General features: G+C 70.7%; 49 protein-coding genes and 5 tRNA genes (1 of these 54 cut by a window edge). 37 read left to right on the forward strand and 17 right to left on the reverse strand.

The genetic code is table 11. The annotated features are described in order from the left end of the window. The 5 genes from ABZ919_RS11840 to serA all read left to right on the forward strand — a co-directional run. Positions 1–42 carry the end of an EAL domain-containing protein gene (locus ABZ919_RS11840; RefSeq protein WP_361245909.1) on the forward strand. Its footprint begins 2,988 nt before the window's first position, so only the last 42 of its 3,030 coding nucleotides appear in the window; its start codon lies beyond the left edge, outside the window; it ends in the stop codon at positions 40–42. Positions 43–285: 243 nt separating this feature from the next. After that, complete coding sequence (locus ABZ919_RS11845) at positions 286–2,133, forward strand: acetolactate synthase large subunit (protein ID WP_361245912.1); 1,848 nt, start codon at positions 286–288, stop codon at positions 2,131–2,133. Positions 2,134–2,155: 22 nt separating this feature from the next. Next, on the forward strand, positions 2,156–2,680 hold the full coding sequence (gene ilvN, locus ABZ919_RS11850) for an acetolactate synthase small subunit (protein ID WP_018544678.1): 525 nt from the start codon (positions 2,156–2,158) through the stop codon (positions 2,678–2,680). A gap of 120 nt (positions 2,681–2,800) precedes the next feature. Next, positions 2,801–3,799 carry a ketol-acid reductoisomerase gene (gene ilvC / locus ABZ919_RS11855; RefSeq protein ID WP_361245916.1) on the forward strand — a complete coding sequence of 333 codons (999 nt, stop codon included), beginning with the start codon at positions 2,801–2,803 and terminating at the stop codon, positions 3,797–3,799. Positions 3,800–4,052: 253 nt separating this feature from the next. Continuing rightward, the gene (gene serA / locus ABZ919_RS11860) at positions 4,053–5,642 is read left to right on the forward strand and encodes a phosphoglycerate dehydrogenase (protein ID WP_361245919.1); all 1,590 of its coding nucleotides are present in this window, start codon (positions 4,053–4,055) and stop codon (positions 5,640–5,642) included. 124 nt (positions 5,643–5,766) lie between these two features. Here the strand turns inward: serA and ABZ919_RS11865 are convergent, their stop codons facing one another. Beyond that, complete coding sequence (locus ABZ919_RS11865; RefSeq protein ID WP_361245921.1) at positions 5,767–7,311, reverse strand: MFS transporter; 1,545 nt, start codon at positions 7,309–7,311, stop codon at positions 5,767–5,769. Positions 7,312–7,408: 97 nt separating this feature from the next. Here ABZ919_RS11865 and ABZ919_RS11870 point away from each other — a divergent pair, with 97 nt between their 5' ends. Next, the gene (locus ABZ919_RS11870; RefSeq protein ID WP_361245924.1) at positions 7,409–7,996 is read left to right on the forward strand and encodes a TetR/AcrR family transcriptional regulator; all 588 of its coding nucleotides are present in this window, start codon (positions 7,409–7,411) and stop codon (positions 7,994–7,996) included. A gap of 124 nt (positions 7,997–8,120) precedes the next feature. Here ABZ919_RS11870 and ABZ919_RS11875 read toward each other — a convergent pair whose 3' ends face one another. After that, complete coding sequence (locus tag ABZ919_RS11875) at positions 8,121–9,413, reverse strand: helix-turn-helix domain-containing protein (RefSeq protein ID WP_361245927.1); 1,293 nt, start codon at positions 9,411–9,413, stop codon at positions 8,121–8,123. A gap of 165 nt (positions 9,414–9,578) precedes the next feature. On the opposite strand from ABZ919_RS11875, the gene ABZ919_RS11880 reads away from it, so the two are divergent. The 8 genes from ABZ919_RS11880 to ABZ919_RS11915 all read left to right on the forward strand — a co-directional run bounded on the left by ABZ919_RS11880 (position 9,579) and on the right by ABZ919_RS11915 (position 18,484). Next, a complete protein-coding gene (locus tag ABZ919_RS11880) occupies positions 9,579–10,505 on the forward strand; it encodes a proline dehydrogenase family protein (RefSeq protein WP_361245930.1) in 927 nt (308 codons plus the stop codon). 39 nt (positions 10,506–10,544) lie between these two features. Beyond that, complete coding sequence (pruA, locus tag ABZ919_RS11885; RefSeq protein ID WP_361245933.1) at positions 10,545–12,176, forward strand: L-glutamate gamma-semialdehyde dehydrogenase; 1,632 nt, start codon at positions 10,545–10,547, stop codon at positions 12,174–12,176. A gap of 286 nt (positions 12,177–12,462) precedes the next feature. After that, a complete protein-coding gene (locus ABZ919_RS11890) occupies positions 12,463–13,002 on the forward strand; it encodes a GNAT family N-acetyltransferase (protein WP_361245936.1) in 540 nt (179 codons plus the stop codon). A 335-nt stretch (positions 13,003–13,337) separates the two neighbouring features. Beyond that, positions 13,338–13,469 carry a hypothetical protein gene (locus tag ABZ919_RS11895; protein ID WP_107100810.1) on the forward strand — a complete coding sequence of 44 codons (132 nt, stop codon included), beginning with the start codon at positions 13,338–13,340 and terminating at the stop codon, positions 13,467–13,469. 90 nt (positions 13,470–13,559) lie between these two features. Then, on the forward strand, positions 13,560–14,603 hold the full coding sequence (locus ABZ919_RS11900) for a 3-isopropylmalate dehydrogenase (protein ID WP_361245939.1): 1,044 nt from the start codon (positions 13,560–13,562) through the stop codon (positions 14,601–14,603). A 239-nt stretch (positions 14,604–14,842) separates the two neighbouring features. Then, positions 14,843–15,931, forward strand: a complete 1,089-nt coding sequence (locus ABZ919_RS11905) for a branched-chain amino acid aminotransferase (RefSeq protein ID WP_361245942.1) — start codon at positions 14,843–14,845, stop codon at positions 15,929–15,931. A 148-nt stretch (positions 15,932–16,079) separates the two neighbouring features. After that, positions 16,080–17,150, forward strand: coding sequence for a hypothetical protein (locus tag ABZ919_RS11910; RefSeq protein ID WP_361245945.1), 1,071 nt, complete (start codon positions 16,080–16,082; stop codon positions 17,148–17,150). Between the two features lie 14 nt (positions 17,151–17,164). Next, positions 17,165–18,484 carry a lysine 2,3-aminomutase gene (locus ABZ919_RS11915; protein WP_361245948.1) on the forward strand — a complete coding sequence of 440 codons (1,320 nt, stop codon included), beginning with the start codon at positions 17,165–17,167 and terminating at the stop codon, positions 18,482–18,484. A 106-nt stretch (positions 18,485–18,590) separates the two neighbouring features. On the opposite strand, the gene ABZ919_RS11920 is transcribed toward ABZ919_RS11915, so the two are convergent. Continuing rightward, positions 18,591–20,027: a cytosine permease gene (locus ABZ919_RS11920; protein WP_361245950.1), complete on the reverse strand. Its 1,437-nt coding sequence runs from the start codon at positions 20,025–20,027 to the stop codon at positions 18,591–18,593. A gap of 146 nt (positions 20,028–20,173) precedes the next feature. On the opposite strand from ABZ919_RS11920, the gene ureA reads away from it, so the two are divergent. The 8 genes from ureA (at position 20,174) to ABZ919_RS11960 (ending at position 28,515) form a co-directional block, all read left to right on the forward strand. Next, complete coding sequence (gene ureA, locus ABZ919_RS11925; protein ID WP_361245953.1) at positions 20,174–20,872, forward strand: urease subunit gamma; 699 nt, start codon at positions 20,174–20,176, stop codon at positions 20,870–20,872. Continuing rightward, positions 20,869–22,593 carry an urease subunit alpha gene (locus ABZ919_RS11930; RefSeq protein ID WP_361245955.1) on the forward strand — a complete coding sequence of 575 codons (1,725 nt, stop codon included), beginning with the start codon at positions 20,869–20,871 and terminating at the stop codon, positions 22,591–22,593. Before ureA ends, ABZ919_RS11930 begins: the two co-directional genes overlap by 4 nt. A gap of 29 nt (positions 22,594–22,622) precedes the next feature. Further along, entirely contained in the window at positions 22,623–23,666 is a 1,044-nt protein-coding gene (locus ABZ919_RS11935) for an agmatine deiminase family protein (protein ID WP_361245958.1), read from the forward strand. Between the two features lie 26 nt (positions 23,667–23,692). Next, positions 23,693–24,178, forward strand: a complete 486-nt coding sequence (locus ABZ919_RS11940; protein ID WP_361245961.1) for a hypothetical protein — start codon at positions 23,693–23,695, stop codon at positions 24,176–24,178. Continuing rightward, positions 24,175–24,792, forward strand: coding sequence for a TetR/AcrR family transcriptional regulator (locus ABZ919_RS11945; RefSeq protein WP_361245963.1), 618 nt, complete (start codon positions 24,175–24,177; stop codon positions 24,790–24,792). Before ABZ919_RS11940 ends, ABZ919_RS11945 begins: the two co-directional genes overlap by 4 nt. A gap of 38 nt (positions 24,793–24,830) precedes the next feature. Further along, the gene (locus ABZ919_RS11950; protein ID WP_361245966.1) at positions 24,831–26,153 is read left to right on the forward strand and encodes an MFS transporter; all 1,323 of its coding nucleotides are present in this window, start codon (positions 24,831–24,833) and stop codon (positions 26,151–26,153) included. A 288-nt stretch (positions 26,154–26,441) separates the two neighbouring features. Then, complete coding sequence (gene cimA / locus ABZ919_RS11955; RefSeq protein ID WP_361245969.1) at positions 26,442–28,052, forward strand: citramalate synthase; 1,611 nt, start codon at positions 26,442–26,444, stop codon at positions 28,050–28,052. A gap of 13 nt (positions 28,053–28,065) precedes the next feature. After that, positions 28,066–28,515: a VOC family protein gene (locus tag ABZ919_RS11960; protein WP_361245972.1), complete on the forward strand. Its 450-nt coding sequence runs from the start codon at positions 28,066–28,068 to the stop codon at positions 28,513–28,515. Between the two features lie 105 nt (positions 28,516–28,620). On the opposite strand, the gene ABZ919_RS11965 is transcribed toward ABZ919_RS11960, so the two are convergent. Both ABZ919_RS11965 and ABZ919_RS11970 read right to left on the reverse strand, forming a co-directional pair. Next, entirely contained in the window at positions 28,621–29,220 is a 600-nt protein-coding gene (locus ABZ919_RS11965) for a GPP34 family phosphoprotein (protein ID WP_361245975.1), read from the reverse strand. 222 nt (positions 29,221–29,442) lie between these two features. Further along, positions 29,443–31,308: a lectin gene (locus ABZ919_RS11970; RefSeq protein ID WP_361245978.1), complete on the reverse strand. Its 1,866-nt coding sequence runs from the start codon at positions 31,306–31,308 to the stop codon at positions 29,443–29,445. 156 nt (positions 31,309–31,464) lie between these two features. Between ABZ919_RS11970 and ABZ919_RS11975 the strand changes: the two genes are divergently transcribed. Next, positions 31,465–34,479 carry a glycoside hydrolase family 3 N-terminal domain-containing protein gene (locus ABZ919_RS11975; RefSeq protein ID WP_361245980.1) on the forward strand — a complete coding sequence of 1,005 codons (3,015 nt, stop codon included), beginning with the start codon at positions 31,465–31,467 and terminating at the stop codon, positions 34,477–34,479. Between the two features lie 54 nt (positions 34,480–34,533). Next, positions 34,534–35,910: a hypothetical protein gene (locus ABZ919_RS11980; RefSeq protein WP_361245983.1), complete on the forward strand. Its 1,377-nt coding sequence runs from the start codon at positions 34,534–34,536 to the stop codon at positions 35,908–35,910. A 120-nt stretch (positions 35,911–36,030) separates the two neighbouring features. On the opposite strand, the gene ABZ919_RS11985 is transcribed toward ABZ919_RS11980, so the two are convergent. Together ABZ919_RS11985 and ABZ919_RS11990 are read right to left on the reverse strand one after the other, a co-directional pair. Beyond that, positions 36,031–36,237: a hypothetical protein gene (locus ABZ919_RS11985; protein WP_361245986.1), complete on the reverse strand. Its 207-nt coding sequence runs from the start codon at positions 36,235–36,237 to the stop codon at positions 36,031–36,033. Positions 36,238–36,447: 210 nt separating this feature from the next. Continuing rightward, positions 36,448–37,044, reverse strand: a complete 597-nt coding sequence (locus ABZ919_RS11990; RefSeq protein WP_361245989.1) for a YceI family protein — start codon at positions 37,042–37,044, stop codon at positions 36,448–36,450. Positions 37,045–37,267: 223 nt separating this feature from the next. On the opposite strand from ABZ919_RS11990, the gene ABZ919_RS11995 reads away from it, so the two are divergent. The 3 genes from ABZ919_RS11995 (at position 37,268) to ABZ919_RS12005 (ending at position 39,895) form a co-directional block, all read left to right on the forward strand. Further along, entirely contained in the window at positions 37,268–37,783 is a 516-nt protein-coding gene (locus tag ABZ919_RS11995; RefSeq protein WP_361245992.1) for a hypothetical protein, read from the forward strand. Between the two features lie 264 nt (positions 37,784–38,047). After that, positions 38,048–39,643, forward strand: coding sequence for an acyl-CoA carboxylase subunit beta (locus tag ABZ919_RS12000; RefSeq protein WP_361245995.1), 1,596 nt, complete (start codon positions 38,048–38,050; stop codon positions 39,641–39,643). Between the two features lie 57 nt (positions 39,644–39,700). Continuing rightward, on the forward strand, positions 39,701–39,895 hold the full coding sequence (locus ABZ919_RS12005; RefSeq protein ID WP_361245997.1) for an acyl-CoA carboxylase subunit epsilon: 195 nt from the start codon (positions 39,701–39,703) through the stop codon (positions 39,893–39,895). A gap of 129 nt (positions 39,896–40,024) precedes the next feature. Here ABZ919_RS12005 and ABZ919_RS12010 read toward each other — a convergent pair whose 3' ends face one another. The 8 genes from ABZ919_RS12010 to ABZ919_RS12045 form a co-directional block, all read right to left on the reverse strand. Continuing rightward, entirely contained in the window at positions 40,025–40,606 is a 582-nt protein-coding gene (locus tag ABZ919_RS12010) for an ATP/GTP-binding protein (protein WP_026248371.1), read from the reverse strand. Next, entirely contained in the window at positions 40,587–41,156 is a 570-nt protein-coding gene (locus ABZ919_RS12015; protein ID WP_351616945.1) for a DUF742 domain-containing protein, read from the reverse strand. The genes ABZ919_RS12010 and ABZ919_RS12015 overlap by 20 nt, the downstream gene beginning before the upstream one ends. Before the next feature lie 97 nt (positions 41,157–41,253). Next, the gene (locus ABZ919_RS12020; RefSeq protein WP_004983065.1) at positions 41,254–41,667 is read right to left on the reverse strand and encodes a roadblock/LC7 domain-containing protein; all 414 of its coding nucleotides are present in this window, start codon (positions 41,665–41,667) and stop codon (positions 41,254–41,256) included. Positions 41,668–41,677: 10 nt separating this feature from the next. Further along, positions 41,678–44,914, reverse strand: coding sequence for a nitrate- and nitrite sensing domain-containing protein (locus tag ABZ919_RS12025; RefSeq protein ID WP_361246001.1), 3,237 nt, complete (start codon positions 44,912–44,914; stop codon positions 41,678–41,680). A gap of 389 nt (positions 44,915–45,303) precedes the next feature. Further along, entirely contained in the window at positions 45,304–45,879 is a 576-nt protein-coding gene (locus ABZ919_RS12030) for an ATP/GTP-binding protein (RefSeq protein ID WP_184970470.1), read from the reverse strand. Next, the gene (locus ABZ919_RS12035; protein WP_009190816.1) at positions 45,860–46,258 is read right to left on the reverse strand and encodes a DUF742 domain-containing protein; all 399 of its coding nucleotides are present in this window, start codon (positions 46,256–46,258) and stop codon (positions 45,860–45,862) included. Before ABZ919_RS12035 ends, ABZ919_RS12030 begins: the two co-directional genes overlap by 20 nt. Before the next feature lie 110 nt (positions 46,259–46,368). After that, positions 46,369–46,782, reverse strand: coding sequence for a roadblock/LC7 domain-containing protein (locus ABZ919_RS12040; RefSeq protein ID WP_014675212.1), 414 nt, complete (start codon positions 46,780–46,782; stop codon positions 46,369–46,371). Positions 46,783–46,791: 9 nt separating this feature from the next. Continuing rightward, positions 46,792–50,637: a nitrate- and nitrite sensing domain-containing protein gene (locus tag ABZ919_RS12045; protein ID WP_361246005.1), complete on the reverse strand. Its 3,846-nt coding sequence runs from the start codon at positions 50,635–50,637 to the stop codon at positions 46,792–46,794. Between the two features lie 572 nt (positions 50,638–51,209). On the opposite strand from ABZ919_RS12045, the gene ABZ919_RS12050 reads away from it, so the two are divergent. The 3 genes from ABZ919_RS12050 (at position 51,210) to gltX (ending at position 54,055) form a co-directional block, all read left to right on the forward strand. Next, positions 51,210–51,401, forward strand: coding sequence for a hypothetical protein (locus ABZ919_RS12050; protein ID WP_361246008.1), 192 nt, complete (start codon positions 51,210–51,212; stop codon positions 51,399–51,401). Between the two features lie 391 nt (positions 51,402–51,792). Continuing rightward, a complete protein-coding gene (locus ABZ919_RS12055; RefSeq protein WP_361246011.1) occupies positions 51,793–52,578 on the forward strand; it encodes a fumarylacetoacetate hydrolase family protein in 786 nt (261 codons plus the stop codon). Further along, positions 52,571–54,055: a glutamate--tRNA ligase gene (gltX, locus tag ABZ919_RS12060; RefSeq protein ID WP_361246014.1), complete on the forward strand. Its 1,485-nt coding sequence runs from the start codon at positions 52,571–52,573 to the stop codon at positions 54,053–54,055. The genes ABZ919_RS12055 and gltX overlap by 8 nt, the downstream gene beginning before the upstream one ends. Before the next feature lie 60 nt (positions 54,056–54,115). Here gltX and ABZ919_RS12065 read toward each other — a convergent pair whose 3' ends face one another. Beyond that, complete coding sequence (locus tag ABZ919_RS12065; protein ID WP_361246016.1) at positions 54,116–54,400, reverse strand: hypothetical protein; 285 nt, start codon at positions 54,398–54,400, stop codon at positions 54,116–54,118. A 41-nt stretch (positions 54,401–54,441) separates the two neighbouring features. Here ABZ919_RS12065 and ABZ919_RS12070 point away from each other — a divergent pair, with 41 nt between their 5' ends. From ABZ919_RS12070 to ABZ919_RS12095, 6 genes are all read left to right on the forward strand, one after another. Then, a complete protein-coding gene (locus ABZ919_RS12070) occupies positions 54,442–55,173 on the forward strand; it encodes an HAD family hydrolase (RefSeq protein ID WP_361246019.1) in 732 nt (243 codons plus the stop codon). A gap of 89 nt (positions 55,174–55,262) precedes the next feature. Next, positions 55,263–55,334, forward strand: a tRNA-Gln gene (locus ABZ919_RS12075). Between the two features lie 21 nt (positions 55,335–55,355). Next, a tRNA-Glu gene (locus tag ABZ919_RS12080) sits at positions 55,356–55,428 on the forward strand. Positions 55,429–55,457: 29 nt separating this feature from the next. Continuing rightward, a tRNA-Glu gene (locus ABZ919_RS12085) sits at positions 55,458–55,530 on the forward strand. A gap of 21 nt (positions 55,531–55,551) precedes the next feature. Beyond that, positions 55,552–55,623: transfer RNA gene (locus ABZ919_RS12090), tRNA-Gln, on the forward strand. 28 nt (positions 55,624–55,651) lie between these two features. After that, positions 55,652–55,724 (forward strand) — tRNA-Glu (locus ABZ919_RS12095). Between the two features lie 49 nt (positions 55,725–55,773). Here the strand turns inward: ABZ919_RS12095 and ABZ919_RS12100 are convergent. Next, complete coding sequence (locus ABZ919_RS12100; protein WP_361246022.1) at positions 55,774–56,418, reverse strand: MerR family transcriptional regulator; 645 nt, start codon at positions 56,416–56,418, stop codon at positions 55,774–55,776. An 84-nt stretch (positions 56,419–56,502) separates the two neighbouring features. Between ABZ919_RS12100 and ABZ919_RS12105 the strand changes: the two genes are divergently transcribed. After that, positions 56,503–57,000: a DUF4188 domain-containing protein gene (locus ABZ919_RS12105; protein WP_361246023.1), complete on the forward strand. Its 498-nt coding sequence runs from the start codon at positions 56,503–56,505 to the stop codon at positions 56,998–57,000. Positions 57,001–57,186 lie beyond the last annotated feature (186 nt).

Genomic DNA, 57,186 nt, shown 5'->3' on the forward strand with positions numbered 1-57,186 from the left:
GCCCTTCGTTCACATTCTGAGACTCCCGTCCCACCTACTTGACACGTGGTGCGCGTCGGGGAGAGGGTCAGTGCCATGCGCACCCGAATTCTCGTACTTGGACAGCGCGTCGGCTGAGCTGGGACCCACCGGAGGACGATCCGGAATCCCCAGCGATCTCACCGACGCGCTCCCCTCGCTTGCCTTGCGGCACGAGGGGTTTTTTGTTGCACGAGTGCCTTGCGTGCAGCGCTTGAACTCCGCACGAACCTCGCAAAAACCCTCAGCATCGAGAAGAGAATGCCGATGACCGAGCAGGCCACCGGGGCCCATCCGCAGCCGCGGCCCCGATCCGGAGGACAGCAGTCCGCCCCCGTCGAGCACGTCACGGGTGCGCAGTCCCTCATCCGCTCCCTCGAGGAGGTCGGCGCTGACACGGTATTCGGCATTCCCGGCGGTGCGATCCTGCCCGCGTACGACCCGCTGATGGACTCGACGCGGGTGCGCCACGTCCTGGTCCGCCACGAGCAGGGCGCCGGTCACGCGGCCACCGGTTACGCCCAGGCCACCGGCAAGGTCGGCGTCTGCATGGCGACGAGCGGCCCCGGAGCGACGAACCTGGTCACGCCGATCGCCGACGCCCACATGGACTCCGTCCCGCTGGTCGCCATCACCGGCCAGGTCGCCTCGAAGTCGATCGGCACCGACGCCTTCCAGGAGGCGGACATCGTCGGCATCACCATGCCGATCACCAAGCACAACTTCCTCGTCACCAAGGCCGAGGACATCCCGCGGGTCATCGCGCAGGCGTTCCACATCGCCTCCACCGGCCGCCCGGGCCCGGTCCTGGTCGACATCGCCAAGGACGCCCTCCAGGCGAAGACCGTCTTCGCCTGGCCGCCCACCATGGACCTGCCCGGCTACCGCCCGGTGACCAAGCCGCACGCCAAGCAGATCCGCGAGGCGGCCAAGCTGATCACCTCCGCCAGGCGGCCCGTCCTCTACGTCGGCGGCGGCGTCATCAAGGCGCAGGCGACCGCAGAGCTGAAGGTCCTCGCCGAACTCACCGGAGCGCCCGTCACCACCACCCTGATGGCGCTCGGCGCGTTCCCCGACAGCCACCCGCTGCACGTGGGAATGCCGGGCATGCACGGTGCGGTCACCGCCGTCACCGCGCTGCAGAAGGCCGACCTGATCGTCGCCCTCGGAGCCCGCTTCGACGACCGCGTCACCGGCAAGCTGGACAGCTTCGCCCCCTACGCGAAGATCGTCCACGCCGACATCGACCCGGCCGAGATCGGCAAGAACCGCGCCGCGGACGTGCCGATCGTCGGTGACGCCCGCGAGGTCATCGCCGACCTGGTCCAGGCCGTGCAGAAGGAGCACAGCGAGGGCCACAAGGGCGACTACACCGCCTGGTGGAGCGACCTGAACCGCTGGCGCGAGACCTACCCGCTCGGCTACGACCAGCCCGAGGACGGCTCGCTGTCGCCGCAGGCGGTCATCGAGCGCATCGGCCGGCTCGCCCCGGAGGGAACGGTCTTCGCGGCGGGCGTCGGCCAGCACCAGATGTGGTCCGCGCACTTCATCCAGTACGAGAAGCCCGCCACCTGGCTGAACTCCGGCGGCGCCGGAACGATGGGCTACGCGGTCCCGGCCGCGATGGGCGCCAAGGCCGGCCGGCCCGACCGCACTGTCTGGGCGATCGACGGCGACGGCTGCTTCCAGATGACCAATCAGGAGCTCACCACCTGCGCCCTGAACAACATCCCGATCAAGGTCGCCATCATCAACAACGGCGCTCTCGGGATGGTCCGCCAGTGGCAGACCCTGTTCTACAACCAGCGCTACTCCAACACCGTGCTGCACAGCGGCCCGGACGACATCAACCCGGAGGCGAAGGGCACGCGCGTGCCGGACTTCGTGAAGCTGTCCGAGGCGATGGGCTGCGTGGGCCTGCGCTGCGAGCGCCCGGAGGACCTGGACAAGGTCATCGAAGAGGCGAACTCCATCAACGACCGCCCGGTCGTGGTCGACTTCATCGTCCACGAGGACGCGATGGTGTGGCCGATGGTCGCCGCCGGCACCTCCAACGACGAGATCATGGCCGCCCGGGACGTCCGCCCGGACTTCGGCGACAACGAAGACGACTGAGCGAGAGAGACGTAATCAGACCATGTCCAAGCACACGCTCTCCGTCCTGGTGGAGAACACCCCGGGCATCCTGGCCAGGATCGCGGCCCTGTTCTCCCGCCGCGGCTTCAACATCGACTCGCTCGCGGTCGGCGTCACCGAGCACCCCGACATCTCCCGCATCACCATCGTGGTCGGCGTCGAGGACCTTCCGCTGGAGCAGGTGACCAAGCAGCTCAACAAGCTCGTGAACGTGCTGAAGATCGTCGAGCTGGAGCCCGGTCAGGCCGTTCAGCGCGAACTCGTCCTGGTGAAGGTCCGCGCGGACAACGAGACCCGCTCGCAGATCGTGGAGATCGTCCAGCTGTTCCGCGCCAAGACGGTCGATGTCTCCCCGGAGGCCGTGACCATCGAGGCCACCGGATCCGGCGAGAAGCTGTCCGCCATGCTCAAGATGCTGGAGCCGTTCGGCATCAAGGAGCTGGTGCAGTCCGGCACGATCGCGATCGGCCGCGGCGCCCGTTCGATCACCGACCGCTCGCTGCGCGCTCTCGACCGATCCGCGTAAGGCTGGAAACGGGCGGTCGGTGACACGCCGTCCGCCCGGATGCCGAGACCCCCAGACTTCCCCTCCCCTCACCGGCATACGGTGGGACGCACAATCTGCACACCAAGGAGAGAACCCAAAGTGGCCGAGCTGTTCTACGACGCTGACGCCGACCTGTCCATCATCCAGGGCCGCAAGGTCGCGGTCATCGGCTACGGCAGCCAGGGCCACGCCCACGCGCTGTCGCTGCGTGACTCCGGTGTCGACGTCCGCGTCGGTCTGCACGAGGGCTCCAGGTCCAAGGCCAAGGCCGAGGAGCAGGGCCTGCGCGTGGTGACCCCGGCCGAGGCCGCCGCCGAGGCCGACGTCATCATGATCCTGGTCCCGGACCCGATCCAGGCCCAGGTCTACGAGGAGTCCATCGCCCCGAACCTGAAGGACGGCGACGCGCTGTTCTTCGGCCACGGCTTCAACATCCGCTTCGGCTTCATCAAGCCCCCGGCCGGCGTGGACGTCTGCATGGTCGCCCCGAAGGGCCCGGGCCACCTGGTCCGCCGTCAGTACGAGGAGGGCCGCGGCGTTCCGTGCATCGTCGCCGTCGAGCAGGACGCCTCCGGCAACGCCTTCGCGCTCGCCCTGTCGTACGCCAAGGGCATCGGCGGCACCCGCGCCGGCGTCATCAAGACCACCTTCACCGAGGAGACCGAGACCGACCTGTTCGGTGAGCAGGCCGTCCTCTGCGGTGGTACGGCCGCGCTGGTCAAGGCGGGCTTCGAGACCCTGACCGAGGCCGGCTACCAGCCGGAGATCGCCTACTTCGAGTGCCTGCACGAGCTGAAGCTGATCGTGGACCTCATGTACGAGGGCGGCCTGGAGAAGATGCGCTGGTCCATCTCCGAGACCGCCGAGTGGGGCGACTACGTCACCGGTCCGCGCATCATCACCGACGCCACCAAGGCCGAGATGAAGAAGGTCCTCGCCGAGATCCAGGACGGCTCCTTCGCCCAGAACTGGATGGACGAGTACCACGGCGGTCTGAAGAAGTACAACGAGTACAAGCAGCAGGACTCCGAGCACCTGCTGGAGACCACCGGCAAGCAGCTGCGCAAGCTGATGAGCTGGGTGAACGAGGAGGCGTAAGCCTCGTGCCGGGGGCCGGAGCACGCTGCTCCGGCCCCCGTCGTCCATTCCGGACGAACCCTCCATACAAAATGGAGTTTCCCGTCCGGGTGATCCTTCCGTGGAGGCGCATTACGCCCGCCGCCACGCCACTAGACTTCTGCACAACACGCGTCAGGCCCACAGCGTCGTGCGTCTTCCGCGGCTAGCCCCTCCTCCGCCTGCGGCCGTCGGGACGGCCGTCCGCATGCTTTGGACTTGTGAGGACCTCACCGTGAGCTCGAAACCTGTCGTACTCATCGCTGAAGAGCTGTCGCCCGCGACCGTGGACGCGCTCGGCCCGGACTTCGAGATCCGGCACTGCAACGGAGCGGACCGAGCCGAACTGCTCCCCGCCATCGCCGACGTCGACGCGATCCTGATCCGTTCCGCCACCAAGGTCGACGCCGAGGCCATCGCCGCCGCGAAGAAGCTCAAGGTCGTCGCGCGCGCCGGTGTCGGCCTGGACAACGTCGACGTCTCCGCCGCCACCAAGGCCGGCGTGATGGTCGTCAACGCCCCGACCTCCAACATCGTGACCGCCGCCGAGCTGGCCTGCGGTCTGATCCTCGCCTCCGCCCGCAACATCCCGCAGGCCAACGCCGCGCTGAAGAACGGCGAGTGGAAGCGCAGCAAGTACACGGGCGTGGAACTGGCCGAGAAGACCCTGGGTGTCGTCGGCCTCGGCCGCATCGGTGCCCTGGTCGCCCAGCGCATGTCCGCCTTCGGGATGAAGGTCGTCGCCTACGACCCCTACGTCCAGCCCGCGCGGGCCGCGCAGATGGGCGTCAAGGTGCTCTCCCTGGACGAGCTGCTCGAGGTCTCCGACTTCATCACCGTCCACCTGCCCAAGACCCCCGAGACCCTCGGCCTCATCGGCGACGAGGCGCTGCGCAAGGTCAAGCCGAGCGTGCGCATCGTCAACGCCGCGCGCGGCGGCATCGTGGACGAGGCGGCGCTGTACTCGGCGCTGAAGGAGGGCCGGGTCGCCGGCGCCGGCCTCGACGTGTACGCCAAGGAGCCCTGCACCGACTCGCCGCTGTTCGAGCTGGACCAGGTCGTCTGCACCCCGCACCTCGGCGCCTCCACCGACGAGGCGCAGGAGAAGGCGGGCATCGCGGTCGCCAAGTCGGTCCGCCTCGCGCTCGCCGGTGAGCTGGTGCCGGACGCCGTCAACGTGCAGGGCGGTGTCATCGCCGAGGACGTCAAGCCGGGTCTGCCGCTCGCCGAGCGCCTCGGCCGGATCTTCACCGCGCTCGCCGGCGAGGTCGCGCACCGCCTCGACGTCGAGGTCTACGGCGAGATCACCCAGCACGACGTGAAGGTGCTGGAGCTGTCCGCGCTCAAGGGCGTCTTCGAGGACGTCGTCGACGAGACGGTGTCGTACGTCAACGCGCCGCTGTTCGCGCAGGAGCGTGGCGTCGAGGTCCGGCTGACCACCAGCTCCGAGTCGAACGAGCACCGCAACGTCGTCACCGTGCGCGGCACCCTCGCGGGCGGCGAGGAGGTCGCGGTCTCCGGCACGCTGGCCGGCCCGAAGCACATCCAGAAGATCGTCGCGGTCGGTGACTACGACGTCGACCTCGCCCTCGCCGACCACATGGTCGTCCTGCGCTACGAGGACCGCCCCGGTGTCGTCGGCACCGTCGGCCGCATCCTCGGCGAGGCGGGCATCAACATCGCCGGCATGCAGGTCGCCCGTGCGGCGGCCGGCGGTGAGGCACTGGCCGTGCTGACCGTCGACGACACGGTGGCCGCCGGCGTGCTGGCCGAGGTCGCCTCCGAGATCGGGGCGACGTCCGCCCGCTCGGTGAACCTGACCTGATCCCCGCCCGTCCGCCCACCCGACTCGTCGGGCTGGGCGGCTGGGCCCGTTCGTCCTCGGACGCCGGACGGGCTGACTTTCGTCAGCCCGTCCGGCGTTCTTCTGTGCCCTGCTCGCCCGTGCTCTACTCGCCGCCCTGCTCGCCGGCGCGCACCTCGATCCTCCGCAGGCTCATCGCCGCTCCCACCGCCGCCAGGACCAGCAGCACCGCCCCGGCGATCGCCGCTGCCCGCATCCCGCTGGTGAACGCCTCCCGGGCCGTGGCGAGGAGCATCTGCGCGGCCGGACCGGGCAGATGCGCGGCCGTGGCGAGGGCGTCGCCCAGGGACTCGCGGGCCCCGGCCGGGGCCGTGGCCGGCATCTCGTGGCGGTAGACGGCCGTACCGATCGATCCGAGGACCGCCATGCCGAGCGCGCCCCCGAACTCGGCGCTGGTCTCCAGCAGCGAGGACGCCGTGCCCGCCCGCTCCACGGGGGCGCTGCTCATGGCGAGGTCGGTCAGCTGCGACATGATCGCGACCATCCCGCAGGCGAGGACGCCGGCCCCGGAGAGCGCCAGCCACAGGGAGTCGGTGCCGACCAGGGCGAGCATCGAGTATCCGCCGGCCATGGCGGCGAAGCCGCCGGCGACGACGTATCCCCGGTTCACGCCGCGCTGCACGAGCTGTGCGGTGACCGGCCCGGCGAATCCGATGAACACCGAGGGCAGCAGGCTCCACAGGGCCGCCGACAGCGGGCTCTTGCCGAGGACCGACTGCAGGTACTGCGTGGTGAAGATGGCCGAGCCCATCATGGCGAGGCTGGCGACGAGGTTCAGGACCAACGCCGGGGTGAAGCCGTGGCCCTTGAGCAGGGCCGGCGGGATCAGCGGGGAGGCGCTGGCGCGCTGGCGGTGGACGAAGAGCGCCGCGAAGAGCAGGCCGACGGTGATCGAGACGACGTAGAACGGGTGCCAGCCCTCGGAGGGGATCTCCTTCAGGCCGTAGATCACCGGGAACACGGCGGCCATCGACAGCGGGACGCTCAGCCGGTCGAAGCGGCCGGGCTCGGGGTTCTTCGACTCCGGCAGCAGCACCGGGCCGAGGAGCAGCAGCACCGCCATCGCGGGCAGGTTGACCAGGAAGACCGAGCCCCACCAGAAGTGCTCGACCAGGATGCCGCTCATCACCGAGCCGAGGGCGATACCGCCGGTCATCACGCCGGACCACAGGCCGATCGCCTTCGCCCGCTGGGAGGGATCGGTGAACATCGTGCGCAGCAGGCCCATCGTGGACGGCATCAGGGTCGCGCCGCCGATGCCGAGGAGCGCGCGGGCCGCGATCAGTGTCTCGGCGCTGTTCGCGTAGGCGGCGAGGAGCGAGGCCCCGCCGAAGGCCGCGGCTCCCGTCAGGAGGAGTTTGCGGCGGCCGATGCGGTCGCCGAGGGAGCCCATGGTCATCAGCAGGCCGGCCAGGACGAAGCCGTAGACGTCGAAGATCCACAGCTGCTGGGTGCCGCTCGGGTGCAGGTCGGCGCTGATCGCGGGGGTCGCGAAGTACAGCACCGAGACGTCCATCGAGACCAGCAGCAGCGGCAGCATCAGCACGCCGAGAGCGGTCCACTCGCGGCGCCCGGCGCGGGCGGGGGCGGCGTTTTCGGCGCCGGTGGTCGTGCTCGTCGAGTTCGTCATGCCAGCGACTGTACGGGCGTATTAAACGCTTGTCTAGAACGACTGTATAAGTCATCTGTCTAGGACGGTCGTATGGATCGGCGCTAGTGTGGTCCGCATGGGACACCGTGAGGATCTGCTCGAAGGCGCCAAGCGCTGCCTGCTGGAGAAGGGGTTCCTGCGCACGACGGCGCGGGACATCGTCAAGGAGTCGGGCACCAACCTGGCGTCCATCGGCTATCACTACGGGTCGAAGGACGCTCTGCTGGTCCAGGCGTACGTCTCCCTGATCGAGGGTGTCGGGGAGAGGTTCGACCCGGCCTTCGGCGTGGAGTTCACCCAGCCGCCGGGCTCGCCTGAGCGCTTCCAGGAGGTGTGGGCGACCGTCATCCGCACCGTGCCCGAGTCACGGGCCGTCTGGATGCTGAGCTTCGAGCTGATGTTCCAGGACGAGCGGATGGCGGAGGTGCGCAAGCTGCTGGCCGAGGCGCAGAGGGAAGGCCGTTCCGGTCTGGTGTCGCTGTTCAGCGGCGTCCCGGAGGCCGACCTCACCGAGGAGGACGTCGAGACCGAGGGCCGCTTCTACATGACCCTTCTCAACGGCCTCATGGTCCAGTGGCTCTTCGACCCGGACTCGGCGACCACCGCGGAGCAGCTCACCGAGGGCTTGCGCCGCATCGTCGACGCGGCCGGCCGCAACAGCTGACACCGGGCAGCGGGCGGTGCCGGTTCGAGGACTCGGCCCTACGACGGCGCGCTGCCGGTGATCGCGAGGTTCGAGACGGGCGACGAGTGACGGTCCGAGGCGGGCGACGAGTGACGGACCGGTCCTACAGCCGCGCCCGCTTCAACGCCATGTGCAGCAGCAGCCGGTCCTCCCCGTCGTCCAGGTCCAGGCCGGTGAGCTGCTCGACGCGGGACAGGCGGTAGTACAGGGTCTGCCGGTGGATGCCCAGCGCGGCGGCGGCGCGGCCGGCCTGGCCCGCGCAGTCCAGGTAGACCTCGGCCGTGCGGGCCAGCTCCCGATGGGCGGGGGAGAGGAGCGGGCCGACCACGGGATCGGGCGCGGCCTGCGCCGGCAGCGCGGTCAGCAGCCGGTACGGCCCGATGTGCGACCACTGGGCGACCGGCCCGAACCGCGGCTCGGCCAGGGCGGCACGGGTGGCGGCGGCGGCCTCCTGCCAGACCGTGCCCAGCTCGGCGAGGCCGGTGCGGGGATCGCCGACCCCTGCGGCGCAGCCGGCGCCCGCGGCGGGCCGGGCGGCCGCGGTGAGTCCCGCAGCGGCCGCCGCGGCGACCTGGGCGCCGGCCCCGCGCGCACTGCCTCCCGGCGCGCCACGGGCCCCCTCGGCCTCCTTCAGCAGGCGGGCGGCGGCAGCCAGCGCGGGTGCGCTCACCCCCGTGGTCCGCAGACGCACCAGCAACGCGAGGCTCTGCCCCGTCGCCCCCCACGGGAGCGTGCACAGCGCCGCGGCATGGGGGACCGTGCGGACGGCGGGGGCGTCGTCGGGGTCGGCCGACGGCCAGGGGGCGACACACACCAGGGTGACGGGACCTTCGGAGGCGCGTGGGCCGAGGGCGGTACGGAGTTCGGCCACCGCCATGTCCTGCTGCCAGCCGCGTTCCGCGGTGAGCACCGCCCGCAGCTCACGGCTCAGCCCGGCCCCGGCCTCCGCCTCGTCCGCCAGCAGCGCGCCGATCCGGCCGGCCACCTCCATCGCCGCGGCAAGCTGGGCGTCCGTCGGTCCCGGATCGCCGTCCAGCAGCCAGACGTAGCCGAGGACGACACCCCGGTGGCGAACCGGCAGGCAGATCCGGCCCCGGTAGACACCGGCCTCCGGGCTCGGCGGGATCCGCACGGGGCCGGTCGCCCGCGTGATGCCGAAGCCCTCGAACCACGTCCGCACGGTCGCCGTGGAGCGCCGGGTCAGGATCGAGCGGGTGCGCACCGGGTCCAGGGCCGAGGGGTCCAGCTCGTCGTCGCTGTCGTACGCGCCGAAGGCGATCAGCTCGAAGTGGCGGTTCTCCAGGGTCGCCGGGACCCCCAGGAGCTCCGAGATCTCGTCGACCAGTTCCTGGTAGTCACCCTTGAAATCCGCCGCCACTCGGGCATTCTCCCTCATTCCCCGGCGGCTTTCATACATCTGTCTGAGATCCCGCCCACGGATGCGTGACAGGTGTCGATGGCTCAGGATCGGAGAGATCCTTAGGTTTCACGGTGGTTCTCCGTGCCGTACCCGAATCGTCGGGTGATGGCCGTATTTGGTGCTTGACTGTGGAGGTGCCCCGTGCTGGGTCCCGTGATTCTCGCCGCGTCGCGCAGCGACCGGATGCGACGCCTGATCTCGGCGGCCCCGGTGACCAAGCAGGTCGTCGACCGCTTCATCCCCGGCGAGACGGTGGCCGACATCGTGCCGATCGTCAAGGACCTGACGGACAAGGGCCTGGAGCTGACGATGGACGTCGTCGGCGAGGACATCACCACCCCGGAGCAGGCCACCCAGGCCCGCGACGCCTACCTGACGCTGATCGACCACCTCAAGGAGCTGCAGCTCGGCGAGCGGGTCGAGATGTCGGTCAAGCTGTCCATGTTCGGCCAAGCGCTGGAAGGCGGCCACGAGCTGGCCCTCGCCAACGTCCGCCCGGTCGTCGAGGCCGCCGCCGCCATCGGTACGACCGTGACGCTGGACGCCGAGGACCACACCACCCTCGACTCGATGTTCGCCATCCACGAGGAGCTGCGGAAGGACTTCCCGCAGACCGGCTGTGTCATCCAGGCCTATCTCTTCCGGACCGAGGCCGACGCCCGCCGCCTCGCCGCCGCCGGCAGCCGCGTCCGCCTGGTGAAGGGTGCCTACAAGGAGCCCGCCGAGGTCGCCTACCAGCAAAAGCACGAGATCGACAAGGCGTACGTCCGCATCCTGCGGATCCTGATGGAGGGCGAGGGGTACCCGATGATCGGGTCCCACGACCCCCGCCTGATCGCCATCGCCCAGGAGCTGGCCCACAAGGCCGGCCGCAAGCTGGACGAGTACGAGTTCCAGATGCTGTACGGCATCCGCGGCGACGAGCACCTGCGCCTGGCCGCCGAGGGCCACCGCATGCGCGTCTACACCGCCTACGGCACCGACTGGTACGGCTACTTCATGCGCCGTCTGGCGGAGAAGCCCGCGAACCTGCGCTTCTTCCTCCGCTCGATGGTCAGCAAGGGCTGAGTCCGAACACCCGCTCACGTACAAGGAGTCAAGGAACCTATGGACGCTGTGACCCAGGTCCCCACCCCCGTCAACGAGCCGGTGCACGGCTACGCCCCCGGCTCGCCCGAGCGCGCCCGCCTGGAGGCCAAGCTCAAGGAGCTGGCCGAGAACCCGATCGACCTGCCGATGACGATCGGCGGCGAGAAGCGGATGGGCGGCGGCGAGCCGTTCCAGGTGGTCCAGCCGCACAACCACAAGTCCGTCATCGGCACCCTGCGCAACGCCACCCGGCAGGACGCCCAGGACGCCGTCGACGCGGCCCTGGCCGCCGCCCCGGCCTGGCGCGCCATGTCCTTCGACGACCGCGCCGCGATCATCCTGCGCGCCGCCGAGCTGCTGTCCGGCCCGTGGCGCGAGACGATCGCCGCCTCCACCATGCTCGGCCAGTCGAAGACCGCGCAGCAGGCGGAGATCGACAGCCCCTGTGAGCTGGTCGACTTCTGGCGCTTCAACGTCCACTACGCCCGCCAGATCCTCGCCGAGCAGCCCCCGGCGAACTCCCCGGGCGTCTGGAACCGCCTGGACCACCGCCCGCTGGAGGGCTTCGTCTACGCGATCACGCCGTTCAACTTCTCGGCCATCGCCGCGAACCTGCCCACCGCGCCGGCCCTCATGGGCAACGTGGTGGTCTGGAAGCCGTCCCCGACGCAGACCCACGCGGCCGTGCTGCTCATGGAGCTGCTGGAGGAGGCCGGTCTCCCCAAGGGCGTCATCAACCTCGTCACCGGTGACGGCATCGAGGTCTCCGAGGTCGCCCTGAACCACCGCGACCTCGCGGGCATCCACTTCACCGGCTCGACCAAGACCTTCCAGTACCTGTGGAAGACGGTCGGCAACAACATCGAGAAGTACCGCTCCTACCCGCGGCTGGTCGGCGAGACCGGCGGCAAGGACTTCCTGGTCGCCCACCCGAGCGCCGACCGCGCGGTGCTGAAGACCGCCCTGACCCGCGGTGCCTTCGAGTACCAGGGCCAGAAGTGCTCCGCCACCTCCCGCGCCTACATCCCGGCCTCCATCTGGAACTCGGGCTTCAAGGAGGAGTTCGCCGCCGAGGTCGACCACCTCACCATGGGTGACGTCACCGACCTGTCGAATTTCATCGGCGCCGTGATCGACGACCGTGCCTTCGCCAAGAACAAGGCCGCCATCGACCGCGCCAAGCAGGACCCGACCTGCACGATCGTCGCGGGGGGCTCCTACGACGACTCGGTCGGCTACTTCGTCCGCCCGACCGTCGTCGAGTGCACCGACCCGGAGAACGAGGTCTTCCGCACCGAGTACTTCGGTCCGTTCCTCGCCGTGTACGTCTACGAGGACGAGAAGTACGACGAGATGCTGACCCAGATGGAGTCGGTGTCCGACTACGCGCTCACCGGTTCGGTCGTCGCCAACGACCGCGCCGCGGCCGCGTACACGATGGAGAAGCTCCGCTACGCCGCGGGCAACTTCTACATCAACGACAAGTCGACCGGCGCCGTCGTCGGCCAGCAGCCCTTCGGCGGCGGCCGTGCCTCCGGCACCAACGACAAGGCCGGCGCCCCGCAGAACCTGCTGCGCTGGACCCTGACCCGTGCCATCAAGGAGACCCTGGTCCCGCCGACCGACTACTCCTACCCGCACATGGGCTGATCCCAGCCCCCCAGAACACGGGCCGGGAAGCCTGCCTCCGCGCAGGCTTCCCGGCCCGTTTCCATTCCCCCGGCCCCCGGCCCCCGGCCCCCGGCCCCCGGCCCCCGGCCCCCGGCCCCCGGCCCCCCGGCCCCCCGGCCCCCCGGCCCCCCGGCCCCCGGCCTCCGGCGGCCGCCCGTGCGGTGCCAAGGCGGCCGGGGCCCGTGGGACATGCCCGGTGACCCGGCCTGTCCGGTCGCGGACCCGGACGCGGACCCGACCCCGGAACAGGGAACGATGGTGGGCCATGACCATCCGACTGAGCCGCGCCCACACCGCCGACCTCGGACCCGCCGAACTCGAAGGCGTCCGCGCCCTGTTGGACGAGGCCTTCGACGGGGACCTCTCCGCCGAGGACTGGGACCACGGGTGCGGCGGGCTGCATGTCCTCGTCCACGACGACGTCGGCCTCGCCGCGCACGGGGCGGTCGTGATGCGGCGCGTCCGCCATCGGGGGCGCTGGCTGCGCACCGGTTACGTCGAGGCCGTCGCCGTACGCGCCGACGTGCGGCGCACCGGACTCGGCAGCCGGGTGATGGGCGAGCTGGAAGGGGTGATCGACCGGGCCTACGACCTCGGCGCGCTCGGCGCGAGCGAGCAGGGAGCCCGGCTCTACACCGCACGGGGCTGGCAGCGGTGGGGCGGGCAGGTGCACGCCCTCTCACCGGGCGGGATCGTGCGGCTGCCGGAGGAGGAAGGGGGCGTGTACCTGTGGCCCGCGCTCGCCGGGCCGCCCGATCCGGACCGGGAGCTGGTCCTCGACTGGCGTGACGGGGACGTCGTCTGACGGCGGTCACCGATGTGCGGCATCGGCAGGCTGCTGCGGGCCGAGCCCTGCGCCCTGTGCCATCCGGCGGTGTTCACCCGAACGCGCGAAGGTCCAGGTCAGAGTCGCGCGGTGGGCGCCGGCGTCTCAGATAGTAGGAAGTCCGAGTAATTGTGCAGACAGGCGCGGGCCGTTCCCTTACTTTTGTAGGAGCCGAACGTCTCGCCAGAACCAGCGAATGGCGGTCGTGAGCCGGGCCCCGTGCAGGCAACCCCTGCGGCCCGCCGCTCCCCGCCCCATCCGGCGTCTCGAAATCCCCTTGCCGTTCTTCGCGTTTGCCGAAGGAGTCGATTCCCATGGCCGAGACGACCGTCCGCCGCCGAGTCCGCCACGTGTCCCGTGCGAGCGAGTCCGACCGCAAGAACGCCGCCGCCGCCCTCCAGCGCGCCCTCGACCGCCGTGACAACGGCGGCGAGACCGGCCACTGACACGCCGCTCCGGCCGGTCCCGGGGCCGTCCGGGTGTCCGTATCGCGGACACGCCATGTCATCCCCTGGGACGAGGAGTAGGGTGCCCGCATGTCTCGCAGCATCGATCTCGCAGTGATCCCCGGAGACGGCATCGGACAGGAAGTCGTGTCCGAGGGTCTCAAGGTCCTCTCCGCCGTCCTGCCGCAGGATGTGAAGCTGGAGACCAAGGAGTACGACTTCGGCGCCAGGCGCTACCACGCCACCGGTGAGACCCTCACCGACGCCGATCTCGACGCGCTGAAGCAGCACGACGCCATCCTGCTCGGCGCCATCGGCGACCCGTCGGTGCCGTCCGGCGTCCTGGAGCGCGGCTTCCTGCTCAAGCTCCGCTTCGCCTTCGACCACCACGTCAACCTGCGTCCGTCGAAGCTCCTCCCCGGTGTCGCCACTCCGCTCGCAGGCCAGCCGGAGATCGACTTCGTCGTCGTCCGCGAGGGCACCGAGGGCCCCTACACGGGCAACGGCGGCACCATCCGCAAGGGCACCGAGCACGAGGTCGCCACCGAGGTCTCCGTCAACACCGCCTTCGGTGTGGAGCGGGTGGTCCGGGACGCCTTCGCCCGCGCGCAGGCCCGCCCGCGCAAGAAGCTCACGCTGGTCCACAAGAACAACGTGCTGACCTTCGCGGGCCACCTGTGGACGAACACCTTCAACAGGGTGGCCCAGGAGTTCCCCGAGGTCACCACCGATTACATCCACGTCGACGCGGCGACCATCTACCTGGTCACCGACCCGGCCCGGTTCGACGTGATCGTCACCGACAACCTCTTCGGCGACATCATCACCGACCTCGCCGCGGCCGTCTCCGGCGGCATCGGCGTGGCCGCGAGCGGGAACATCAACCCCTCCCGCGCATTCCCCTCGATGTTCGAGCCGGTCCACGGTTCCGCGCCCGACATCGCCGGCCAGGGCAAGGCCGACCCGACCGCCACGGTCCTGTCCGTCGCCCTGCTCCTGCGCCACCTCGGCTACGACAGCGAGGCCGACCGCATCGACGCGGCGGTCGCCGCGGACCTCACCGAGCGCGCCGCCTCGGGTGCCCGCAGCACCTCGCAGATCGGCGACGCGCTCGCCGTCCGAGTAGCCGGCTGACCCGGCGCTCACCACCTCAAGCCGCCGGGTCGCATCCGCACCCGGCGGCTTTTCCTGCGCCTCGCCGGGTGCCACCATCAACCCTTGGGTCGCTTTCACCCCGATTCCGTCTGCCACAGGCCCCGCGCGATAATCGAACGCGGAGCCGCGGTATGAGGGAATGCTCGGACGTCCTAACACTGGCCACAGTCGTGCGGGCGTATATGCGGCCCGTCACTACAACCGGTGAAGGACAACACATGACGACGCCCACGATCGAGCTCAAGCCCTCCGCCAGCCCGCTCGCCGCCGCAGAGCGCGAGGCGATCCTGGCCGACCCCGGGTTCGGCCGCCACTTCACCGACCACATGGTGACGATCAGGTGGACCGAGGGCCGCGGGTGGCACGACGCCCAGCTCGTCCCGTACGGCCCGATCTCGCTCGACCCGTCCACCCACGTCCTGCACTACGGCCAGGAGATCTTCGAGGGCCTGAAGGCCTACCGCCAGCCCGACGGCTCGATCGCGCTGTTCCGCCCCGAGGCGAACGCCCGCCGCTTCCGCAACTCCGCCCGCCGCATGGCCATGGCCGAGCTGCCCGAGGAGCTGTTCATCGGGGCGCTGGACGCACTGCTCACCCAGGACGCCGACTGGGTCCCGCCGCACGGCGGCGAGCAGGCGCTGTACCTGCGCCCGTTCATGTTCGCCACCGAGGCCGCGCTCGGCGTGCACCCGGCGAACGAGTACCTGTTCATGCTCATCGCCTCACCCTCCGGTGCCTACTTCTCCGGTGGCGTGAAGCCGGTCACCATCTGGGTCTCCGAGGACCACGTGCGCGCCGTCCCCGGCGGCACCGGTGACGCCAAGACCGGCGGCAACTACGCCGCCTCCCTGCTCCCGCAGGCCGAGGCCGCGGCCCACGGCTGCGACCAGGTCGTCTACCTCGACGCGGTCACCCGCACCAAGGTCGAGGAGAGCGGCAGCATGAACGTCGCCTTCGTGTACGGCGACCGGATCGTCACCCCTGCCCTGACCGGCTCGATCCTGGAGGGCATCACCCGCGACTCCCTGCTCCAGGTCGCCCGCGACCTCGGCTGCACCGCCGAGGAGGGCGTGATCACCCTCGAGCAGTGGCGCAAGGACGCCGCCTCCGGCGCCCTCACCGAGGTCTTCGCCTGCGGCACCGCCGCCGTGGTCACCCCGATCGGCCACGTCAAGACCAAGACCGACGGCTGGACCCACGGCGACGGCACTCCCGGCGAGGTCACCCTCCGCCTGCGCGAGGCGCTGCTCGGCATCCAGCGCGGTGTCACGCAGGACAAGCACGGCTGGATGCACAAGATCGGCTGACGCGCGCGGAGCGGCGTCGCGTCGGGGGCAATGGTGCGCGCGTTCGAGGCGTAGCGCCATTGCCACCCGGGTATCCACCCTTTCCGCGGGGGCGCGCGCCCCCGCGGACACGCATCCGGGGTGACACCCGGTACGGGGGGAGGGGCGTGTGAACGGCTGGTCGCCGATTCCACGGCTGCGCTGGTTGCTGCGCGCGTTACGGACCCCGCGCCGGCCGCAGAGCCTGACCGCGCTGCTCGCGCTGGCCGGCTGCGCCGCGCTGCTGCTGTGGCGGGCCTCCGGCATGGACGCCTACCAGCAGAACCTCTTCCTCAACCTCGGCACCGACCTCGTCGGCGTCGTCATCACCGTGTTCGTGATCGGCCCGCTGATCTCCCGGGCCCAGGAGGGCCGGGTCCGTGAACACACCCGGCTCGACTACGAGTGGTTCGCCTCCCAGGTGCACGGGGCCACGGCCTGCGTGAAGGTGCTCGACACCTTCTCCAACCTGTTCGGGCCGCAGTTCTCCGAGCGTCTCTTCCGCGGAGTCAGGACGGCCACGGCGCACGGCGCGCGGGTCCAGATCATGCTGCTGGACCCCGACTCGCTCGCCGTCATCCTGCGCGGCCGTGAACTGGGCGAGCAGAGCGCCGACATCCGCCGCGACATCATGCGCAACCTGCGCACCCTGGACCACTTCGCGCGGCGCCTGGACGACACCTCCCGCGCCCTGCTCGAGGTACGCCTGTGCCAGACGTCCCCCGGCGTGACCCTCTACCGCTGGGACGAGCGCTGCCTGGTCTCCTTCCTCACCGTGGGCCGCCTGTCCGGCGAGGGCGTCCAACTGGAGGTCGCCGTCCGCTCCCCGCTCGGCACCTTCGTCGAGCAGCGCTTCGACGAGCTGTGGGGGCAGAGCAAGCCGATGGAGCACTTCACCCGGCTGCCGCTCACCCTGGTCGACGCCACCGACGGCCGACGCGAGTTCCGCTGTCCCTTCGTGTCCGTGGAGGACCGCCTGTACGTCGCCGCGCCCGACCTGGTGTCGTACATGGCACGCCACCGCCTCGACCAACTCTCGGCCTTCAGCGAGTCCTTGAGCGCGCCCGGGGCGCACGAGCTGATCGTGGTGGACGACGAAAGTCCGCTGCACGCCTTGCTCATCCAGCACTTCGCGGAGAAGTACGATGCGTCGGCGGCCGCCTTCGTAGAGTTGCGGCCGCCGGTCCTGGTCACGGAATAGAGGCCCTGGCACAGATGAGTTCAGCGCTCCACCCCGCTCCGCACGCGGAACCCCGGTTCCGCGCCTTCACCCCCCGTGACCTGGACGGCCTGCTGGGCCGGGTGTCCCTGCCGGCCGCCGAGCGGCTGGCCCTGCGGGCCGTGTCGGCGGTCCTGCCGTTCCGCACGAACTCCTTCGTCGTGGACGAGCTGATCGACTGGTCGGCCGTCCCCGACGACCCCGTCTTCCGGCTGACCTTCCCGCAGACCGGCATGCTGCCCGCGCACGACCTGCGCCGGATGGCGGAGCTGCTCGCGCGGGACGCGCCACGCGCCGAGATCCAGCGCGCCGCACACGACATCCGGATGCGGCTCAACCCGCACCCCTCCGGCCAGCTGGACGCCAATGTGCCGGTGCACGAGGGCCGCCGCCTGACCGGACTGCAGCACAAGTACCCCGAGACGGTGCTGATCTTCCCGCGTCAGGGCCAGACCTGCCACGCCTACTGCACCTACTGCTTCCGCTGGCCGCAGTTCGTCGGCGAGAGCGACCTGCGCATCGCCACCGACGACGTCGCCGCCACCGACGCCTATCTGCGCGCCCACCCCGAGGTGAGCAGCGCGCTCATCACCGGCGGCGACCCGCTGGTGATGAGCACCGAGGTGCTGCGCCGCTACGTGGAGCCGCTGCTGCGGATCGACACGGTCCGCTCGATCCGGATCGGCACCAAGTCGCTCGCCTTCTGGCCGTATCGATTCCTCACCGACCGGGACGCCGACGACCTGCTGCGGCTCTTCGAGGACGTGGCCGCGAGCGGCCGCCACCTGGCGCTGATGGCCCACTTCACGCACCCGCGCGAACTGCGCCCGGCGGTGGTGCGCGAGGCGATGCGCCGGGTGCGGGACACGGGCGCGGTGATCCGCTGCCAGGGCCCGCTGGTCGCCGGGATCAACGACAGTGCCGAGGTGTGGGCCGAGCTGTGGGAGGAGACGACCGCGCTGGGCGCGGTGCCGTACTACCAGTTCGTGGAGCGGGACACCGGCCCGCAGGGCTACTTCGGGGTGCCGCTGGCCCGCGGGCACGCCATCTTCCGCGATGCCTACTCCCGGGTCTCCGGGCTCGCCCGCACGGTGCGCGGGCCGGTGATGTCGGCGATGCCGGGCAAGGTCTGCGTGGACGGCGTCGCCGAGGTGGCGGGCGAGAAGGTCTTCGTGCTCCACCTGATCCAGGCCCGCGACCCCGGGCTGGTCGACCGCCCGTTCTTCGCCGCGTACGACGAGGGCGCGACCTGGTTCACCGACCTGAAGCCGGCGTTCGGCGCGGAACGGTTCCTGCCGGGCCTGGAGGCGGGGTGAACGGCCTCGTCGTCACAGCCGACGGCCGCGCTTCGGTCTGCAGCGGCGGTCTTCTTTGCGACCAAGGGGCTGAGCCCGGCCAGTATCGCGAGTTCCGGTCGCAGCGCTAGCGCCCCCTCTCCGCGCCGACCGGTTCCCGCGCGGCCTCGACGCGGGCCGACGCCGGCGTCCGGGGTGCCAGGAGCAGGTACACCAGCCCGCCCACCGCGCCCGACAGCAGGAAGCTGCAGTCCACCCCGCCGGTCAGGCGCAGCAGCGGGCCCTGGTACGACGGCAGGGACACCGCCAGCAGGCCGACCGCGGCGCCCAGCGCCCAGGAGACGGCGGCCCGCACGTTCCAGCCGGCCCGGTACCAGTAGATCCCGCCGCGGGAACGGCGGTTGAAGACCTGCAGCGCGTCGGAGTCGTACACACCGCGGCAGCGGGCGAAGCCGATGAGGGTGATCACGGCCCAGGGAGTGCCGATGGCGGTGAGCAGCAGCACGAAGGAGGTCATCGCGGACTGCGCGTTCCAGGCGTAGTGGCCGGCGAACACGCAGGCCGTGGCGACCACGGCGACCGTGTAGGTGGCACGGGCGCGTGACGCCCTCGGCAGGATGGCGTCCAGGTCCAGACCCATGGAGTACAGCATCAGACCGGCGTTGCCGACCGAGCCGGCGGAGGCCGACAGCAGCAGCGGAATCAGGTACCAGGCGGGGGAGGCGGTGACCAGCGGGCCCGCGTAGTCGGTGGCCGCGCGGGCCGCGTACGCCGTGAAGGTGCCGAACAGCTGCGGGACGAGCAGGCCGAGGAGCAGACCGAGCCAGGTGGCGTGCAGCACCCGGCGGCTGGAGTGCCGGGACGGCGAGATGTAGCGGGTGTAGTCGCCGAGCAGGGTGATGAAGGCGATGGGGCCGGACAGGCCCGCGGCCACCGCGGCCAGGAACCAGGTCGGCCAGAAGGAACCCAGCAGAAGGCCGCCCGCGCCGGGCAGCGCCGCGGTGGTGAAGTGCGGGCCGTACGCGATGATCCCGAGGGCCAGCAGGGCCGTCATGCCGATGGCGAGGACCCGGGACATGGCGAGCAGCACCCGGTAGCCGTAGACCGCGCCCGCGACGGTGGCCGCCGCGAGCACCGCGTAGACGAGGGCGTACGACACCCCGTCCGCGGGGAGCCCGGCCATGCGGCCGAGCACACCGATCATCACATCGCCGCCGATCCACACGGTCAGCGCGGTGTAGCCGAGGGCGAGGAGCAGGCCCACGATCGAGCCGACCAGCCGGCCCCGGACGCCGAACTGGGCGCCGGAGGACGTGGACAGGTTGGTGGCGGTGCGCAGGGAGATGAGGGCGAGCGGCGCCGTGACGGCCGTACCGACGATCGTGCCCGCGACGATCGCGCTCACCGACGCCCACCAGCCGAGCCCGAAGGACGGCGGAAGCCAGCCGAAGATGATCACCCCGAGACAGAGGTTGGAACCGAGCAGGATCGAGACGAGGTCGCGCGGACCACTGGTCCGCTCCTCGTCCGGGATGGTGTCGACTCCGCGCTGTTCTATCGGCATGGCTGGGGCTCCTTCGACGGCCGTCCTCGATGTTTGAGCGACGTTCAATGTGACGTGAAGCTTCCCCCCCGGTCAATGCTTCTGTTTCATGAATTCTGTGTTTAGAGTGATGTTCTAAACTGTGCGAAGCAAGGAGGTGCCGCGTCGTGAGACTGACCCCCACGGAACGTGACCGGCTGCTGCTCTTCGGAGCCGCCGAGCTGGCCCGGGCCCGCCGCGCACGCGGCCTGAGGCTGAACGTGCCGGAGGCGACCGCGCTGATCGCGGACACCGTCTGCGAGGCCGCGCGGGACGGCAGGCGGCTCGCCGAGGCCGTCGAGGCGGCCCGGTCCGTGCTCGGCCCCGAGGACGTGCTGCCCGGCGTCGCCGACGTCGTCACCGAGGTGATGGTCGAGGCGGTCTTCGACGACGGCTCCCGGCTCGCGGTGGTCTCCGACCCCATCGGCGGCGGCCTCGGCGAGCACGCCCCGGGCGCGCTGCTGCCCGGACCCCAGCACACGGACCCCGGGCCGGCCGTCCGGCTCACCGTCACCAACACCGCGACCGTGCCGGTCTCCGTCACCTCCCACTTCCACTTCTTCGAGGCCAACCCGCGCCTCGACTTCGACCGCGCCGCGGCCTACGGCATGCGGCTCGCCGTGCCCGCCGGGTCCTCGGTCCGGTTCGGGCCGGGCGAGAGCGAGGAGGTCGGGCTCGTGCCGATCGGCGGCGACCGCGTCGCGATCGGCTTCGCCGGGCTGGTCGACGGGCCGCTGGACGCGCCCGGAGCACGGGACGAGGCCCTGCGCAGGGCCGCCGCCTGCGGATATCTGGGAACGACGAACGAAGGAGGCGAGGGGCGATGAGCCGCTCGAAGGGACGCGAGGTGAGCCGGGCGATCCACGTCGACCCGCACGCCTACGCGGCCACCCACGGCCCCCGCGCCGGCGACCGCATCCGCCTCGGCGACTGCGGGCTCACCGTCCGCGTGGAGTCCGACTCCCAGCGCTACGGCGACGAGTTCCTCGCCGGTTTCGGCAAGACCGCCCGCGACGGACTGCACCTGAAGGCCGCCGCGGTCCGCGACACCTGTGACGTCGTGATCAGCAACGTCGTCGTGATCGACGCGGTGCAGGGGATCAGGAAGGTCTCCATCGGCATCCGGGAGGGCCGGATCTGTTCGATCGGGCGGGCAGGCAACCCCGACACCCTGGACGGCGTCGACGTCGTCGTCGGCACGGGCACCTCCATCGTGTCCGGCGAGGGGCTCATCGCCACCGCGGGGGCCGTCGACACCCATGTCCACCTGCTGTCGCCGCGGATCATGGAGGCCTCGCTCGCCTCCGGCGTGACCACGATCGTCGGGCAGGAGTTCGGGCCGGTGTGGGGCGTGGGCGTCAACTCGCCCTGGGCGCTGCGCCACGCCTTCAACGCCTTCGATGCCTGGCCGGTCAACATCGGCTTCCTGGGCCGGGGGTCGTCGTCCCACAGCGCGCCCCTGATCGAGGCGCTGGCCGAGGGCGGCGCGTCCGGCTTCAAGGTGCACGAGGACATGGGGGCCCACGCCCGGGCCCTGGACACCGCCCTGCGGGTCGCCGAGGAGCACGACGTCCAGGTGGCCCTGCACAGCGACGGCCTGAACGAGTGCCTGTCGGTCGAGGACACCCTGAAGGTGCTGGAGGGCCGCACGATCCACGCCTTCCACATCGAGGGCTGCGGCGGCGGACACGTGCCCAACGTGCTCAAAATGGCGGGCGTCCCGAACGTCATCGGTTCCTCCACAAACCCCACCCTGCCCTTCGGCCGGGACGCGGTCGCCGAGCACTACGGCATGATCGTCTCCGTCCACGACCTCAAGCCGGACCTCCCCGGCGACGCGGCGATGGCGCGCGACCGCATCCGCGCCGGCACCATGGGCGCCGAGGACGTCCTGCACGACCTGGGCGCGATCGGCATCACCTCCTCCGACGCCCAGGGCATGGGCCGCGCCGGTGAGACGGTCCGCCGCACCTTCGCCATGGCCGGCAAGATGAAGACCGAACTGGGCCCGCTGGAGGGCGACGGCGAGGGCGACGACAACGCCCGCGTCCTGCGCTACATGGCCAAGCTCACGATCAACCCGGCCATCGCCCACGGCCTCGCGCACGAGGTCGGTTCGATCGAGGCCGGCAAGCTCGCCGACATCGTGTTGTGGCGGCCCGAGTACTTCGGCGCCAAGCCGCAGCTCGTCCTCAAGGCCGGCTTCCCGGCGTACGGCGTGGTCGGCGACCCCAACGCGGCCACCGACACCTGCGAACCCCTCGTGCTGGGCCCGCAGTTCGGCTCGTACGGCGCCACCGCCGCCGACATCTCGGTCGCGTTCGTCGCCCGGGCCGCCGTCGACCAGGGCGGCGACCGGATGCCCACCCGCCGTCGCCGGGTGGCCGTGCGCGGCACCCGGGGCATCGGGCCCGCCGACCTGCGCCTGAACTCCCGCACCGGAGCGGTCGACGTCGACCGGCACACCGGCCTGGTCACCCTCGACGGTGACCCCCTGCGCTCGGAGCCCGCCGACTCCGTCTCCCTCAACCGCCTCTACTTCCTCTGACCCCCTGACACAAGGACCCGGGATTCCCTATGACCACCCCCGCCGCCGACGGCTTCCGCATGCCCGCCGAGTGGACCCCGCACGAGCGCACCTGGATGGCGTGGCCGGGCCCCAACCCCACCTTCGAGGACCCGGACGACCTCGCCGCCTCCCGCACCGCCTGGGCCACGGTCGCCCGTGCCGTCCGCCGCTTCGAGCCCGTCACCGTCGTCTGCGGCCCCGGACAGTCCGCCGAGGCGCAGGCGCTGCTCGGCCCGGACGTCGACACCGTCGAGCGGGACCTGGACGACGCCTGGATGCGCGACATCGGCCCCACCTTCCTGACCGACGGCAAGGGCGGACTGGCCGCCGTGGACTGGACGTTCAACGGCTGGGGTGCCCAGGACTGGGCCCGCTGGGAGCACGACTCCAAGATCGCCGCGTATGTCTCCGACCTCGCGGGCGCGAAGACGTACGCTTCGCAGCTGGTCAACGAGGGCGGCGCGATCCACGTCGACGGCGAGGGCACCGTGCTGCTCACCGAGACCGTGCAGCTCGGCCCCGAGCGCAATCCGCACTGGTCGAAGGAGGAGGTCGAGGCGGAGATCCACGCCCACCTCGGCACCCGGAAGGCGATCTGGCTGCCGCGCGGTCTGACCGGCGACTACCCTCCCTACGGCTTCGGCACCCTCGGCCACGTCGACATCGTCGCCGCCTTCGCCCGGCCGGGCGTCGTGGTGGCGCACTCCCAGCCGGACCCGGCCCACCCCGACCACGAGGTCACCAAGGAGGTCATCGGCCTTTTGAAGTCGGCGACCGACGCCCGGGGCCGCGGGCTGGAGGTCGTCGAGGTCCCCGCCCCGACCGCCCTGGAGGCCGACGGCCACTGGGCCGACTACTCCTACATCAACCACTACCTCTGCAACGGCGGCGTGGTGCTGTGCGGCTTCGACGACCCACGCGACGAGATCGCCGCGGGCACCTTCCGCCGGCTGTTCCCCGAACGGACGGTGACCCTGGTGGACGCACGGACGATCTTCGCGGGCGGTGGCGGCATCCACTGCATCACCCAGCAGCAGCCGCGGGTCCGGTGACGGACCGCTTCGGGTAGAACATACGGGTGAACGTCCTGGTGTGCGCGGCCTGCGGCCGCCGTCTCAGCCCGCCGCTGCGGCTGTTGCCCGAGCTGCCCGAACGTCCGGAGTACGACGGGCAGGACGGTGCGCGGCAGGCCCCGTCGACCGTGCCGCGCGGCAGGTACGCGGTGGATCCCGAGCCGTCCGGGCCGCCGTACGTGCCGCATCCGGACCCCGAATGGATGGGGGCGGCCTACCCCGGCACAGTCATGCTCGACCCGGACGGGCCGGGGTGCCTGACGTCGGCGGGGCCGAGCGGCACGTTCGTCGTCCACCCCGCCGACGCCAGGGGCTTTCTCAACCCCAACCCGGACGTCCGGTGGGCCGGCTGCTGCAGCGTCCCGGAAGGCGACGGACCGGACCGGGTGTGTGCCGGCTGCGGGGTGGGCGTGGCCTCGCAGCTCGACTCGTGCACCGGCCCCTACGAGACCCACTTCCTGCCCGACGCGGTACGGGTGGTCCCCGCATGAGCGAGACCCCCTCCCCCCGCCGCCGTACCCCCGCCCCGCCCCGCGAGGACGTCCTCGCCGCGGCCATGGACATGATCGCCGAGCGCGGTCTGGAGAAGCTCACCATGGCGGCGCTCGGCCGCGAGGTCGGCATGAGCAGCGGCCATCTCCTGTACTACTTCCACTCCAAGGACGAGCTGCTGCTGCGGACGCTGGAGTGGAGCGAGGGCCGGCTCGGCGCGGCCCGGGGCCGGCTCCTCACCGGCCCCGGTACCGCGAGCGAGCGGCTTTCCGCCTACGTCGACCTCTACGTCCCCGACGGCCACCGTGACCCGCACTGGACGCTGTGGCTTGAGGTCTGGAACCGCTCGCAGAACGCCGACGACGACGCGCGGGCCCGGCAGGCGGCCATCGAAGGGGCGTGGCACCGCGATCTGGTCGCGCTGATCGCCGAGGGCGTGTCGCGCGGCGAGTTCCGGAGGGTCGACGCGGACCGCTTCGCGGCGCGACTGCGCGCGCTGCTCGACGGGTTCTCCATCCATGTGGCCATCGGGTTGCGCGGCACCGACCGGGAGCAAGTCCTCGCCCATGTGAGGGAGTTCATCGCCGACTCCCTCCTGGTGCCGGCCGGCTGAAGGAATCGTCCGCTCCGGTGCCGGGCATGTTCCGGCCCATGGGACGACAACACTGGAAGAGGATCTGGGTCGGGTCGGCCGGGAACATGGTCGAGTGGTTCGACTGGTTCGTGTACGCGAGCTTCGCCACCTACTTCGCCGGCGCCTTCTTCCCGAGCGGCGATCCCACGGCCCGACTGATGAACACCGCGGGCATCTTCGCCGTCGGCTTCTTCATGCGCCCGGTGGGCGGCTGGCTCCTGGGCCGGGTCGGCGACCGCAAGGGCCGCAAGGCGGCGCTGACGCTGACCGTCACGCTGATGTCGGCGTCGGCGATCCTCATCGCCGTCGCCCCGACGTACGCGGCCGCCGGCTACGGCGGCGCACTCGTCCTCCTCGTCGCCCGCCTGCTGCAGGGACTGTCCGTGGGCGGCGAGTACGCGGCCAGCGCCACGTATCTGACGGAGGCCTCCGACCCCCGGCGGCGCGGGTTCGCCTCCAGCTTCCAGTACGTCTCCATGACCGCGGGCCAGATCGTCGGCCTCGGCCTGCAGATCATCCTGCAACGGACCATGTCCGACAGCGCGTTGCACAGCTACGGCTGGCGGATCCCGTTCGTCGTCGGCGCGCTCGGCGCGGCCGTCGTCTTCTATCTGCGGCGCAGCATGCTGGAGACCGAGCTGTACGAGGAGGACACCTCCCGCGCCGAGGAACGCGGCACCCTGCGCGCCCTGTGGCGGCACAGGCGGGAGGCGTTCCTGGTCGTCGCCCTCACCATGGGCGGCACGGTCGCCTACTACACCTACACCACGTATCTGACCAAGTACCTCTCCAACTCGGCCGGCCTGTCGAAGCAGACGGCGACGCTCGTCTCCTTCACCGCGCTGATCGTCTTCGCCGCGCTCCAGCCGCTCGCGGGCGCCCTGTCCGACCGGATCGGCCGCCGCCCGCTGCTGATCACCTTCGCGGTCGGCTCCACCTTCCTCACCGTGCCGATCATGACCCTGCTCAAGCACGCGGACGGTTACTGGCCGGCCCTCGGTCTCACCCTGCTCGCGCTGATCGTCGTCACCGGCTACACCTCGATCAACGCCTGCGTGAAGGCCGAGCTGTTCCCGACCGGGGTGCGGGCCCTCGGCGTGGCCCTGCCGTACGCCCTCGCCAACGCCCTGTTCGGCGGCACCGCCGAATACATCGCCCTGTGGTTCAAGAAGGCCGGGATCGAGTCCGGCTTCTCCTGGTACGTGGCGGGCTGTGCCGCCGTATCCCTTGTGGTGTACGTCACCATGCGGGAGACCAAGGACCTGGATCTGGCCAGGGTGAAGGACGTTCAGGGAGCGGGGGAGGGGTCCGGGGAGTCCAGTCTGACGACCGCATCCTGAGACGGTCGGTGAGCCGGGGGCGGTGCTGTGCCAGACTGCCCCCGTGCTCTCGTTCGCCATGATTATTGGCAGCAGGCGCGCCGGTCCGCAGTGACCACCTCGTACGACCAGGTGCGGGTGGCCACCGTCGTCCTCGACCCGCGCGCAGACCTCTCGCACCCGCGAGGGGTTTTTTCGTTTTCCGGCCCACCTTCAGCCGGCGGAACGAGAGCGCGCGGGACCATTGGGGGGACGGTGGAGCCGGTCATTCCGGTAAGACCGAAGATCCACAACAGGAGCCTTGAGACCATGACCGAGACGGCAAACAGCGAGCTCGACGACTCGTTCCACGTCTTCGACACCACGCTGCGCGACGGGGCGCAGCGCGAGGGCATCAACCTCACCGTCGCGGACAAGCTCGCCATCGCCCGGCACCTGGACGACTTCGGCGTGGGCTTCATCGAGGGCGGCTGGCCCGGCGCGAACCCCCGCGACACCGAGTTCTTCGCCCGCGCGCAGGCCGAGGTCCACTTCAAGCACGCCCAGCTGGTCGCCTTCGGCGCCACCCGCCGCGCCGGTGCCAAGGCCGCCGAGGACCCCCAGGTCAGGGCCCTGCTCGAGTCCGGCGCCCCGGTGATCACCCTGGTCGCCAAGTCGCACGACCGGCATGTGGAGCTGGCGCTGCGCACCACGCTCCACGAGAACCTGGAGATGGTCCGCGACACGGTGTCGTACCTGAAGGACCAGGGCCGCCGGGTCTTCGTGGACTGCGAGCACTTCTTCGACGGCTACCGCGCCAACCCCGAGTACGCCAAGGCCGTCGTCCGTACGGCCGCCGAGGCCGGCGCCGACGTCGTCGTCCTGTGCGACACCAACGGCGGCATGCTCCCCGCCCAGATCCACGCCGTCGTCTCCACCGTCCTCGCCGACACCGGCGCCCGCCTCGGCATCCACGCCCAGGACGACACCGGCTGCGCGGTCGCCAACACCCTCGCCGCCGTCGACGCGGGCGCCACCCACGTGCAGTGCACGGCCAACGGCTACGGCGAGCGCGTCGGCAACGCCAACCTCTTCCCGGTCGTCGCCGCCCTGGAACTGAAGTACGGCAAGAAGGTGCTGCCGGAGGGCAAGCTCCGCGAGACGACGCGGATCTCCCATGCCGTCGCCGAGGTCGTCAACCTCACGCCCTCCACCCACCAGCCGTACGTCGGCGTCTCCGCCTTCGCCCACAAGGCCGGTCTGCACGCCTCCGCGATCAAGGTGGATCCGGACCTGTACCAGCACATCGATCCCCAGCTGGTCGGCAACACCATGCGCATGCTGGTCTCCGACATGGCGGGCCGCGCCTCCATCGAGCTGAAGGGCAAGGAGCTCGGCATCGACCTGGGCGGCGACCGGGAGCTGGTCGGCCGGGTGGTCGAGCGGGTGAAGGAGCGCGAGCTCAAGGGGTACACCTACGAGGCCGCCGACGCCTCCTTCGAGCTGCTGCTGCGTGCCGAGGTCGAGGGCAGGCCGCTGAAGTACTTCGACGTCGAGTCCTGGCGGGCCATCGTCGAGGACCGCCCCGACGGCACCCACGCCAACGAGGCCACCGTCAAGCTGTGGGCCAAGAGCGAGCGGATCGTCGCCACCGCCGAGGGAAACGGCCCGGTCAACGCCCTCGACCGCGCGCTGCGCGTCGCCCTGGAGAAGATCTACCCGCAGCTCGCCAAGCTGGAGCTGGTCGATTACAAGGTCCGCATCCTGGAGGGCAAGCACGGCACCTCCTCCACGACGCGCGTGCTGATCTCCACCTCGGACGGCGCCGGCGAGTGGTCCACGGTCGGTGTGGCCGACAACGTCATCGCCGCCTCCTGGCAGGCCCTGGAGGACGCGTACACGTACGGGCTGCTGCGGGCGGGCGTGGCACCAGCTCAGTAGTCACAGTGGAGGTATGACCACAGACGCGAGCGACCTGCTGTCCCGGGCCCGCGTGGCGACCCGGCTGCCCGCCGGGGACCTGGAGCGGGCCCGGCGCTTCTACGCCGACAAGCTCGGCCTGGAACCCGTCGACGAACGCCCCGGTGGGCTGCTGTACCGCTGCGGCGGGAGCGACTTCGTGGTGTTCCGCTCCACCGGGACCTCGCCCGGCACCTTCACCCAGATGGCCTTCGAGGTGGACGACCTCGACGCGGTCGTGGCGGAGCTGCGGCGCCGGGGTGTGACCTTCGAGGAGGTCGACGTGCCCGGCCTGCGCACCCGGGACGGCATCGCCGAGATCGACGGCAACTACCCGAGCAAGGGCGCACGGGGTGAGCGGGGCGCCTGGTTCCGGGACAGCGAGGGCAACCTGCTCGGCGTCGGCCAGCCGGTCCGCAGGTCACCGGGGCCCTTCTTCCGCTAGTGCCGTGCCGGGCGTCGCGAGCCGGTGAACCTCTCCGGTCGCAGCACCAGGTCCTCCGCCCGGACCGGCCCGGGGCGACGGCGCCTTCTCCCCCCTCTCAGCGCCTCAGGGCGCCCGCCAGATGTTGTCGAAGGCCACGTTCTCGATGCGCCGCCGCTCGCGTACGGCCCCCAGTTCGGTCACCGCGTCACCGACCGCCACCAGGACGGTGACGACCGCCTCGTCGCCGGGTTCCTCCTCGGGCGGCACCTCCCCCTGGATGCCCAGGGTGGAGGCGAGCCCGGCGAGAACCGGCTCGCGGGACCACCAGCGGTCGGCGGCGTGCCGGCGGGCCGGGGTTTCGGCCGCCGCCGCCTTGTCCACCCGGTGCGGCCAGCGGTGCCGCTTCCCGGAGAGCTGCCCCTCGGCGTCCAGGACGTCGCGGTAGGCCGTGGCCAGCCCCTCGCCCCGGCGCCACAGCCAGTCCTCCACGGTTTCGTACGGCTCCTTGCGTACGAGCGCCGCCCCGGCCTCGTCCAGCATCCGGTCACCGGTGGTCAGCACGGGACCGGGGGTGATGCGCTCACCGGCCAGGGTGAGGGCCCGCGCCGCGAGAAGGTCGATCAGCTCGGCCCCCGCGAGCGCCAGCGACAGATCGCCCGGCTCGACGGGGTGATCGCCGGGCACGTCGAGGCTGACGAGGAACAGATCCTGCGGTGTGGTCATATCCCTACCATGGGCCGCCCCCGCCGGAATCGCAGCACAGCGACCCCCGCTTTCCGGCCGGCCGGCCGTGTCGGCGAGCCGATGCGCCCGCCCTCCGGCCGGACGGGTCGGCCGGAGTGCGGGCGCAGTGCGGGCGCAGTGCGGGGTTCCGGGGGCGGGCGGAGCCCCTGGTGGGGAGTCCCCGGCGGGGAGTTCCCGGTGGGGAGTTCCCGGTGGGGCGGCCTACTGCAGGTGCCACTTCTGGTTCGCGGCGCCCGTGCACGACCAGATCTGGGTCCGGGCCCCGTTCGCGGACGAGTTGTCCGTGACGTCCAGGCACTTGTTGGCCGCCGTGTTCACGACATCACCGGTCGAGGCGTTGTACGACCACTGCTGGGCACCGGTCCCGTTGCAGTCGTACAACTGCACCTTGGCCCCGTCCGCGGTCGAACCCGACGTCACGTCGAGGCACTTGCCGAGCGCCCGGACCGAGCCGTCGGCCGCCACCGTCCACTGCTGGGCCGAGGTGCCGTTGCAGTCGTAGAGCTGCACCGCAGTGCCGTTGGCGTTCGACGCGCCCGCCACGTCCAGGCACTTGCCGGCCAGACCGACGAAGGAACCGGTCCGGGCGCCGCCGCCGGACTGGGTGCCGGACCAGGTGAAGGTGGCCGAGGTCTTGCCGGGCAGCGAGTAAGTGGCGTGCTCCGAGCCCCAGTCGATGGTCACCGTCTGCGCCGAGGACGAGTCGTTGTAGGCGATCAGCGCCTTGCTGCCGTCCGGGTTGCGCCAGGCCACGTTGGGCACGGCCGTGGACGCCGTCGAGGCGATCCGCTGGGCGCCCGGCCGGACGAACTTGGTCAGCTGGCCCATGTCGTAGTACTCGACGGTATAGTCCACCGTCCCGCTGGCGCCGTCCCCGTTGTGCACGGTGATCAGCCCGGTGCAGGTGCCGCAACCTCCGTTGTGGGGACCGCCGTTCTGGTCCACGGCCAGCGACCACTTGGTCACCGACTTCGCCCAGTTGCGGGTGTAGTCGATGATGTCGGCCATGTCCTCGCGCTGCTGGTTCGCGATCCAGGTGCCGCCGGAGTGCTCAGTCCCGAAGGCGTCCAGCGCGGGGTACCGGTCGTGCACGGTGGTCTGCTCGGTGACGTCACCGCCGTAGCCGTGCCAGGCGATCCCGCCGAAGTTGGGGTGGTTGCGGATCGCGGGGTCGTCCACGGACTGGGCGGCGTAGGAGTCGTAGGTGTCCCAGTTCCAGTCGTGCGCCAGGACCTTGGCCGACAGCCCGGCCGACTGGAGCTGCGGCAGCAGGTCGTTCTTGAGGAAGTAGGCGAGCCCGCTCGCGTTCCAGCTCATCGACGGATAGCCGGAACAGCAGGTCGGCTCGTTCTGCGGGGTCACGTACGAGACGTGGATCCCCTGGGCCTCGTACGCCTGGAGGTACTTGACGAAGTAGGACGCGTACGCGCCGTAGTCCTCGGCCTTGAGCCAGCCGCCGTCGAGCGAGCCGCTGTCCTTCATCCAGGCGGGAGCCGTCCACGGCGAGGCCATCACCGTCAGGGACGGGTCGAGCTGGAGCGCCTGCCGGGTGAGCGGCACCACGTCCGCGAGGTCGTGGGAGACCGAGAACTTGGACAGACCCGGATCCGTCTGCCCGGAAGGCACGTCGTCGTAGGTGTAGCCGTACCGGGCGAGGTCCGAGGCGCCCATCGGATTGCGCAGGAACGACAGCCCGATGCCGTCCGTCGGCGAGAACAGCTTGCGCATGGTCGCGTCCCGGGTCGTCTGCGACAGTGCCCCGCTGCTGTTCATCAGCCAGGCCGCGGTGTCCGTGAAGGACGCGCCGCCGCCGGTGAAGGTCTGGTAGCGGGTGTTCTCGTCCACGGTGATGTTCGTGCCGCCGCCTCCCGTGCCGGACTGGAAGGCGAACGGCGTCTGGGCCTGAAGGCCGCGTACGACATGCCGTCCGGCGGAGTCGTCGGTGGTGGTGAGCCAGGCCGTGACCTGCTCACCGGCCGCGTGTGCCGGGGGCACGGCGGCGGCGAAGCCGGCGGCGGAGAGCAGTCCGGCCAGCAGCAGCCGGACCGTGCGGGGGGTTCTCCTCATGGTGCGTCGCCCTTTCCTCTCGGGTCGACAGAGCGGGACCGACAGAATCGACGAGCGGCACAACGGACGTGCCGTCTTGACGGGTTGGGGGAGCCGTTAGTTAACTCACGGCGTGATCTAAGCCATGAGTGAACCATGAGAGCCGAGGGAAGGTCCATGCCAAGAACCGCCCTGCTCGTGTCCGGGGCCTTGCTCGCCGCCCTGTTGCCCCTGTCCGCCGCGGCGCACGCCGCCGACGATCCCGCCCCGGTCCCCGTCGACCGCTTCGAGGGCGAGGTCCCCTTCGCCTCCCAGCCCGCCGACGGCATCTTCACCTGGGGGAGCGACGCCGACGACCCGCCCACCCTGCACCTCACCGGCCGAGCCGACGCCCCCGAGGGCGCCGAGGTCCTCACCGGCAGCTACGACATCAGCGGCTACGGCGGCTTCACCCACGACTTCGCCGCCACCGAGCCCGCCCACGACTGGTCCGCGCACCAGGGCATCCGGTTCTGGTGGGAGGGCCGGGACAACGGCCGGAAGATCGCCTTCGAGATCAAGGACGGCGGCGCGAACGGCGAGGCCTCCGAGCTCTGGACGACCTCCTTCACCGACGACTTCACCGGCTGGAAGCAGATCTCGGTCCCCTTCACCGACTTCACCTACCGCACCGACTACCAGCCGGTCGGCGGCATCGACCACGTCCTCGGGCTCACGCAGATGTGGGGGTACGCGGTCACGCTCCCGGCGGGCACCAAGGGCGACTTCGCCATGGACGACGTCGAACTGTACGGCCGGGCCAACCAGTCGCTGCGCGCCTCCGTGACCACCGACGCGCCCGTCTACCCGGTGAAGGGGGGCGGCACCGCCGAGGTGAAGGTCACCCTGGCCACCACCGGTGACCGGCCCGTCGACGACCCGGTGACCGTCACGTACGCCACGGAAGGCGGCACCGCGACCGCCGGCCAGGACTACACCCCCGCCTCCGGCACCCTCACCTTCCCGGCCGGCAGCCGCTCCGGCGCCGTCCGGACCATCGAGGTTCGCACGCTGCGGAACAAGGCGGCCGCACCGGCGAGGACCGTCCCGCTCAAGCTCACGGTCACCGGCGCCAAGGCCCCCGCCGAGAGCCCGCAGATCGTCGTCGACGCGCACGGACTGCCGTACCTGAACGCCGCATTGCCGGTCCGCAAGCGTGTCGCGGACCTGCTGTCCCGCATGTCCCTGGAGGAGAAGGCCGGGCAGATGACCCAGGCCGAGCGCGGGGCCGTGGGCAGCGGGGGCGACATCGCGACGTACGGCCTCGGCTCGCTCCTCTCCGGCGGCGGCTCCACGCCCACGCCCAACACCCCCGAGGCGTGGGCACGGATGGTCGACGGATTCCAGCTGCGGACGCGGGCCACCCGCTTCCAGATCCCGCTGATCTACGGCGTCGACGCGGTCCACGGCCACAACAACCTGGCCGGCGCCACGATCATGCCGCACAACATCGGCATCGGCGCGAGCCGGGACCCTGGACTCGCCTACGAGACGGGCTCGGTGACGGCCGCCGAGGTCCGCGCCACCGGCATCCCGTGGGACTTCGCGCCCTGCCTGTGCGTGAGCCGCGACGAACGCTGGGGCCGCTCCTACGAGTCCTTCGGCGAGGATCCCGCCCTCGTGCAGTCCATGGAGACCATGATCCAGGGCCTCCAGGGCAGGGCCGACGGCCGGGACCTGAGCCGCAACGACAAGGTGCTCGCCACCGCCAAGCACTTCGTCGGCGACGGCGGCACCGCCTACGGCTCGTCCACCACCGGCACCTACACCATCGACCAGGGCGTCACCACGGTCACCCGGCAGCAGCTCGAGGACATCCACCTGGCGCCGTACCGGACCGCTGTCGAGCGGGGCATCGGCACGGTCATGCCGTCGTACTCCTCCCTCGACATCGTCGGCGACGGCCGGGGCGCGGTGAAGATGCACGCCCGCGGCGACATGATCAACGGTGAGCTGAAGGGCCGGATGGGCTTCGACGGCTTCGTCGTCAGCGACTGGAACGCCATCGACCAGCTGCCCGGCGACTACGCCGCCCACGTCCGCACGGCGGTGAACGCGGGCGTCGACATGATGATGGTGCCGTACTCCTACCAGGGCTTCAGCGGGACGCTCGCCGACGAGGTGAAGGCGGGCCGGATCAGCGAGAAGCGGATCGACGACGCCGTCTCGCGCATCCTCACCCAGAAGTTCAGGCTGGGCCTGTTCGAGCACCCCTACGCCGACACCAGCGGTGCCTCCGCCATCGGCTCCCCGGCCCACCGGGCGGTCGCCCGCGAGGCCGCCGCCGAGTCACAGGTCCTGCTGAAGAACAGCGGGAACGTCCTGCCGCTGAAGAAGAGCGAGAAGGTGTACGTCGCCGGGTCCGACGCCGACGACCTCGGCAACCAGACCGGCGGCTGGACTCTCACCTGGCAGGGCGCGTCCGGCACCCACACCCGGGGCACGACCGTCCTGCAGGGCATGCGCGAGGCGGGCGGGAACGTCACCTACTCCAAGGACGCCTCCGCACCGACGGCCGGCTACGACGTCGGTGTGGTCGTCGTCGGCGAGACCCCGTACGCCGAGGGCGTCGGCGACGTCGGCAACGGCCACAGCCTGCAGCTGTCGGCGGCCGACGAGGCGGCCGTGGACAAGGTGTGCGCGGCCATGAAGTGCGCGGTGCTGATCGTCTCCGGCCGGCCGCAGCTCGTCGGCGACCGGCTCGGGAGGATCGACGCGCTGGTGGCGTCCTGGCTGCCCGGCACCGAGGGCGAGGGTGTGGCCGACGTCCTCTACGGCAAGCGCCCCTTCACCGGACAGCTCCCCGTCACCTGGCCCAAGTCCGAGTCGCAGCTGCCCATCAACGTGGGCGACGCGTCCTACGACCCGCAGTTCCCGTACGGCTGGGGCCTGACCACGCTCACCGGCGTCCCCCGGGGCGGCACCGCCACTTTGCACAGCCTGGCCGTGGCGGCCGCCGCGGCCGAGCGGAAGGGGGACTACCGGGCCGGTCGTGAGCTGGTGGCCGAGGCGCGGCTGCTCGTGCAGGACCGGGTGGGGGAGCGGATGACCGGGGCGGTGGCGCGGCCCTTCGCCGACGCCGACCATCTGCTGCTGACCGGCCGGTACGCAAAGGCGGTGCAGAAGCTCACGGAGGCGTACCGGGCGGCATGACGTCCGGAGTCCTCTGCATGACCGGATCAGGGAGGCTTCGGGTAGCTTCGAAGCATGAAGGCCGTTGTGCGGACCCGAAGCCTCCCAGCGTTGCTGCTGGCAGCCCTCGCCCTGGTCATGGCGAGCCTGTTCGCGCCCGCGGCGAGCGCGCAGACGAACATCGACACCGTCGCCCAGGCCCTGCGCAAGAGCCCGGTCTACGTCGACCCGGCGGCGAGCGGCCAGTTGTCCGCGGCGGACGCCGACGCCCTCGCCAAGCGCATCAAGGACGCGGACAAGCCCCTGTTCCTCGCGGTGCTCCCGGCCGGCTACCCCACGGCGAACCTCTTCCGGAACCTGCGCGCCGCGACGGGCATCACCGGCCTGTACGGCATCCGCCTCGGCGACCGCTTCGACGCCCGCGCCGACTCCTCCGTGATGTCGGCGACGGCCCGGCAGAACCTGGTGACCAGCGTCCAGGGCGAGCCGGCCAAGGCCCAGCTCACCGACTTCACCGACCGGGCCCTGGCCCACATGGGCGGCCACGCCCCGAAGAGCTGGGGCGGCGGTTCGGGCGGCGGGGCGTCCGGTGCGGCGCTGATCGCGGTCGCCGCGGTGGTGGTGGCCGCCGGCGCGGGCGCGTACGCGCTGGTCCGCCGCAACCGGCGGCGCCGTGAGGAGGAGCAGCGGGCCGCCCTGGACCGGCTGCGGGTGGTCGTGGACGAGGACATCACCGCCTACGGCGAGGAACTGGACCGCCTCGACTTCCGGCCGTCTGAGCCGGGCGCCGACGACGCGATGCGCGCCGACTACGAGCACGCCCTGGACGCGTACGAGACCGCCAAACAGCGCATCGCCGCGGCGGGCCGTCCGGAGGACGTCCGCACGGTCACCGAGGCCCTGGAGGACGGCCGCTTCTCCCTCGCCCGGCTGGCCGCCCGCCGCGAGGGCCGCCCCCTGCCCGAGCGCCGGCCGCCCTGCTTCTTCGACCCGCGCCACGGGCCTTCGGCCACCGACGCCACCTGGACCCCGCCCGGCGGCGCCCCGCGCCAGGTCCCCGTCTGCGCGGCCGACGCCACCCGGCTGGCCGACGGCCGCGACCCGGTGATCCGCGAGGTCGACACCGACTACGGCCGCCGCCCCTACTGGGACGCGGGCCCCGCGTACGGCCCCTGGGCCGGCGGCTACTTCGGCGGCGGCATCCTGCCCGGCCTGCTCGTCGGCACCGTGCTGGGCAGCATGATGGCCACTCCCTCCTACGCGGCCGACTACGGCACCGGGTACGGCGACTTCGGCCCGGGCTACGGAGGCGACTTCGGCGCCGACTACCAGGGGGGCGACGTCTCCGGCACGGACTTCGACCCCGGCGACTTCGGTGGCGGGTTCGGGGACGGCGGGGGGTTCGACGGGGGCGGCGGCGACGGCGGCGGCGACTTCGGCGGAGGGTTCTGAGCGGCGGTCACCCGGGGTTTCCGGCGCGAACGGCTCGTCGTCCGGGCCTTTTGGGTGTGAGCGGTCGCGGCCGCGGGGCGTCAGTCCCCGTCGTCCGTGTCCGGTGACCCCAGCCCTCCCTCAAGCCGGCCGCCGGCGCCGGTACCCCGCGCTCCGTCTCGCCGAGCGACCCCGGCACCCCGCGAGCACCCCGGCCGGCCAGGCGTCCCGTTCGGCCATGTCCCGCTCCAGTGCGCGCCGCCCGGAGTCGGTGAGCGACAGCAGGGACTGACGCCGGTCGGCCGTCGCCCGTTCCCGCTCGATCAGCCCCTCGGCCTCCGGCCGCACGACGGACCTGCTCCCGACCCGCCCGGCCGCGATGGCTCTGGGCGCGCCCTGTCGATCGCGGCGGCATGGTGGCTCCTGCCCGTCGAGGGGGCCCTCCCGGCGTGCGCACGGGTGCCCGGACGCGGGAGCGCCCGCCCTCTCCCGGCGTGGGAGTGGAGGGCGGGCGCATCGGGGTACGGACGTATCGGGCTCGGCTGCCCCCCCGGAAGGTCACGCGTTCTTGATCGCCGAGATGTCGAAGTGCAGCTTGATCTTGTCGGAGATGAGCACGCCCCCGGTCTCCAGCGCCGCGTTCCAGGTCAGGCCCCACTCGGACCGAAGGATCTCGGCCTTGCCCTCGAAGCCCACGCGCTCGTTGCCGAACGGGTCCTTCGCGATGCCGTTGAACTCCAGGTCGATGGTGAGCGGCTTGGTCACGCCGAGCATGGAGAGGTCGCCGGTGATGCGGTAGTCGTCGCCGCCCAGGGCCTCCGCCTTGGTGGAGCGGAAGGTCATGGTCGGGAACTCCTCGATCTTGAAGAAGTCGGCCGACTTCAGGTGACCGTCCCGGTCGGCGTTGCCGGTCTCGATGCTCTCCATCCGGATGTCGAGCGAGGCGGTGGACCGGCCGGGGTTCGTCCCGTCCAGGTGCAGGGTCCCGGTGAAGTCGTGGAAGCCGCCCTTGACGTTGGTGACCATGGCGTGCCGGGCGGTGAAACCGATCGTGGTGTGGGCCGGGTCGATCGTGTAGTCGCCGCTCAGCGCCGTCAGATCGGGACCGGTGGCGGCAGGCGTGGCGGGGGTTTCCTTGCGGCTGAAGATGCCCATGTAAGTTTCCTCGAATAATCAAGTTGAACGTTAAACGAACCGGTGACTCCGACGGTAGACCCATTCGGTTCAGATTTCAACATCATCCGCAGAGTAGTTTCAACGTAACCCCCCGTGACGGCCTACGCCCTCTGGCGGACGCGCGTAGCGCTCGGGCACCATCTGCGTGCACCACCTGCACAGCCGCCCCAGAGGAATCCCGGCCCCTCGCAGGAAGGTCCCCATGAAGCTCGCCAACGCCATGAGACTCCGCTCGGTCCTGACCGCGCTCGCCCTCGTCGTCGCACCCGGCGTCGCCGTGGTCGGCGCCGCCGGCGACGCCTTCGCCGTCACCAAGATCAGCCAGGCGACCGCGGAGTCGATGTTCCGGCAGGTCGGCATCACCTGGTCGTCCTCCGGCAACTGCTCCGACCGGAACAACCCCGCCTGCACGTCCTTCGACCAGCTCAATCTCGCCACGGCCCAGGGTGCCCAGACCCTGAAACGGGCCAGCGGGTGCGCCCTCAACATCACCGGCGGCACCGAGACCGGCCACGCCTCCGGCACCTACTCGCACTGGAACGGCTACAAGCTCGACTACGGCAAGAACACCTGCGTCACGTCGTACATCAAGAACAACTTCACCTACATCGGCCTGCGCGGCGACGGCTACCCGCAGTGGCGCTCCGCGTCCGGCAACGTCTACGCCGACGAGGGCAACCACTGGGACGCCCTCTACTACAACTGCGGCGGCTGCTGACCGGAGGCAGGGGCAGGGGCGGTGGTCCTGTCGGCTGACCGCCGTCCGGGTCCCCTGTCACCCCGGAGATGGCATGCACCGGCTGCGAATGTGAGGCGGCTCTCGGGTGGCTCCTTTGTGGTCCCCCGACAACGCCGACGCCCTGTGAGCAGTCGGAAAGGCTGCACGCGGCCGTGGTTCTGTTCACTGGTACCAGGAAAACGGGCCGGAGACTGTACGGAGTCGACGGCTCGCTTTCCTTGGTGTCCTTCGTAAGGTCGCTACATGACCGTTTTGGAAGAGACGACGGGTGAGCCGACCGGCGAGCCGACGGACGCGCGCGGACGGGTCGCAGAGCTGCACGACATTCGTGCCCAGGCCGTGGCGGGCCCCAGCGAGAAGGCGACCGAGGCGCAGCACGCCAAGGGCAAGCTGACGGCGCGGGAGCGGATCGAGCTGCTCCTGGACCCGGGATCCTTCCAGGAGGTCGAGCAGCTGCGGCGGCACCGGGCGACCGGCTTCGGCCTGGACGCGAAGAAGCCGTACACCGACGGTGTCGTCACCGGCTGGGGCACGGTCGAGGGCCGTACGGTCTTCGTGTACGCGCACGACTTCCGGATCTTCGGCGGTGCGCTGGGCGAGGCCCACGCCACGAAGATCCACAAGATCATGGACATGGCGATCGCGGCGGGTGCGCCGCTCGTGTCGCTGAACGACGGCGCGGGCGCCCGTATCCAGGAGGGCGTCAGCGCGCTGGCCGGATACGGCGGCATCTTCCAGCGCAACACCAAGGCGTCCGGTGTCATCCCGCAGATCTCCGTGATGCTCGGCCCGTGCGCGGGCGGCGCGGCCTACAGCCCGGCGCTGACCGACTTCGTCTTCATGGTCCGTGAGACCTCGCAGATGTTCATCACGGGCCCGGACGTCGTCAAGGCGGTCACCGGCGAGGAGATCACCCAGAACGGTCTGGGCGGCGCGGACGTACACGCCGAGACCTCCGGCGTCTGCCACTTCGCGTACGACGACGAGGAGACCTGCATCGCCGAGGTGCGGTACCTGCTGTCGCTGCTGCCGCAGAACAACCGCGAGAACCCGCCCCGCACGGAGTCCGGCGACCCGGTGGACCGCCGCAGCGAGGTGCTGCTCGACCTGGTCCCGGCCGACGGCAACCGGCCGTACGACATGGCCAAGGTCATCGAGGAGATCGTCGACGACGGCGAGTACCTGGAGGTCCACGAGCGCTGGGCGCGGAACATCATCTGCGCGCTGGCCCGGCTGGACGGCCAGGTGGTCGGCATCATCGCCAACCAGCCGCAGGTGCTGGCGGGCGTGCTGGACATCGAGGCGAGTGAAAAAGCTGCGCGCTTTGTCCAGATGTGTGACGCTTTCAATGTCCCGATCGTCACCTTCCTGGACGTGCCGGGGTTCCTTCCCGGTGTCGACCAGGAGCACGGCGGAATCATCCGTCACGGCGCGAAGCTGCTGTACGCCTACTGCAACGCGACCGTGCCGCGGATCTCGCTGATCCTGCGCAAGGCGTACGGAGGTGCCTACATCGTCATGGACTCCCAGTCGATCGGCGCCGACCTCACCTACGCCTGGCCGACGAACGAGATCGCCGTGATGGGCGCGGAGGGTGCCGCGAACGTCATCTTCCGCCGCCAGATCGCGCAGGCGCAGGACCCCGAGGCCATGCGGGCCCGGATGGTCAAGGAGTACAAGTCCGAGCTGATGCACCCCTACTACGCGGCCGAGCGGGGCCTCGTGGACGACGTCATCGACCCCGCCGAGACCCGCGAGGTCCTGGTCAAGTCCCTGGCGATGCTGCAGTCCAAGCACGCCGACCTGCCCTCCCGCAAGCACGGCAACCCCCCGCAGTAACCGAGCGGACCCGCCGCGGCAACCCCGCGGACCTCTCTCTCACGGAGACTGACACCCATGAGCACTCCTGACATCCGCGTCGAGAAGGGCCACGCCGAGCCCGAGGAAGTCGCCGCCATCACGGCCGTCCTCATGGCCCGCGCGGCCGCCCGCACCGAGCCCGCGGCCCCGGCCCGCCGAGGCCGCGCCAAGGCCGGCTGGCGCCGACTCGAGCGCGAGGGCGGCTTCCGGGCCCCGCACAGCTGGCACTGACCCGTACGACGAAGGAAGGGCCCCTCTCCTGCGAGAGGGGCCCTTCCTTCGTCGTACCGGCCGACGACAAAAGCCTCTGCCTCAGGAAGAGGGACAGAGGCTCACGTCGTGGTGCCCGGAGCGGCGGCGTTACCGCAGGCGCGCCATCAGGGCGTGCTCGACCAGCGTGATCAGCGCCGACTTCGCGTCGGCGCGGTGCCGGGCGTCCGTCGTGATGATCGGGGTGTCGGGGCCGATCTGCAGGGCCTCGCGGACCTCGTCCGGGTTGTACGGCTGATTGCCGTCGAATCCGTTGAGGGCGATGACGAAGGGCAGACCCGAGTTCTCGAAGTAGTCGACCGCGGGGAAGCAGTCGGCGAGGCGCCGGGTGTCCACGAGGACGATCGCGCCGATCGCACCGCGTACCAGGTCGTCCCACATGAACCAGAAGCGGTCCTGTCCGGGGGTGCCGAACAGGTAGAGGATCAGGTCCTGGTCCAGGGTGATACGGCCGAAGTCCATGGCGACGGTGGTCGTCGTCTTGTCTCCGGTGTGGGTGAGGTCGTCGATGCCGGCCGAAGCGGACGTCATGACGGCCTCTGTGCGCAGCGGGTTGATCTCCGAGACGGCGCCGACGAACGTGGTCTTGCCCACGCCGAAGCCGCCCGCCACCACGATCTTCGCGGAGGTGGTGGAGCGGGAAGGACCGCCGCTAGAGCTTGCGAAGTCCACTGAGCACCCTTTCGAGCAGTGTCACGTCTGGCTGGCCACCGGCGTTCTCGTCGCCGCCGGGCTGATGGATGGCGACCAGGCCCGCCTCCGCCAAGTCGGCGACGAGGATCCTGGCCACGCCGAGGGGGATTGTCAGGAGCGCGGAGATTTCGGCTACCGACTTGATCTCACGGCAGAGGTTGCAGATCCGCTGATGCTCGGGCAGTTGGCCCTGCATCTGGTGCGGAGCGGCGGTGGTGTGCACCAGTGCCTCGATGGCGAGCTGGTAGCGCGGGCGGGTCCGGCCGCCGGTCATGGCGTACGGACGCACCAAGGGGTTGTTCGATGCGGTCGCGGGCGCCGGTTCGGGGCGGCGCTGCGGCTGCACCGGCTGGATGCGCGGGGCCGGCGGCTGGTCGTACGGCGAAGGGCCGGGGCCCTGCGGGGCGTACGGCTGCCGGTGGCTCGGGGCGGAGGGGAAGTTGTACCGGTTCGCGGAACCGTCGCCCTGACCCTGGGCAGGGCCGTACGACCAGTTTCCCGAATTCGAACCGCCTGGGGGTGTTGCCACTCTCTTCTCCTCCTCCGACTGCGTCGGGCACCCATCCGTGTGGAGCCGCGTCCCGAAACCTTACGGCCCCGGGACGCGAATACGCATCGTCCCTTAATTAGTTGAGAAGGCTTCCCTGGAGCTCCGCGCGGAGATCCGGAGTGAGGACCGTGCCCGCGCGGTCCACCAGAAGGGCCATCTCGTACCCGATGAGGCCGATGTCCGCTTCCGGGTGGGCCAGGACTGCGAGGGACGACCCGTCGGAGATGGACATGATGAAGAGGAATCCCCGCTCCATCTCCACAACCGTCTGATTCACGCTGCCCCCCTCGAAGATGCGGGAGGCGCCTGCCGTCAGGGACGTCAGGCCGGAGGCGACGGCCGCGAGCTGGTCGGCGCGGTCGCGGGGGAAGCCTTCGGACATCGCCAGAAGGAGTCCGTCGGCGGAGACCACCACCGTGTGGGACACCCCCGGGGTGTTGTCCACGAAGTTGGTGATCAACCAGTTCAGGTTCTGTGCCGCCTGGCTCATCGGGCTCACACTAACGCTCCTGGTTGTAGGTGCTGTCAGGACCGAAGCCCTGGCCGTTCGTTTCACTGCCTGCGCTGCGTCCGCGCTGGACGCCCCTGCGCAGGTTGCTCAGCCTGCCCCGGACGTCCTCCGGGGCGCGGGAGACCTGTGGGCCTCCCTGGGGGGTGGTTTCGGCGGAACCCGAGACCAGGTTGGCCTTGGGCACCCGCCGCGGCAGACCGGAGGCGGTCACCCCGCCTGCCTTCGGCTTCCGGAGCTGCGACGCCTGCTGCCACCGCTCGTCGTTCTGCGAGCGCCAGCCGCTGTCGCCGTTGGTCCCCGGAGCGTTGCCCGGCGCGGGAGCCGGCGCTTCCTGCTGCACGCGCGGCGTGGCCGCGGTACCCGAGCCGTTGGACCCGCTCGGGGTGGATCCGCGGCGGGGCAGCCCGGCGTCGGTCAGCTCGTGTGCGGCGGGAGAAGCCGTTCCCGGACGGTCGAAGCCTACGCGGTTGCGCTCACTGGCGTCAGTGGCCTGTGTCGATTCCGTTTCCGGAGCGTAATGGGCCGGATAGCCGTTCCGGTAGTCGTCCTGCTGCGGCCAGTCGTCCTGGTACGAGGGGCTCTGGGCCGGCTCCGGGTAGGAGGGCTCCGGGTAACCGCCGTTGGGGGAGAAGCGGTCGCCTTGCGGCAGTTCGCCGTTCGGCGCGTAGTACTGCTCGTCGTACTGCCCCGGGTGCGACCCCGACTGCGGCTCCGCGTAGGTCTCCTGGTACGAGGACTGCTGCTCCTCGTACGTGGGCTCCTCGTACGCGGGCTCCTCGTACCCCGGCTGCTGCTCCCGGTAGGCGGACCGTCCGTCGAAGAGCGGGTCCTCGTAGCGTGCGGGGGCCTCGGCCGCCTCCTGCTGAGACTGCGTGGGCGGCTGGCCGTGCGTCTGCGCCTCCAGGGCCGCCCGGCGCTCCTCGCGCATCAGGGAACGGCCGACGGGGTCCAGGTCACGGATGTCGTCGGGGACGTCCGTGTACTGGGTGTCGTCGAAGCCGAGCTCGGCGGCGGTGCGCATGGGCTGCATCTGGTGGAAGTTCTCACCCTGGAACTGCTGCTCCGGGATGATCTGCGAGACGGTGAACTCCTCGCGCTCCAGCGACTCGCCGCCACCGCCGTGCGTGATCGCGTCCGGCAGCATGACCAGCGACGTCGTACCGGCCTGCTCGCCGGAGGGGCGCAGCTGGACGCGGATGCCGTGCCGGTCGGACAGCCGGCCGACCACGAACAGACCCATGCGCTGGGAGATCGCGGCGTCCACGGTCGGCGGGTTGGCCAGCTTGTGGTTGATGTCCGCGAAGTCCTCGGCGGTCAGGCCGATGCCCTTGTCGTGGATCTCGATCATGATGCGGCCGTCGGGCAGACGGGTCGCGGTGACGCGGACCTTGGTCTGCGGCGAGGAGAACGTGGTGGCGTTCTCCAGCAGCTCGGCCAGCAGGTGCACGAGGTCGGTGACCGCGCGGCCGTGGATCTCGGCCTCCGGGACGCCGGACAGCTCGATGCGCTCGTACTGCTCCACCTCGGAGGAGGCGGCGCGCAGCACGTCGACGAGGGGGACCGGCTGGTCCCAGCGGCGGCCGGGCTCCTCGCCCGCGAGGACCAGGAGGTTCTCGCCGTTGCGGCGCATACGGGTCGCCAGGTGGTCCAGCTTGAAGAGGTTCTCCAGCTGGTCCGGGTCGGCCTCGTTGTTCTCCAGGTCGGTGATCAGGGTCAGCTGGCCCTCGATCAGCGACTGGTTGCGGCGCGAGAGGTTGGTGAAGATCGCGTTGATGTTGCCCCGCAGCAGGGCCTGCTCGGAGGCGAGCCGGACCGCCTCGCGGTGGACCTGGTCGAAGGCGCGGGCGACCTCGCCGATCTCGTCCTTGGTGGTGATCGGGATCGGGGCGACCCGGGTGTCCACGCGGCCGGGATCGGTGCGGGACAGCTGGTCGACCAGCATCGGCAGGCGCTGCTCGGCGATGCCGAAGGCGGCGTTGCGCAGCTGGCGCATCGAGCGGCTCATCTGGCGGGCCACCGCGCCGGCCAGGATGAAGGCGAGCAGCAGGGCCACCACGACGACGGCGCCGGTGATGAACGCGGAGGTCTTGGCGTCGTCGGCGATGCCGGAGGCCTCGTTCACCGCCTTGTCGGCCATGTCCGACTCGATCTGGCGGTAGGCGTTGAACTTGAGGGTGTTGACCGCCCACCAGTTCTCGGGGGTGACACCCCTGAGAGCGAGCTGCTGGCGCGCTGCCGGGGACGTGGAGTCCAGGGCGGCGAGGTCCGTGACCATGTCCTGCGGCTTGGACGGCGGCGGCACGTAGTTCGGGTTCTGGGCCTTGGCCTGCTGGGCCATCGCCGCGGCCTTGTTCTGGATGTCCTGCTTCTCGGTGTCCAGCCTGTCGGCGTCGGCCTGGGTACCACCGCCGAGGTACTCCTCGACGGCGATGCCCTCGAGGTAGGCGTAGGAGGAGAGCGCGACGCGCTGGGTCGCCAGGTTGGGCGCGTCCGGACCCGGCTTGGCCAGCATGTGCATGCCGATCGAGCGGTCCAGCGACAGCGCCGCCTTGGTGAGCGACATGGCGTAGACGGTACGGCCGTAGGAGGTGATGTTGCCGGTGCCCAGGCCCAGCTCGTTGGCGAACTCCATCAGCGGGTGGGCGACCTTGACGTAGCCCTCCTCGGTCCGCACACCCGTGAACTTGGAGGTGTACGCGCCCGAACGCAGCGTCTGGAGGAAGGGCTCGATCTGCCGGAACAGCTTCAGACGGCGCTCCAGGCCGGACTCGTGCGGCATGTTCTGCGCGGCCTGGTCGAAGCCGTCGGCGGCCTTGTCGGTCTCGGCGCGGGCCGTGCTGATCGTCTGCTTGTCCGCGGGGCTCGCCAGCTTGCCCTTGAGCAGCGGAGCCGCGGTGACGTCACGCTCGTTCTCGAGCGCGTTCGCGTAGGTGAGGGAGGCACGTACCAGGCGGGCGGTGTTCTCGGCGTCGCGGGCCTGCTGCCAGGTGTCGATCGAGCTCTTCACCTGGAAGCCGCCCATGACGAGACCGACCGCCACGGGTATGAGCAGGATCGCGTTCAGCCTGGTAGGCACGCGCCAGTTGCGCGGCGAGAAACGGCCGCCGCTCGGCGCGGGTGCAGCCGCCGGCTCCGCACCGGGCACAGGGGTGGGCGCCGCAGCGCGCGGCGGCGGGGTGAAGTTGCCCCGCGCCGACGGCTCGGGACCGTTCTTGCTTCGCCTCACTCGACCAACAACCTCTCGGCGGTCGGCACCTACGTCGTGCCGCAGTCTCTCAGAGCCCGCTTCGTCATCGACCACTCAGTACGTCTTTGACTATTGGGCAGTTCAGGCATTCCAGCACGGGGACCAGTGCTCTTCCAAACAGCGGAAACCCCGGAGTCAGGCTCTCGCAAGCCGCAGATAAAACGGTCATAAAGAGCGAGCCCCGCCAAAAGGCGGGGCGATTGTGAGCACAGCGGCACGGCGCGACCGCGTCGCGTGGTGAAGCCGGGGGATTCCTCTGCCGAACTGTTATGAACACCGGAGCCGACCGTGTCAAAGGCCACAGCCGGCTCCGTTCCCTTTACGGCAACTACCGTACGCGACGTCCTACTTGATCGCGTACGTGTGTGCTACTTGAGGCGTGCCATCAGTGCGTGCTCGACCAGCGTGATCAGCGCACTCTTGGCATCGGCGCGGTGCCGGGCGTCCGTCGTGATGATCGGGGTGTCCGGACCGATCTGCAGGGCCTCCCGCACTTCCTCCGGGGCGTAGGGCTGCTGGCCGTCGAACCCGTTGAGGGCGACGACGAACGGCAGGCCCGAGTTCTCGAAGTAGTCCACGGCCGGGAAGCAGTCGGCGAGGCGCCGGGTGTCCACGAGCACCACCGCGCCGATCGCGCCGCGAACCAGGTCGTCCCACATGAACCAGAAGCGGTCCTGGCCCGGCGTACCGAACAGGTACAGGATCAGGTCCTGGTCCAGGGTGATACGGCCGAAGTCCATGGCCACCGTGGTGGTGGTCTTGTCCCCGGTGTGGGTGAGGTCGTCGATGCCGGCCGAAGCGGACGTCATGACGGCCTCTGTGCGCAGCGGGTTGATCTCCGAGACGGCGCCGACGAACGTGGTCTTGCCCACGCCGAAGCCGCCCGCCACCACGATCTTCGCGGAGGTGGTGGCCCGGCCCGCGTCAGAGCTTGCGAAGTCCACTGAGCACCCTTTCGAGCAGCGTCACGTCCGGTGCGCCGCCGTTGTTCTCGTCGCCACCCGGCTGGTGGATGGCGACCAGGCCGGCCTCGGCGAGGTCGGCCACCAGGATCCGGGCCACTCCGAGCGGCATGGCCAGCAGCGCGGAGACCTCCGCGACCGACTTGACCTCGCGGCACAGGTGGCAGATGCGCTGGTGCTCCGGGAGCAGTCCCATGAGCGCTGCCGGGTCGGCCGTCGTGCTGATCAGCGCCTCGATCGCGAGCTGGTAACGCGGCCGGGTCCGGCCGCCGGTCATCGCGTACGGACGTACCAGCGGCTGGTCGCCCTCGTCCCCGTACGGCTCCGCGTACGGATCATGATGGGCGGTGGGCGGGGTCATGAATCCTCCGGGCGGGACAGCAAGTCGGTCAGTCAAGCCGTCTGACGGGGCCGGTGGGGGGATTGTGGCGGCCGGACGGTGGTTTGGTGAGGTGGGTGGTGCCGGGGCGGTCAGTGGAGCAGACTGCCTTGGAGTTCGGCGCGCAGGTCCGGGGTGAGTACCGCCCCTGCGCGGTCGACGAGCAATGCCATCTCGTAGCCGACGAGACCGATGTCCGCCTCGGGATGGGCCAGGACCGCGAGGGACGACCCGTCCGAGATGGACATCAGGAAGAGGAAACCGCGCTCCATCTCGACGACCGTCTGTGCCACCGTGCCGCCCTCGAAGATCCGGGACGCCCCGGCCGTCAGTGAGGTCAGCCCGGACGCGACGGCCGCCAGCTGGTCGGCGCGGTCCCGGGGGAAGCCTTCGGACATCGCCAGCAGAAGGCCGTCGGCGGAGACCACCACCGTGTGCGACACCCCGGGGGTGTTGTCCACGAAATTGGTGATCAACCAGTTCAGGTTCTGTGCCGCCTGGCTCATCGGACTCAACTAACGCTCCTGCTGGTGAGTGGGGCTCGGGAAGCTGCCGGTCTGGCCGCTGCCGGCCTGACGGCCCTGAGCGATACCCCGACGGAGATTGGTCAGCCGCCCGCGTACGTCGTCAGGCGCACGCGAGACCTGCGGACCGGCTTGGTGCTGTTGCTGCTGAGCCGTGCCCGGGACGAGGTTGGCCCGGGGCACCCGGCGCGGCAGGCCGGAGGTGGTGACACCGCCGGACGCGGGCTGCCGCACACGCTCCGCCTGCCGGACGAGTTCGTCGTTCGGCGAGGTGCGCCAGCTACCGGTGGTGGAGCCGTTGCCGTTGCCGCCCACCGGACGCTGTGGCGCCGGAGCGGGCTGCTGCGGAGCGGGCTGCTGTGGCGCGGACTCCTGCTGCGCAGCGCCGTGGAACCAGTTGGTCTCCAGCGTGTCGTACAGCGGGGTACGGCCGTCGACCGGGCCGCTGGCCGGCGGCAGCGCCTCCGGCTCGCGGTGCACCGGACGCTGTTGCGGGGCCGGCGTGGGCGGGCCGCCGAAGTCGTCCCGGCCGGCCGGCTGCGGGCGCTCGAACTGACCGGTGTGGGCCGGGTTCTGGCGTCCGGGCAGGGCGTGCCGGCCGGTGGAGCTGCCGTCGTAGCCGCCGTCGAAGGCTTGCGGAGCCGCGAACTGGCCGGTGTCCCGGCTCGTGTTCTGCGAGGCGTCGTCCGGCCGGGGCGCCGTCGTGCCGAAGACGTCGGAGCGGACGAACGGACCCGTTTCCTGACGGTTGCCGGAACGGTCGGACCGGCCGGGTGTCCGGGGCGCGTCGGGACGGGTGAACTGGCCGGTCTCCTGCGGGTTCTGGGGGCGGTGGAACTGGCCCGTCTCCTGCGGGAGGTCCGGACGGCTGAACTGGCCGGTCTGCTGCGGGCTCTGGGGGCGGTGGAACTGGCCGGTCTGCTGCGGGTTCTCCGGGCGGGCGAACTGGCCGGTGTTCTGGGCACCGCCCAGGCCGTTCAGCTCGGCGCGCGGGAACTCGCCCGTGGCGGACGGGCCGTGTGCGTCGATCCGGGGTATCTCCGCCGTGGAGCCCGGGCCCTGGCGGTCGTCGATGCGCGGCATGCGCGCGGTGTGCGCCGGGTCCTGCTCGTCGTGGCCGCGCGGTGCGTCCATCGACGCACGCGACAGCGGGGCCTGGGGGTCGCTCCAGTCCGGGATGCCCGTCTGCGGGTCACCGCCGGGCAGCTCGGCCCGCGGTCCGCCGCGCGGCGGCAGCTGGGGCTGGCGCCCCTGGTCGGAGGCAGCACCGGGCCGCTGCGGGCCCCGGCCGCCGAACGCGTCCTGCTGCGGTCCGCCGGGCACCTGACCGCCGAGGCCGCCCGCGCCGGAACCCGCCGCCATCGGCCGGCCCTGCTGCGGGCCACCGAGACCGGGACCGCCCTGGGGACCGCGCGCACCGGGACGGCCGCCCTGGCCGGTGCCGGGCAGCGCGGCCCGGGGACCCTGGCCGGCGCCGACCTGGCCGCGCGGAGCGGGACCGGCGCCGAGCAGACCGCCACCGGCCGGGGCGCCGCCGAGGGCACCGCCGTTGCCGCCGGCGGTCTGGCGCCGGGCCGCGGCCGCACCGGCCGCGGCCTGCGCGGCGGCGGGGCCACCGGTGCCGGGCGCGCCCGGCTTGCCCGGCGTGGGCTTCTTGCCGCCCTGGGCGACGTCCACGGGCAGCATGACCAGCGCGGTCGTACCACCGGAGTCGGACGGGCGCAGCTGGATCCGGATGCCGTGGCGCTGGGACAGCCGGCCGACCACGAAGAGGCCCATGCGGCGGGAGACGGACACGTCCACGGTGGGCGGCGAGGCGAGCCGCTCGTTGATCGCCGCGAGGTCCTCGGGGGACAGGCCGATACCGGTGTCGTGGATCTCGATCAGCACGCGGCCGTCGGGCAGCGCGTGACCGGTGACCTTCACCTTGGTCTGCGGGGAGGAGAACGAGGTGGCGTTCTCCAGCAGCTCGGCGAGCAGGTGCACGAGGTCGTTGACCACGCGGCCGGCCACCTCGGTGGTCGGCACGGCGGCCAGCTCGATGCGCTCGTACTGCTCCACCTCGGACGCGGCGGCGCGGAGCACGTCGACCAGCGGGACCGGGCGGGTCCAGCGGCGGCCCGGCTCTTCACCCGCGAGGACGAGGAGGTTCTCGCCGTTACGGCGCATGCGTGTCGCGAGGTGGTCCAGCTTGAACAGCGAGGACAGCTGGTCGGGGTCGGCCTCGCGGGACTCCAGTTCGGAGATGAGCGACAGCTGGCGCTGGATGAGGCCCTGGGAACGGCGCGAGAGGTTGGTGAACATCGCGTTGACGTTGCCCCGCAGCAGGGCCTGCTCGGCGGCGAGGCGGACCGCCTCGCGGTGCACGTCGTCGAAGGCCGCGGCCACCTGGCCGATCTCGTCCCGGGAGTGCACACCGACCGACTCCACGGAGGTGTCGACGTCCTGCGGGTCGGACTCCGAGAGCTGCTTGACCAGCTCGGGCAGGCGTTCCTGGGCGACCTTGGTCGCGGTCTCCTGCAGCCGGCGCAGTGAGCGGATCATGGAGCGGGCCACGACGAACGCGCCGACCAGCGACACGCCGAGCACGAGCAGGATCAGCGCACCGGAGATGATGGCGTCCTGCTGGGTGGCGCTCTTGAGCTCGCGGGCCTTTTGCTCCATGTCCTCGAGCAGCGTGTGCTCGATCTTCTTCATCTGCTCGATCTTGGTCGAGCTGTCGTCCACCCAGTCCTTGTACGAGCGGGCGTTCAGGCTCTGGAGGCCGTCGGCGGAGTCGAAGACGCGCTTGGCGTAGGTGTCCGCGGACTCGATCGTCGGGTTGCCCTCGTCGATCGGCTTGAGGAGTTCCTCGGCGTTGTTGTTCGCGTAGATCTTCCGGAAGATCGAGATCTCGGAGTTCTCGCTCTGGTAGGCCGACTGACCGTAGAGGCGGTCGTTCGTCGACAGGTCGCCCTTCGTGGTCGTCGTCGCGGGCAGCGCGGCGGCGATCGTGGCGCGCTGCACGGAGGCGTACTCCTTGGCGGTGGAGAAGGCCGCCAGGGCGCGGGTGCGCGAGATCATCTCCGGGTTGCTGGACGCCTGGGCCATGTCCTGGGACAGGTCGATCAGCTGCGTGATGAGCCGGTGGTAGGACTCGATCGTCTGCGTCGAGTTGCCCTTGGAGGAGTAGGCGCCCTTGCGGATCTTGGCCAGCTGGTCCAGCTGGTTGAAGATGCCGACGAGGTTGTCGCGGACGCCCTGGAGCTGGCCGTCCTTGCTGGCGGCGTCGATCTCCTGGGTGGAGTTCTCGAAGTTGGCCAGGGCCCGGTCCGTCTTGTCCCGGTAGCCCTTGACCGTGTAGTCGGCGGCGCTCAGACCGTGTGCCATCGGACCGGCGGACTGGTCGCGCTCCTCCTGGAGCGCGGCCGCCAGCTCGGTGGCCTGCTTGGTCATGTCCGTCAGCAGCTTCATGTTGTCGAGCTGCTGGATGTCGGTGATGTTCTGGTCGATGCGCAGCGCACCGAGCGAGGTCGCCGCGACCACGGGCAGCGCGAGCAGCGACACCAGGCGCGTGGAGATGCGCCAGTTCCGCAGTGCGACGCGCGAGCCCGGGCCGGTGGATCCCTTGGGGGGCTTCACGGCCGGCGCGGGGGAGGCGCCGGCGTTGTTGGTACCCGAGGAGGCCAGCGGGGCGGACACGCCGGGGCGTCCGCCACGCTCACCACCGTCCGCGGACGGGGCCGGGCCCGGGTTCTGGGCGTGCTGGGGCGAGGAGCTGCCCTTCATGGGGCCAGTCCCGTCGTGCGACTCCGGCTCCGCCGAAGCGCTGCCATCCCTCTTGAAACGTCCCTGCACTAGCGTCGCAACCTCTGGACCAGGCGCCCCTCCGCGCAAACGGAGGGACACGGTGTCGGCGTTGTGGGGAGCGCCCTGAATACGCCCCCCGATGGTCTTGAGTGACCGGCGCTGGTTCCCCCCTGTCTCGCCGCCACTCGGCGCTGCTTCGCGCCCTACGTGCGCCGGCTCGATCCCTGCGGCGGTCCGTGGAATTCCAGCACAGTGCCGGATCTCCAACAAGGCCCGTGTCCCGAGCTGTGACCTCCGTGACGCGCTGTGAGTGCTGCGTCACCAGCCGTGGGACGCGTTCCTCGACATAGCGGACACAATGCCGCGAGTTGCCGCTCGGTGCCAGGTGTCTGAGTCGCCATGATCAGGAGCGGAATGATGGCTTCAGGGGGCCAATGTCCGTTTCGCAGGGACGCGTTGCGGGTCAGACATGACCGGTTTGTCCGCCAGGTCGTGAGCAAACTCACACGCGTCGCGGGGGCAGTTGGCGCCGTCGGCGGGGAATTGGATGTTTAGCCTGACGCTTTACATGAGCGCCGTATCCGTCAACCCGCCGACACAGGACTAGGACGCGTACAACCGTGAAGACGACGACGATGTTCCACAAGATCGCCAACCCGCGCCGCACGACCCTGGTGCATCTGAAGGACGCCGGCGACCTGCAGACGCCCGAGCTGCCGGAGCACTCCGTCGACCTGCCCGCCCAGACCGCCAACCCCCGGCGCACGGTGCTGGTGGACGTCCCGGCCGGCGCGGCGGCCTCGGCAGAGTAGCCGACACGCGCTCACCTGTTCCGCTGAATTTCCGGGGCAGCGCCTTCGTGCGCGACCCGGCGCGGCGGTTTCACGGGAGACCAGGACCGGCGGTGCTGTTCCCGCCGGAATTCTCCCGGAACGTTTTTCCGGGAGCCCCGGCTCCGAGAGCCTCGGCGATCATCCCAAGACGGCCCGGCGGCCGTGCTCCCGCGGCCGCCGGCGCGCTGCACGGCCCAGGACGGCTCCGCCCGGGCACTCGCCGAACAACGCGATCCCGGAATTCCGGCCCGCCCCGTTCCCGTACCGGAAAAGCGGCGCAGCCCCGTCGCTCCAGCCGAACGTCCGGGGGGTCGACCGGTTAACCTGGGGCGTCAGTACGCCGGTTCTCAGTAAGGGGCGCAAGGATCCCGTGCGCATCGCCAGGTTCTCCATCGACGGGAACGTAGCCTTCGGCGCGGTCGAGGGCGACAAGCAGGACGAACTCGTCCTCGACATCATCAAGGGCATCCCGTTCGCGGACTACGAGCTGTCCGGCACGAAGGTGCCGCTGAGCAAGGTCAGGCTGCTCCCGCCGGTCCTCCCCAACAAGGTCGTGGCGTTCGGCCGCAACTACGCCGACCACGCGCGCGAGCTGGGCAATGAGGTCCCGGACGCCCCCTTCGCCTTCTTCAAGCCGTCCACCTCGGTGATCGGCCCCGGCGACGACATCCAGTACCCGCCGTTCTCCGAGGACCTGCACCACGAGGCCGAGCTGGCCGTCGTCATCGGCCGGATGTGCCGCGAGGTGCCGCGCGAGCGCGTCAAGGACGTGATCTTCGGCTACACCTGCGCCAACGACGTCACCGCGCGCGACGTGCAAAAGCGCGAGAAGCAGTGGGCCCGGGCCAAGGGCTTCGACACCTCCTGCCCGCTCGGCCCCTGGGTGGAGACCGACCTGGACCTCCAGCGCGCGAACGACCTGACCGTCCAGCTGACGGTCAACGGACAGCAGCGCCAGCTCGGCCGTACCAGCGAGATGATCCATCCCATCGAGGACCTGGTCGTCAACATCTCCGAGGCCATGACCCTGCTCCCCGGCGACGTCATCCTCACCGGCACCCCCGCGGGGGTCGGCCCCCTGAACGTCGGCGACGAGGTCGCCGTCACCATCGAAGGCATCGGCACTCTCACCAACAAGGTTGTCAAGCGTGGCTAGCGCACCCGGCTCACCCGTACGCGTCCGTTTCTGCCCCTCGCCCACCGGTAACCCGCACGTGGGCCTGGTCCGCACCGCCCTGTTCAACTGGGCGTTCGCCCGGCACCACCAGGGCACCCTGGTCTTCCGTATCGAGGACACCGACGCGGCCCGCGACTCGGAGGAGTCGTACAACCAGCTGCTCGACGCGATGCGCTGGCTCGGCTTCGACTGGGACGAGGGCCCCGAGGTCGGCGGCCCGCACCCGCCGTACCGCCAGTCGCAGCGCATGGACATCTACGCCGACGTCGCCCAGAAGCTCCTGGACGGCGGGTACGCCTACCGCTGCTACTGCTCGCAGGAGGAGCTGGACACCCGCCGCGAGGCCGCCCGCGCCGCCGGCAGGCCCTCCGGCTACGACGGCCACTGCCGCGAGCTGACCGAGGCGCAGGTCGAGGACTACAAGGCCCAGGGCCGAACCCCGATCGTCCGCTTCCGCATGCCGGACGAGACGATCACCTTCACCGACCTGGTCCGCGGCGAGCTGACCTTCACCCCGGAGAACGTGCCGGACTACGGCATCGTCCGCGCGAACGGCGCCCCGCTGTACACGCTGGTCAACCCGGTCGACGACGCCCTGATGGAGATCACCCACGTCCTGCGCGGCGAGGACCTGCTCTCCTCCACCCCGCGCCAGATCGCCCTCTACAAGGCCCTGACCGAGCTGGGCATCGCCAAGCAGACCCCGGCCTTCGGCCATCTGCCGTACGTCATGGGCGAGGGCAACAAGAAGCTCTCCAAGCGCGACCCGCAGTCGTCCCTCAACCTCTACCGAGAGCGGGGCTTCCTGCCCGAGGGCCTGCTCAACTACCTGTCGCTGCTCGGCTGGTCGCTCTCGGCCGACAAGGACATCTTCAGCATCGACGAGATGGTCGCCGCCTTCGACATCTCCGACGTGAACCCCAACCCGGCGCGCTTCGACCTGAAGAAGTGCGAGGCGATCAACGGCGACCACATCCGCATGCTGGACGTGAAGGAGTTCACCGAGCGCTGCGCGCCCTGGCTGAAGGCCCCGTTCGCCCCCTGGGCGCCGGAGGACTTCGACGCGGCCAAGTGGGAGGCGATCGCCCCGCATGCCCAGACCCGTCTGAAGGTCCTCTCCGAGATCACGGACAACGTCGACTTCCTCTTCCTCCCCGAGCCGGTCTACGACGAGGCCAGCTGGACCAAGGCGATGAAGGAAGGCAGCGACGCCCTCCTGCGCACCGCCCGCGAGAAGCTGGAGTCGGCGGACTGGACCTCCGCCGAGTCCCTGAAGGAGGCCGTCCTGGCCGCCGGCGAGGCCCACGGCCTCAAGCTCGGCAAGGCCCAGGCCCCGGTCCGCGTCGCCGTCACCGGCCGCACCGTCGGCCTGCCGCTCTTCGAGTCCCTGGAGGTCCTGGGCAAGGAGAAGACGCTGGCCCGCATCGACGCGGCGCTGGTGAAGCTGAGCGCCTAGCCGGCACATGCGTCAGGGGCGGCATCCGGAGCGTTCCGGGTGCCGCCCCTGACGCATCGGTCACTGTGCGTCGGCTTCGTCGATCAGGTAGGCGCTCTCGTCGAAGATCTCCAGTACGACGACGACCATGATCGCGCCGGCCACCATGTACTCCAGCCTGACGCCCGGGGCCACGTACGCCCTGCGCAGGTGCTCGTCGGGGCCCAGCTGCGCGGTCGAGGTCTTCCGGAACGGGTCGCGCGCCAGTATGCGCACGGCCCTGTCCAACTGCGCCCGGCGCTCTGCGGGCAGGGCGTCGAACGTCGCACGGGCCTCGACGGTGAACCGGACGCGGTACTCGCTCATGCCGGCCGGCCTGCCAGCCGTTCGGCGGTACGGTCGGTGTCATGACGATCAGAGCCGTGGTCTGGGACGTGGACGACACCCTGTTCGATTACACGACCGCGGACCGTGAGGGCATGCGGGCGCACCTGGCGATGGAGGGGCTGCTCGCCGGGTACGCGACGCCCGAGGAGGCTCTCCTGCGGTGGCGGGAGATAACCGACCGCCAGTGGGCGCGGTACGCGGCGGGGGAGTGCTCCTTCCAGGATCAGCGCCGTGACCGCGTACGCGTGTTCCTCGACACCGAACTGACCGATGCCGAGTGCGACGACTGGTTCCAGCGGTACGTCGGGCACTACCAGGCCGCCTGGAGCCTCTTCCCGGACGTCCTGCCCGCCCTGGAGGCCCTTTCCGTCAGCCACCGGCACGCGGTGCTGTCCAACTCCAGCCTCCGGGTCCAGGAGCACAAGCTGCGCACCCTCGGCCTCCTCGACCGCTTCGAGGTCGTGCTGTGCGCCGCCGAGCTGGGCGTCTCCAAGCCCGAGGCCGGCGCCTTCCGGGCCGTCTGCGAGGCGCTGGGCCTGCCTCCGCACCAGGTGGCGTACGTCGGCGACCACCCGGAGATCGACGGGCGGGGCGCCGCGGAGGCCGGGCTGCTGTCCGTGTGGATCGACCGTGGAACGGCCGGCGTGCGGGCCGCCGGGGAGGTCGTCGCGCACCGGATCTCGACCCTCGCCGAACTCCCGGCGCTCGTCCGCGCGGATACTCGTTTTGGAGCCCCGTCCACCTTCGGGTAATGTTCTTCCTGCGCCGAGGGGAGCGGGCCGGAAGGCCAGGTCCCGGAGGAGCAAGCTAGAACGAGACCCCGCAGGGGCTTGAGTTCCAGTGGCCTATGGTGTAATTGGCAGCACGACTGATTCTGGTTCAGTTAGTCTTGGTTCGAGTCCAGGTAGGCCAGCTCGCAGAGCTTATCTGCAAAGCCCCCGTTGTGTAGCGGCCTAGCACGCTGCCCTCTCAAGGCAGTAGCGCCGGTTCGAATCCGGTCGGGGGTACTGATCTCGATCTTGTCGGGATCGCTAGGGCCCCCGTTGTGTAGCGGCCTAGCACGCCGCCCTCTCAAGGCGGTAGCGCCGGTTCGAATCCGGTCGGGGGTACTGACTGGTCTAAACCATCATTGGTCTATGGTGTAATTGGCAGCACGACTGATTCTGGTTCAGTTAGTCTTGGTTCGAGTCCAGGTAGACCAGCTCGGACCTGCGGAAACGCAGTGTCCAGGCCCCCGTTGTGTAGCGGCCTAGCACGCCGCCCTCTCAAGGCGGTAGCGCCGGTTCGAATCCGGTCGGGGGTACGAGACGAAGGCCCTCCGCCTCAGCGGAGGGCCTTCGCTGTATCCGGGGTCATGCGAACCCGTACCTGCGCGCCGACTCCTCCTCCTGTGCCAGCCGGCGCAGCGCCTGGAGCATCGGCTCGGCGAGGACCGCCCCGATCACCGCCACCTCCGCCTTCTCGGCCTCCGAAGCATGCGTCTCCACGAAGTCCAGGTCGAGCACCGCCGCCCGGTGCATCAACTCGGCGTAGGGGACCATCCGTTCGCACGTCCAGTCGTAGCCCAGCCGTTGGAACGCGGCCACCGCGACGACCAGTGAGCGGTACGCGGGCGAAATGGTCACCAGCGCCTGTGCGTTCGTCCAGCCCAGCTTTCTGAGCAGCTCCCCCACTTCGCGGTGGGCGGCCCGGACGTACTCGTCCTGCGCGTCCGGCTCGGCCACCTGGGGCAGGGCCCACAGGGCCGCGCCCATGCGCATCGTCCGGCCCAGGGAGTCGTCGTCGACGTTCCGCAGCACCTCCCGGACCGTGGCCACCGGGAGCCCGCCGACCTGGATCATCGCGCGCACCAGCCGCAGCCGGCGCAGATGCTCGTCGTCGTACTCCGCCGTCGTCGTGTTGATCTGGCGGCCCGGCGGCAACAGGCCTTCGCGCAGGTAGTACTTGATCGTCGCGGTGGACACCCCGCTGCGTCTGCTCAGTTCGGCGAGCCGCATGTCTTGCGCCCCTTCTCGGATAACGGCACTATCCAACCATCGGTAGTTGGATAGCGCCGCTCACCAATGAGGGGGGACGTGGTCATGGTGTCCCGTACGACCGCCGACGCGAAGGGCGAGGTCGTCGTCCTGCTGATCGGCATGCGCATCAACCGCTTCTGGGCCGTGCACCTGTGGCTGCCGGTGATGCTCGCGATGTTCCGGATGCTGCGGGAGCTGGAGAAGGACCCGGGGCGGGGACTGCTCGGCAAGGTCCTGCTGACCGCCTCGCCGCGCACGTACTACGTCGTGCAGTACTGGGAGTCCAAGGACAAGCTGTACGCCTACGCGACCGCGCCGGACGCGTTCCACCACAGGGCGTGGGCCGTGATCAACCGCAAGGAGCGCAGCGGGAAGCTGCGGGGGGAGGTCGGGATCTGGCACGAGACGTACGTCGTGCCGGAGGGCTCGTACGAGTCCGTTTACGGCGACATGCCGGCCTTCGGGCTCGCGGCCGCGCACGGCCAAGTGCCGTTGGAGAAGCGGGGGCGGTACGCGAAGGACCGGTTCGCCCACCGGTCCGGGAACGGTGTGAGCGCCTAGTGCCGTGCCGGGCGTCGCCAGCCGGTGAACCTTTCCGGTCGCAGCACCAGCTCCCGCTGCCGGCCCCGCTGCCGGCGCGGGTGAGGCGGGCGTCATGCCCGTGGAGTCCACTTGCAGGTCGGCTCGCCGGCGTCCTTCGGCGGGAGCCCCGCCTGCGTCCGGCGGTCCCGCATGTCCACCGGCATC

Origin of the sequence: Streptomyces sp. NPDC046759 (assembly GCF_040645475.1) — a bacterium.
GTDB lineage: Bacteria > Actinomycetota > Actinomycetes > Streptomycetales > Streptomycetaceae > Streptomyces.

Bases quoted from the DNA above. Each gene is read 5' to 3' on its own strand.
- ABZ919_RS11935 (WP_361245958.1), top strand. From the start codon at position 22,623: ATGACCACCCCCGCCGCCGACGGCTTCCGCATGCCCGCCGAGTGGACC.
- pruA (WP_361245933.1), top strand. From the start codon at position 10,545: ATGGACGCTGTGACCCAGGTCCCCACCCCCGTCAACGAGCCGGTGCAC.
- ABZ919_RS11970 (WP_361245978.1), bottom strand. From the start codon at position 31,308: ATGAGGAGAACCCCCCGCACGGTCCGGCTGCTGCTGGCCGGACTGCTC.
- ABZ919_RS11975 (WP_361245980.1), top strand. From the start codon at position 31,465: ATGCCAAGAACCGCCCTGCTCGTGTCCGGGGCCTTGCTCGCCGCCCTG.
- ABZ919_RS11945 (WP_361245963.1), top strand. From the start codon at position 24,175: ATGAGCGAGACCCCCTCCCCCCGCCGCCGTACCCCCGCCCCGCCCCGC.
- ABZ919_RS11900 (WP_361245939.1), top strand. From the start codon at position 13,560: ATGTCTCGCAGCATCGATCTCGCAGTGATCCCCGGAGACGGCATCGGA.
- ABZ919_RS12035 (WP_009190816.1), bottom strand. From the start codon at position 46,258: ATGACCCCGCCCACCGCCCATCATGATCCGTACGCGGAGCCGTACGGG.
- ABZ919_RS11960 (WP_361245972.1), top strand. From the start codon at position 28,066: ATGACCACAGACGCGAGCGACCTGCTGTCCCGGGCCCGCGTGGCGACC.
- ABZ919_RS12070 (WP_361246019.1), top strand. From the start codon at position 54,442: ATGACGATCAGAGCCGTGGTCTGGGACGTGGACGACACCCTGTTCGAT.
- ilvN (WP_018544678.1), top strand. From the start codon at position 2,156: ATGTCCAAGCACACGCTCTCCGTCCTGGTGGAGAACACCCCGGGCATC.
- ABZ919_RS12100 (WP_361246022.1), bottom strand. From the start codon at position 56,418: ATGCGGCTCGCCGAACTGAGCAGACGCAGCGGGGTGTCCACCGCGACG.
- ABZ919_RS11895 (WP_107100810.1), top strand. From the start codon at position 13,338: ATGGCCGAGACGACCGTCCGCCGCCGAGTCCGCCACGTGTCCCGTGCG.
- ABZ919_RS12065 (WP_361246016.1), bottom strand. From the start codon at position 54,400: ATGAGCGAGTACCGCGTCCGGTTCACCGTCGAGGCCCGTGCGACGTTC.
- ABZ919_RS11915 (WP_361245948.1), top strand. From the start codon at position 17,165: ATGAGTTCAGCGCTCCACCCCGCTCCGCACGCGGAACCCCGGTTCCGC.
- ABZ919_RS12005 (WP_361245997.1), top strand. From the start codon at position 39,701: ATGAGCACTCCTGACATCCGCGTCGAGAAGGGCCACGCCGAGCCCGAG.
- cimA (WP_361245969.1), top strand. From the start codon at position 26,442: ATGACCGAGACGGCAAACAGCGAGCTCGACGACTCGTTCCACGTCTTC.
- ABZ919_RS11865 (WP_361245921.1), bottom strand. From the start codon at position 7,311: ATGACGAACTCGACGAGCACGACCACCGGCGCCGAAAACGCCGCCCCC.
- ABZ919_RS11965 (WP_361245975.1), bottom strand. From the start codon at position 29,220: ATGACCACACCGCAGGATCTGTTCCTCGTCAGCCTCGACGTGCCCGGC.
- ABZ919_RS11995 (WP_361245992.1), top strand. From the start codon at position 37,268: ATGAAGCTCGCCAACGCCATGAGACTCCGCTCGGTCCTGACCGCGCTC.
- ABZ919_RS11990 (WP_361245989.1), bottom strand. From the start codon at position 37,044: ATGGGCATCTTCAGCCGCAAGGAAACCCCCGCCACGCCTGCCGCCACC.
- ABZ919_RS11905 (WP_361245942.1), top strand. From the start codon at position 14,843: ATGACGACGCCCACGATCGAGCTCAAGCCCTCCGCCAGCCCGCTCGCC.
- ABZ919_RS12040 (WP_014675212.1), bottom strand. From the start codon at position 46,782: ATGAGCCAGGCGGCACAGAACCTGAACTGGTTGATCACCAATTTCGTG.
- ABZ919_RS11890 (WP_361245936.1), top strand. From the start codon at position 12,463: ATGACCATCCGACTGAGCCGCGCCCACACCGCCGACCTCGGACCCGCC.
- ABZ919_RS11950 (WP_361245966.1), top strand. From the start codon at position 24,831: ATGGGACGACAACACTGGAAGAGGATCTGGGTCGGGTCGGCCGGGAAC.
- ABZ919_RS11845 (WP_361245912.1), top strand. From the start codon at position 286: ATGACCGAGCAGGCCACCGGGGCCCATCCGCAGCCGCGGCCCCGATCC.
- ABZ919_RS12000 (WP_361245995.1), top strand. From the start codon at position 38,048: ATGACCGTTTTGGAAGAGACGACGGGTGAGCCGACCGGCGAGCCGACG.
- ABZ919_RS12105 (WP_361246023.1), top strand. From the start codon at position 56,503: ATGGTGTCCCGTACGACCGCCGACGCGAAGGGCGAGGTCGTCGTCCTG.
- ABZ919_RS11870 (WP_361245924.1), top strand. From the start codon at position 7,409: ATGGGACACCGTGAGGATCTGCTCGAAGGCGCCAAGCGCTGCCTGCTG.
- ABZ919_RS11980 (WP_361245983.1), top strand. From the start codon at position 34,534: ATGAAGGCCGTTGTGCGGACCCGAAGCCTCCCAGCGTTGCTGCTGGCA.
- ABZ919_RS11930 (WP_361245955.1), top strand. From the start codon at position 20,869: ATGAGCCGCTCGAAGGGACGCGAGGTGAGCCGGGCGATCCACGTCGAC.
- ABZ919_RS11920 (WP_361245950.1), bottom strand. From the start codon at position 20,027: ATGCCGATAGAACAGCGCGGAGTCGACACCATCCCGGACGAGGAGCGG.
- ABZ919_RS12020 (WP_004983065.1), bottom strand. From the start codon at position 41,667: ATGAGCCAGGCGGCACAGAACCTGAACTGGTTGATCACCAACTTCGTG.
- ABZ919_RS11875 (WP_361245927.1), bottom strand. From the start codon at position 9,413: ATGAGGGAGAATGCCCGAGTGGCGGCGGATTTCAAGGGTGACTACCAG.